The following is a 56,045-nucleotide window of genomic DNA, read 5'->3' as shown; positions in this document are numbered from 1 at the left end:
CCGTTCGGCTACCTCTACGCCGACGGCCAGGCCAACGGCGCGCAGCCGCCCTCGGGTGGTGGCTACGGCTACCCCAACTCGGTCAGCAGAGTGCGCGCGGTCGGCGAGCGCCAGTACGGACAGCAGCAGACCGCGCAGTACGGCCAGCCGCCGACGATGCCTCAGCAGCAGGGCGCGTACGGCCAGCCGAACGCGCACTACGCCGCGCCCGAGAACTTCGGCGGCGGCGGCCCCTCCACCGGCCGCCAGCCCGCGCAGAACGGCGGCGGCCGCGGCCGCGGCCCCAACACCAAGGGCCTGCTGATCGGCGCGGTCGCGGTGGTCGCCGCGGTCGTGATCGGCATCGCGGTGGCCATGGCGAACGGCGACGACGGATCCGACGACAACAAGGCGAGCGACCAGCCCTCCACCTCGGCCTCCGCCTCCGCGAGCCCCTCGCCCAGCGAGTCGGCCGGCGACGACGGGGACAAGGCCGAGATCCCGCCGGTGGACGCGAAGGCGCTGAACCTCGGCGGCAGCGCCGCCCTGGCCTCGGACGTCGAGGGCGCGCAGGCGGCCGGCGGGGTCTACGTCGGCAACCTCAACCAGGTGGGCAACTCGGTCACCTGGACGGTCAACGGCGTCCCGTCGGACGGCGCCTACACCCTCTTTGCGCACTACAGCGTGCCTGGTGAGGACCAGGAAATGACGCTCACGGTCAACGGCAAGACCTTCGGCAGCAAGTTCCCGCTGAAGAACTACGCGAAGGCGGCCGCCGGCGACTTCGTCAAGGGCTGGACGACGAGCTACACGTACCCCACGCTCACCAAGGGCACCAACACGCTGACCCTCTCCTGCCAGGACGGCGACAAGTGCAACGTCCTGCTGGACCAGTTGTGGGTGAAGGCGGGCCAGGTCAAGAGGTGAGCCCCCGGGTTCAGGCCGCGGTGGCCTCCGGGGTCACCATGACCCGGCCGAGCAGCTCCTCGTAGGCGGCGCGGTCGAACTCACCCGCCGCCGGGGCCAGTACGGCCGCCGCGGACAGGGCGAGCGCACGGGCCAGGCGGTCCGGCCAGGGCAGCCGTTCGACCAGCCCCGAGAGCAGCCCGGCGGACACGGAGTCGCCGGCGCCGGCCGGGTTGCCGTGCATCCGGGCGGGCGGGGCGGCACGCCAACGGCCTTCAGGGGTCGCCGCGATCAGGCCTCCGGGACCGAGGGAGGCGACCACGGACCGCGCCCCGCGCCGACGGGCGTCCTGGACGGCGGCGGGCGGCTCGTGCGAGCCGGTGAGTTCGGCCAGTTCGGTGGCGTTCGGCTTGACGATGTCCGGGCGGGCGGCGACCCCCCGGCGCAACGGCTCTCCGCTCGTGTCCAGCAGTACCGGGACGCCCGCGGCCCGTGCCCGTCGTACCAGGACCGCGTACGCGCCCACCGGCACGCCCGGCGGCAGACTGCCGCACAGGGCCACCGCGTCGGCGTCGGCGAGCAGCCCCTCGTACGCCTCCTGGAAGGCGGACCACTCGGCCGGCGCGATCACCGGGCCGGGTTCGTTCAGCTGGGTCGTGTCGCCGGTGCGGGCGTCGACGACCGCGACCGTGCGGCGGGTGGTCCCGGTGACCGGGACGAGGGCGTCCACGATCCCGGTCGCGGCGGTGAGTCGTTCCTGTACGGCCCGGCCGGTGGGGCCGCCCACGAAACCGGTCACCGTCACCTCGTGGCCGAGGGCGGCCAGCACCCGGGCGACGTTCAGCCCCTTGCCGCCGGGCCGTTCCCGCACGTCGGTCACCCGGTGCGAGGCGTGCGGCCGCAGCGCGGGCACGCGATAGGTGAGGTCGAGAGCGGTGTTCAGGGTGACGGTGAGGATCACCTGGCGGCCTCCCCCGGCTGGCGTGCGTACATGAACGGTTCCGGAACTCTCCGGCTTCCGGAGGCCTGATCATGCCAAAGAGACGGCGACCGGCCCAGTGCGCGGGCCGGTCACCGTTCCTGTGCGGGGGGACGTTTCAGGCCAGTTGGGGATCCACCACCCAGTCTCCCTTGCGCATCACGCCCTTGAGCTCGAAGTTCTCGTCCAGCAGGACCAGGTCGGCGTCCTTGCCGGGCTCCAGCGAGCCCACCCTGTCGTCGATGCCCAGCAGCCGGGCCGGGTTGGCGGACAGCGCGGCGACGACGTCCCCGACCGGCAGCCGGTCGATCGTCACCGCCCGCTGGAAGGCACGGTCCTGGGTGAGGGTGGAGCCCGCGATCGAGCCGCCCTCCACCAGCCGGGCCACGCCCTCGCTGACCTCGACCTCCAGCGGGCCGAGCAGATAGCGGCCGTCGCCGATGCCGGCCGCGTCCATCGCGTCCGTGATGAACGCCACCCGGCTCGGGCCCGCGTGACGGAACGCCAGCTCCAGGGCGGCCGGGTGCAGGTGCGTGCCGTCGTTGATGAGCTCGACCGTCACCCGCTCGTCCTCCAGGAGCGCGGCGATCGGGCCGGGGCTGCGGTGGCCGAGCGGCGGCATCGCGTTGAAGAGGTGCGTGGCGACGGTGGCTCCGGCCTCGATGGCCTGAACCGTCTGCTCGTACGTCGCGTCCGTGTGCCCGACGGCGGCGATCACGCCGTGCTCGGCGAGCAGGCGTACGGAGTCCAGACCGCCCGGGAGTTCCGTCGCGAGGGTGACCATGCTCGCCCGGCCGCGTGCCGCGTCGATCAGCTTGCGCACCTGAGCCGGGTCGGGGTCGCGCAGCAGCGCCTCGGAGTGCGCGCCCTTGCGGCACGGCGAGATGAAGGGGCCCTCGAAGTGGATGCCGGCCAGGTCGCCCTGCTCGGCCAGCTCGCTCAACAGGCCGGCCTGACGGACCAGGAAGTCCATGTCGTCGGTGACGGTGGAGGCGACGAGGGTGGTGGTGCCGTGCAGCCGGTGGGTGTGGAGGGCCTTCAGCACGTCCTCGGCGGCGCCGGAGAAGGAGGCGCCGCCGCCGCCGTGGTTGTGCAGGTCGACGAAGCCGGGGACCAGCCAGTGGCCCGACACGTCGAGGACGTCCCCGTGCGGGGCTTCGGCCGCGATCTTCGTGCCGTCGATCGTGACGCGGCCGTCGGGAACCGTGCCCGTCGGCAGTACCACCCTGGCGCCGGTGAGTACCTGCGGGCGCGTCGTGGGTCGTCGCGCCCCGTGGCGGAGCCGCATATCGGCGCTGTCCCGCGCCCCTAGGGGGGTGGCCATCAGGGTGTTACCTCCATGCCGTCGGTTGTGTTGAGGAGATCCCAGGCCAGGAGGCCCGCGCCCAGGCAGCCGGCGGTGTCGCCCAGGGCCGCCGGGACGATCTCCGGCAGCTTCTGGAAGGTCACCCGCCGGCGGACCGCGTCCCGTAGGGGTGTGAACAAGGTTTCCCCCGCCTCGGCGAGGCCGCCACCGATGACGAGCGTGCGGGGGTCCAGCAGGGTGAGGGCGGTGACCAGGCCGTCGGCGAGCGCGTCCACGGCGCTCTGCCAGACCCGGACGGCGTTCGGGTCGCCGGACGTGACGGCCTTCGCGCAGTCGGCGGCGTCCGCCTCCGGGTCCCCGCAGGCCGCCGCCCATGCCTCGCCGACCGCCGCCGCCGACGCGAAACGCTCCAGACAGCCGTGCTGTCCGCACGGACACGGGGTTCCGCCGGGTCGTACGACGATGTGGCCGATCTCGCCCGCGAAGCCGTGGGCGCCCGCCTCCACCCGGCCGTCGACGCCGATCGCGCCCGCGATGCCGGTGCCCAGCGCCACGAACAGGAACCGGTCCGCGCCCCGGCCCGCGCCGATCCGGCCCTCGGCGAGGCCGCCGGTGCGCACGTCGTGCCCGAGGGCGACGGGAGTGCCGAGGCGGTCGGCGAGCAGGGTGCGCAGGGGCACGTCCCGCCAGCCCAGGTTGGCCGCGTAGGCGGCGACGCCGTTCGCCTCGTCGACGATGCCGGGCACGGCCACGCCCGCGGCGGCCGCGGGCGCGCCGAACTGCCGGGCGCCGTGTTCGCGCAGCTCGGCGGCGAAGTCGAGGATGCCCGCGACGACCGCGTCGGGTCCGCGCTCACGGCCGGTGGGCCGGCGGGCCCGGTGCAGCAGTGCGCCGTCCGCGCCGACCAGGGCGGCCTTCATCCCGGTGCCGCCCACGTCCAGGGCGATGACATGTCTCACGGGGACAGTGTGGACCGAGGACCCGCGAGAGGTCTAGTCCACTCGCGGGTTGTGGGGGTACCGTGCCGCCCCGGAGGCCGAAAGAGGTCTAGTCCACACGGGTGGTGTAGACCTTAATCCGCATAGCGGTCCATTGGTATGATCAATCAGTTGGGAGCGTCACGGTGCAGCGGCGGGCACGGAAGTCAGGAACGATCACGGGAGCGGTCGCGGGAGTGTCGGCCCTCGGCATGGCCGCGGTCCTCACCGGCTGCGGACTCTCCTCGGACTCCGGCGACGTCACGCTGAGACTCGTCGCCGCCGACTACGGAGACAGCAGCGCCAACAGTTCGAAGAAGTACTGGGACAAGCTCGTCGACGGTTACGAGAAGGACCACCCCGGCGTCACCGTCGACGTGAGCGTCTACTCCTGGAACGACGTGGACGCCGAGGTCAAGGCGATGGTCGACGCGGGCAGGGCCCCCGACATGGCCCAGATCGGCGCGTACGCCGACTACGCGGCCGCCGACCGGCTCTACAAGGTGAGCGATGTGCTCTCCATCCCCGTCGAGGCCGACTTCGTGTCCCAGCTCGCCAACGCGGGCGAGGTGCACGGGGTGCGGTACGGCATGCCGTTCGCCTCCTCCACGCGGCTGCTGTTCTACAACAAGACCCTCTTCGCCAAGGCCGGCCTGACCCCGCCGACCACCTGGGCCGAGCTCGCCGAGGACGCGAAGGCGCTCAAGGACGAGGGCGTGAAGTACCCCTACGCGCTGCCCCTCGGACCCGAGGAGGCGCAGGCCGAGACCCTCCAGTGGCTGCTCAGCGGCGGGGGCGGCTACACCCAGACCGTCAGCGCCTACAGCATCGACTCCACCGAGAACGTCGAGACCTTCGACTGGCTGAAGGACGACCTGGTCGGCAAGGGCCTCACCGGGCCGGTCGCGCCGGACAAGCTGAACAGGGCCGCCGCGTTCGCCGCGTTCGCCGCCGGCGACGTGGGCATGCTCAACGGGCACCCCTCGCTGATGAAGGCGGCCGCGAGCAAGGGCGTGAGGTTCGGCATGGTGCCGATGCCCGGCGTCGCCGGCCCGACCAAGGTCTCCATGGGCGTCGCCGACTGGATGACCGCGTTCAAGCAGAACGGACACGCCGAACAGGTCGGCGACTTCCTCGACTACGTCTACAGCGAGAAGAACGTGCTGGACTTCTCCCGCGAGTACGACCTGCTGCCGGTCACCACCTCGGCCTCCCAGGTCATGGGCGCGGCCGAGGAGGACGCCGACCTCAAGCCGTTCCTCGACGAGCTCCCGCTCTCCGAGACCTACCCCGTCGGACGGACCTCCTGGGCGAAGGTCAGCGCGGAGATCAAACAGCGGATCGGCCAGGCCGTGACCGCGAACGGCGACCCGGCCGGCGTACTGGGCGAACTCCAGACCACGGCCACGACGCTGGACGCCGGCACCGGCTGACGGGCCGCCCGGCGCTGGGCCGCTGTCGGTGCCGGGCGTTACCGTGCGGACATGGAGCGGCGAGCGGAAGCGGACGAGCTGGGGGCGGGGGAACGGGGCATCCTCGCCCTGGAACGGCGCGGGTTCTCCGGCCCCGGCGCGAAGGAACGGGCGATACGCGAGGAACTGGACCTGTCCCCGGTCCGGTACTACCAACTCCTCAACGCCCTCCTGGACGACCCCCGCGCCCTCGCCCACGACCCGGTCACGGTGAACAGACTGCGCAGGGTGCGGGAGGCGAGGCGGGGGGAGCGCTGAGTGTATTGACCCGTGAGGTCGGGGACGCGGCGTCCGGTGCGCTGCGTCGCGAGGCGCAGGACCGCCCGCGTACCGGATGTACTCGGGTGATCCGCCACCGCGGCGAGGTGCCGTGCAGGGCGTCGCGCGCCCGGCGGGAACGGTCAGCCGCGTCCTGGCCACGGGCGTGCGTTGGTTATCGTCGGCGTATGGGCACCCACGAGACGCACTCCTCGGAACCCGATCCCCTCCGACGTCCCCTCCCTCTTCCCGTTCCGGTCACCCCGGCGGGCCGCGCCGCGCTCGACGCGATCGTCGCCCGGCCCGCCGGCGCGCTGGTCGCGCTCGACTTCGACGGCACCCTCGCCCCGATCGTCGAGAACCCGGAGGACGCCCGGGCCCACCCCGACGCCGTCCCCGCGCTCACCGCCCTCGCGCCGAAGGTCGCCGCCGTGGCCGTCATCACCGGGCGGCCCGCCGAGGTCGCCGTACGGCACGGCGGGTTCGCCGGGGCCGAAGGACTGGAGCACCTCTGCGTCCTCGGCCACTACGGCGCCGAACGCTGGGACGCCCGCACCGGCGCCCTCAGCGCCCCGGCCCCGCACCCCGGAGTGGCCGCCGTCCGCGCCGAACTCCCGCGGGTCCTGGCCGCCGCCGGGGACCTGCCGGGCGTCTCGGTCGAGGAGAAGGGCGGCCGGGCCGTCGCCGTCCACACCCGCCGCGCCGACGACCCCCGGGCCGCCTTCGAGGCGCTGCGGGCCCCGCTCACCGACCTCGCCGCCCGGCACGGCCTGATCGTCGAACCCGGCCGGATGGTCCTCGAACTGCGCCCGCCGGGCATGGACAAGGGCGTCGCCCTGCTGGAGCACGTCCGCGAGACCGGCGCGCGGTCCGTCCTCTACGCCGGCGACGACCTCGGCGACCTGCCCGCCTTCGCCGCCGTGGAGAAGCTCCGCGCGGACGGTGTCCCCGGGCTGCTGGTGTGCAGCGGCAGCGCCGAGGTCGGCGAACTCGCGGAGCGCGCGGACCTCGTCGTCGACGGGCCCGCCGGCGTCGTACGGCTGCTGGCCTTGCTGGCGGCCAGGATGGCTGACTGAAGGTCGAATCCGCAGTGTTGGTCGGCCGGTTTCGGCTTCGTGAACAGAGAAATCGTCACGCAGAGTCGTCGCGCCGCGCCGTAGCATCACCCGCATGGTCGACGGAACTGCGTACGCACGACCTGCGGGCCTTGGCACAGGAACTCAGGCTGTCACCAGAGGCTCAGGACGCACTGAAGGGGTGCGCCCGGCCCCGGGTCAACGGCCGCGCCCTCCAGAAGGTCGAGTCCCACGCGTTGCACGAGGCGTGGCGGTACGGTGCGGATCTGGAAGCGGCTGATCAGAAACTCGCCTTGGACGCGCTGCGTACCTTGATCTCGGAGTCTCGGAAGTGATGGACGGCGTGAACAGCGGAGTGAGAGCGCAACCGGACCTTGGCGATCATGGCGATACCGTGCCTGGTCGTCTCTTCACCTGGGTGGATGTCGACGAACACCTTGCGTTTCTGGCGGCTGTCGGGCGCTGGCCCGACTGGTTGTTTGAGGCGGACGCCTGGTGGGACCAACTGGTGCTGACGATCACACCGGAAACGACCGAAGACAACGTCCGTGGTTGGCTGGACCGTGCCTTGGGCCGAGGGTCGGTGCGAGGAGCAGAGGGCGAACTGGTGCTTGCCCTGGACCGGCCGAGCGGCCTCGGTACCGAAGGCATCCCCGTGACACTCCATCGTGCAGAAGGCAGGGTGGAGAAGCGACGAGTCCCCCGTCTGACGGAGCGCCGGACAACTGCCGAACTGGCAATGAGCCTTGCCCGACCGCTCGCGGACGGTTTCCCCGGCGATGTCCAGATGATCGCATTCCACTCCTTCAAGGGTGGTGTGGGCCGCACGGTGCATGCGGTCGCCCTTGCCGATCACTTGGCTCGACTCGGACAACGCGTCCTGCTGATCGATGCGGACCTCGAGGCACCGGGCATCACCTGGATGCACCAGGCCCAGGGCGGAACCTGCGACATCGCCTACGAGGATGTTCTTGCGCTTCTGCACGGCACGACCGGTGGAGACCTGTCGTCCGTGGTCGACATCGTGCGCGGCTACCTCGCGGGACAGTACGTTGTCGGAGGTACCGGCCAGGGGAAGCTTGCGATTCTGCCGGCCACGCGTCGCTCCCGGCTCGGCCCCCCGCGTATCGAGCCGGTCGACCTGCTCACTCCTGATCGGTCGAAGTACTTTCTCACCGAGTCCCTGGCGGAGGTTGCGGCAGCGGCTGATTTCGATGTGGTGATCGTGGATCTGCGAGCCGGCGCATCCGAGCTGTCCGCGCCCGTGCTCCTCGACCCTCGGGTGCAAAGGGTGTTCGTCACTACCCTCAGCAGCCAGTCCCTGGACGGAACGGTCCGCATGATTCGGCAGTTGGGAGCCAAGGCCCCCGCGCTCCTGGGCCGAGACCCCGCGCCGGCCGCCGTAGTGACGCAATACCGCATGGACGTCCACGACGCTGATGCCGAGGCTGCCCGGGAAGTCCTGGTACAGGCCCTCGACGACGTGCTCGGAGTGACGGAGGGCGACGAGCACGAGCTGGAGTTCTCGCTGGACTCGCAGGCGGTGACGGTTGCTCTGGTCAGCCCATTTCGCGATGAGTTGATCGCGCTGCCGCGCAGTTGGGACGACGTGGTCGATGTCGTACGCCGCTGCGGGCTCGGGGACAGGGTGGCCGAACTGGCCCCACAGCCCCTGCTGGAGGCGGTGGGGAACGAGGCTGACGTTCCCACGAGCGTTGAGGAGCGCCGAAGCGCCCTGCGTGAACGCGCGGCGTCGCTCGTCTTCGCCGAACGCACCGGTCTGGACGGCGCGCTGGGCTTCCTGTCCACCGAGCCGTTGCAGCGTCTGATCGGCGATCACCGCAGTTCGTTGCCCGTGACCGTGGTCGTGGGGGCCAAGGGTGCCGGAAAGACGTTCACGTTCGCACGGATGTGTGCTGCCGGAAGCTGGTCGGACTTTGCCCGCAGAGCCAGGATGCAGGTCTTGGACGATGCGCTCGTCGTGCCTGTCCTTGATCCCGCCAACCTTGACCAGCAGCCCACCGGGGACGGGCGTACCGGACCACAGGATCTGCGTGACCGGGCCGCGGGAGGCCGGGGAGCCACTCGTAGTCAGATCCTCAAGGTGCTCAACGATGCCCTGCGCTCTGGCGACGACAGCACCGACTCCTACGTCTGGCTCAACGTCTGGCTGCGCTGCATGGCGATCGCCGGCGGCAGCGAGGTCGCCCCGGACGCCGGCTTCGACGCGGAACGGGAACTCCTGGCACTCGGCGCACAGCGGAAACTGCTCTTCGTCTTCGACGGGCTGGAGGACTTCCTTCAGGAACTCGAAGGCGAGGCCAAGCGCGTGGCACTGCGCACTTTGCTGGTCGAAGTGCCCGACTGGTTGCGCTCGCTACGCGGACGTCCGCTCGGCGTGGTGGTGTTCGTCCGACGTGACCTGGCGACGTGGGCGATCCGGCAGAATCTCGGCCAGTTCCTTGACCGATATGAGGCCTATGCTCTGAGGTGGGACGCCCAGGAGGCACTCCGGCTTGCCCTGTGGGTTGCCGTGACCGCCCGGGCCGTGGCGAAGCCCGACCGGGAACTCATGGAACTGTCGTACGAAGACATCGCTCAGGCGCTCCGCCCTGTGTGGGGCGCCAAACTCGGCTCGGACAGTTCGCATGAAGCCTGGTCGGAACGCTGGGTGCCGGCGGCGCTGGCCGATTTCAATGATCAGGTGCAGGCCCGGGACGTCGTGCGCTTCCTCCGGCAAGCTGCGGACCTGTCCGCAGGAGACGAACAGACGGACCGCCTGCTCGTTGCGATTGCCATGCGCGACGCGCTCGCGATGTGCAGTTCGGAGAAGGTCAAGGAGATCGGCCAGGAGAACAAACAGCTCGGCGAACTACTGCGAGGACTGGAACGGTATGCGCCGGAGGTATTGATGCCCTTCAGCGCGGAGGACGTCGGGCTGGATGCTCCCGGTATCGCCGCACTTGTCGAAGCAGGTGCGTTGGCCAGGGATTCTGACGGACGCTACCGGTTGCCGGAGATTTATCGGCACGCACTCGGATTCAGGACTCAGGGGCGGGCTCGCGTCGTGCGCAGGTGAATGGCAGGGCCCGCCGGCGTCGTACGGCTGCTGCGGGAGCTGGCCGCTCAGCTCGGCTGAAGCTCCCGCAGCGCGTTCAGCTGGTCCAGGAACCACCGGGCCGGGGGAAGCGCGGTCGCCGCCGCGGACAGCCGCTTCGTGCGCTCGGCCCGCTCCTCCGGCTTCATGGTCAGCCCCTCGTGCAGGGCACGGGCGGTCTCCAGGATGTCGTACGGGTTCACCGTGATCGCGTCCTCGCGCAGCTCCCAGTAGGCACCCGCCTCGCGGGACAGCACCAGCGCGCAGCCCTCGTCGGAGACGACCGGGACCTCCTTGGCGACCAGGTTCATGCCGTCCCGGATCGGGTTGACCAGGGCCACGTCGGCCAGCCGGTAGGCGGCGAGGGAGCGGGCGAAGTCGTCCTTGAGGTTCAGCAGGACCGGGGTCCAGCCGGGCGTGCCGTAGGCCTCGTTGATCTCCTCGGACAGGCGCCGCACCTCGGCCATGTAGTCGCGGTAGACGGCGAGGTCCTGGCGGGAGGGGTAGGCGAAGGCCACGTGGACGACCTGTTCGCGCCACTCCGGGTGGTCGTCGAGCAGCTGCCGGTAGGCCAGGAGCCCGCGCACGATGTTCTTGGACAGCTCGGTGCGGTCGACGCGGACGATCGCCTTGCGGCCCTCGCCGATCTCCGCGCGCAGCGCCACCATGCGCTCGTCGACGTCCGGCCGGTGTGAGCGCTCGCGCAGGAAGTCGGCGTCCGCGCCGAGACCGTGCACGCCGATCTGCGTCTTGCCGGGTCCGCCGGCGAACTCCGTACAGCACAAGGTGAACGCGTCCGCCCAGCGCCGGGTGAGGAAGCCCAGGCGGTCCGCGCCGAGCATGCCGTGCAGCAGCTGTTCGCGGATGTCCCCCGGCAGCAGCGCGAAGTAGTCCACCGGCGCCCACGGCGTGTGCGAGAAGTGGCCGATGCGCAGGTCAGGGCGCAGCTCACGCAGCATCCCCGGCACCAGACACAGGTGGTAGTCCTGGACGAGGACCGCCGCGCCGTCCGCCGCCTCCTCGGCCAGCGCCTGCGCGAACGCCCGGTTGTAGGCCTCGTACGACGCCCACTGGCGGCGGAACTCCGCGTCGAAGGCGGGCTCCAGCGGCGTCTGGTAGAGCAGGTGGTGGACGAACCACAGCACGGAGTTGGCGATGCCGTTGTACGCGTCGGCGTGCACGTCGGCCGGAACGGCCAGCATCCGAACGCCCTCCTCGCCGACACCGCGCCGGACCGCCTCCCGGTCGCCGTCGGAGAGCGCCGAGCACACCCAGAGGGCGCCCGCCTCGGGGCCGATGGCCGACAGGCCGGAGACCAGCCCGCCGCCGCCGCGTTTCGCGTGCAGCGAGCCGTCCTCGCGTACTTCGTAGGAGACCGGGCCGCGGTTGGACGCGACCAGCACCTCGGCGGCCGGGGCGGCAGTGTCGTGCGTGGAAGCCATACGCCTCAACCTAGCCCGGTCGGGAAACGCTCAAACGTACGGTCGCGCTGTGTGGACGGGCCGTATCTGGCCGGATATCGCCGTTATCGGCGCTATCGCCGTATACGGCCCGTCCGACGCGTTACGCGACCTTGCGGGTCGCGTACTCCGCGATCTCCGCCATCGGCGGCCGTTCCTCGGTGTCCACGGAGTACGTGCGCGGCTCGAAGCCGTCCGCGCTCCGTTCGAACTGGGTGAGGGACGGGCGGATCAGGTGCCCGCGGGCCAGCCGGAGCTGGGCGGTGCGGTAGATGGCCGCCGCCATCCGGCCCAGCGCCTGCCCGTCCTGGTGACGGTGCTTGCGCACGCCGATGTCGACCTGGGCGAGGGCGTCCAGGCCCACCAGGTGCAGGGCGTCCACCAGCATGCCCAGCTCCACGCCGTAGCCGACGGGGAAGGGCAGCTGCTCCAGCAGGCTCCGGCGGGCCGCGTACTCGCCGCCGAGCGGCTGCACGAACCCGGCCAGCTGCGGCCAGTGCATGTTGAGCAGCGGGCGGGCCATCAGCTCGGTGACCCTGCCGCCCTGGCCGGCCGCGCCGCCCAGCGGACGGTCGTACATGCCCTTGACCAGATCCACCCCGGGGTCGGTGAGCAGCGGGCCGACGATCCCCGAGACGAAGTCCGAGGAGAACTCCCTCAGGTCGGCGTCGATGAAACAGACGATGTCCCCGGTGGTGACCAGCAGGGAGCGCCACAGGACCTCGCCCTTGCCGGGCACGGCCGGTATCCGCGGCAGGATGTCGTCCCGGTGGACGACCCGCGCGCCGGCCGCCGCGGCCACCTCGGACGTACGGTCGGTCGATCCCGAGTCGACGACGACGATCTCGTCGACGAGCGGGACCTGGTGCATGAGGTCGTGACGGATGACCGCGACGATGTCGCCGACCGTCTCCTCCTCGTTCAGCGCGGGCAGGACGACGGACACCGACTGGTTCGTGGCGCGCTTCGCGGCCAGGATCCTGTGGAGCGGACGATCGGTCACGGACCAGGAGCGGGTGGCCAGCCAGCGCTCAGTTTCTCGAAGCACAGTCTGCGGCTCCTCACTGTCGTGATCACACCGGGTGCACGGGAGGTGACCGTGTGATCCATCTCGCGGTTCGGACGACTCTCTCAACTGTCCTGGCCTTCGGTTACAGTCTTGAACAACGCGGATGACCATCGCATGTCCGAGGTCGCCCGCGTTCACAACTTCATACCGCTCATCCAGAGGGGCAGAGGGATACGGCCCGATGAAGCCCCGGCAACCCTCCAGCCGGTCTCGTAACGATCACTGATCCACGTGGTGATCGCTTCGCGAGGCTCCCGGCTCGGGAAGGTGCCAAATCCGTCTCACGGCGAGATGCGTCGTGAGGAAGATGAGGAGAAAGGGCCTCGCCTCACATGGCTGCGCAGACTGTTGCAAGCACCACCGACTCTACGACGTCCTCTGCTGTCGACCTCGGTCCGGCCGCGGCGTTGACCTGCCGCGAGTGCGGCCACCGTGTGCCCCTCGGCCCGGTCTTCGCCTGCGAGGAGTGTTTCGGCCCGCTCGAGATCGCCTACGACTTCTCCTCCTACGACACGGAGGAGCTCCGCAAGCGCATCGAGGCGGGGCCCGCGAACATCTGGCGCTACGCGCCGCTGCTGCCCGTCCCCGCGGACGTGGCCGACAAGCCCAACATCAACCCCGGCTGGACCAAGCTCGTCCAGGCCGACAACCTCGCCCGTGAACTGGGCGTCGACGCCGGCAAGCTCTTCGTCAAGGACGACTCCGGCAACCCGACGCACTCCTTCAAGGACCGTGTCGTCGCCCAGGCCATCGAGGCCGCCCGCGCGTTCGGCTTCACCACTCTCTCCTGCTCCTCCACGGGCAACCTGGCCGGCGCCGTCGGCGCCGCCGCCGCCCGGGCGGGCTTCCGGTCCTGCGTGTTCATCCCGCACGACCTGGAGCAGGGCAAGGTCGTCATGGCCGCGGTCTACGGCGGCGAGCTCGTCGGCATCGAGGGCAACTACGACGACGTCAACCGCTTCTGCTCCGAACTCATCGGCGACTCGGCGGGCGAGGGCTGGGGCTTCGTCAACGTCAACCTGCGGCCGTACTACGCCGAGGGTTCCAAGACGCTGGCGTACGAGATCTGCGAGCAGCTCGGCTGGCGGCTGCCGGACCAGCTGGTCGTGCCGATCGCCTCCGGCTCCCAGCTCACGAAGATCGACAAGGGTCTCCAGGAGCTGATCAAGCTCGGGCTGGTCGAGGACAGGCCGTACAGGATCTTCGGAGCGCAGGCCGAGGGCTGCTCCCCGGTCTCCGTGGCCTACAAGGCCGGGCACGACGTGGTCCGCCCCCAGAAGCCGAACACCATCGCCAAGTCGCTGGCCATCGGCAACCCGGCGGACGGTCCGTACGTCCTCGACATCGCGCGGCGCACCGGCGGCGCGGTGGAGGACGTGAACGACGAGCAGATCGTCGACGCGATCAAGCTGCTGGCGCGGACCGAGGGCATCTTCGCGGAGACCGCCGGCGGTGTGACGGTGGGCGTGACGCGCAAGCTGATCGAGAGCGGTCTTCTCGACCCGACGCTCACCACCGTCGTGCTGAACACGGGCGACGGACTGAAGACCCTGGACGCGGTGGCCGGCACCGGGCTGACCGCGACCATCCGTCCGAACCTGGAGTCGTTCCGGGACGCGGGTCTCGGCTGAGAGTTCCGTCGTTCGTCTGCGGGCCGTGGGGCTGGTCGCGCCCACGCGGCGGCAGCCGCACGATCCAGACAGCCCCGCGCCCCTTCTGGGCGCTCCGCCTGACCGGAGGTCGAAAGAGAATGAGCGTCAACGTCCGCATCCCCACCATCCTGCGCACCTACACCGGCGGCCAGGCCGAGGTGAAGGCCGAGGGGGCGACCCTCGGTGAGGTCATCGCCGACCTGGAGAAGAACCACACCGGCATCGCCGCCCGGGTCCTGGACGACCAGGGCAAGCTGCGCCGGTTCGTCAACGTGTACGTGAACGACGACGACGTCCGCTTCGAGCAGGGTCTGGAGACGGCGACCCCGGACGGCGCGGGCGTCTCGATCATCCCGGCCGTCGCAGGTGGCTGACCGTAGTTCAGTACCCATCGGTAGTAACCGTCGGTAACAGCGATTACCGAGTGTTCATCGAATTGCCCTCTCCGCGATAGAAGCGGAGGGGGCAATTCAGTGTGGTTGAGCGCGGTACAGTTGGGGAACCCGGTCCGGATCGCCGGATCCGGAGCCTTTGATTTCTGCCCCGCGCCCGATGAGAAGCAGCCAATGTGTGCGCCTCTTTCGTGGCTTTTGTGGCTTATGCAGGGCCCGACTTGCCCTTAATTCAGGCGAATTCTCGCCACATTCCGGATCCCGCGCGTCCGGAATTCTCGTCCGACTGACCTGTTGCAGACGGCAGTTGGACAGATACATTCAGCCGCGGTCGACGCGTTCCGGCGCACGCCCCCAAGCCAACCGGGGGGTGAGGTCTGACCCGGATCCGCGAAGTGCGGATCCGTGCAAGGGCCAGTAATAGGGGAGTTAGGCATGGCTCAGGGCACCGTCAAATGGTTCAACGCGGAGAAGGGGTACGGCTTCATCGCGGTCGACGGTGGTGCGGATGTTTTCGTCCACTACAGCGCGATTCAGATGGACGGCTACCGCACCCTGGAAGAGGGTCAGCGGGTCGATTTCGAGATCTCGCAGGGTCAGAAGGGGCCGCAGGCGGACATGGTCCGGCTCGCGACCGGCTGAAGCACGCGCCGACTGAAAGCGTCGTTCTTCTGTACAACTGACGAAGGGCTCGCACCCCCACGGGGGGCGAGCCCTTCGGCCTGTCCGGGGACGTCCGCTCGGTCTGTCCGGGGACGTCCGCGAGGCGTCGGCGAGCCGTCCGTGCGGGGTGTCCGGAAGGGCACGGGTCCGGCGGAGGCGCTTGCACTCTCATGGGTCGAGTGCTAATCATTGGCGTTAGCACTCTGAAGGTGAGAGTGACAACGAGGACCGGGTCGGTGAGGCCCGCAGGCCAGGTGGGGCAAGGAACCACGAGGCCGGCGAGCCGTCCGTCGCGGGCGCCAGCGCGGTCCGGAGCAATCCACCCCAGTCCGGGAGGACCACTTCACATGGCCAAGATCATCGCGTTCGACGAGGAGGCACGGCGCGGCCTCGAGCGCGGCATGAACCAGCTCGCGGACGCCGTGAAGGTGACGCTCGGCCCCAAGGGCCGCAACGTCGTCCTCGAGAAGAAGTGGGGCGCACCCACGATCACCAACGATGGTGTTTCCATCGCCAAGGAGATCGAGCTCGAGGACCCGTACGAGAAGATCGGCGCAGAGCTGGTCAAGGAAGTCGCCAAGAAGACGGACGACGTCGCCGGTGACGGTACGACCACCGCGACCGTCCTCGCCCAGGCCCTGGTCAAGGAAGGCCTGCGCAACGTAGCCGCCGGCGCCAACCCGATGGCCCTCAAGCGCGGTATCGAGAAGGCCGTCGAGGCCGTCTCCGGTGCCCTGCTCGAGCAGGCCAAGGATGTCGAGACCAAGGAGCAGATCGCTTCCACGGCCTCCATCTCCGCCGCCGACACCCAGATCGGCGAGCTCATCGCCGAGGCGATGGACAAGGTCGGCAAGGAAGGCGTCATCACCGTCGAGGAGTCCCAGACCTTCGGTCTGGAGCTGGAGCTCACCGAGGGTATGCGCTTCGACAAGGGCTACATCTCGGCGTACTTCGCCACCGACATGGAGCGTATGGAGGCCGTCCTCGACGACCCGTACATCCTGATCGCGAACTCCAAGATCGCGAACGTCAAGGACCTGCTCCCGCTCCTCGAGAAGGTCATGCAGGGCGGCAAGCCGCTGCTGATCATCGCCGAGGACGTCGAGGGCGAGGCCCTGTCGACGCTGGTCGTCAACAAGATCCGCGGCACCTTCAAGTCCGTCGCGGTCAAGGCCCCGGGCTTCGGCGACCGCCGCAAGGCGATGCTGAACGACATCGCCATCCTCACCGGTGGCGAGGTCATCTCCGAGGAGGTCGGTCTCAAGCTCGAGAACACGACCATCGACCTGCTCGGCAAGGCCCGCAAGGTCGTCATCACCAAGGACGAGACCACCATCGTCGACGGTGCCGGCTCCTCGGACCAGGTCGCCGGCCGGGTCAACCAGATCCGCGCCGAGATCGAGAACAGCGACTCGGACTACGACCGCGAGAAGCTGCAGGAGCGCCTGGCGAAGCTCGCCGGCGGTGTCGCGGTCATCAAGGCCGGCGCCGCCACCGAGGTGGAGCTCAAGGAGCGCAAGCACCGCATCGAGGACGCCGTCCGCAACGCGAAGGCCGCCGTCGAGGAGGGCATCGTCGCCGGTGGTGGCGTGGCCCTCATCCAGGCGTCCTCCGTCTTCGAGAAGCTGGACCTCGAGGGTGACGAGGCGACCGGCGCGAACGCCGTGCGCATCGCGCTCGAGGCCCCGCTGAAGCAGATCGCCGTCAACGGTGGTCTCGAGGGTGGCGTCGTCGTCGAGAAGGTCCGCAACCTGCCCATCGGTCACGGCCTGAACGCCGCGACCGGTGACTACGTCGACATGATCGCCGAAGGCATCATCGACCCGGCGAAGGTCACGCGCTCTGCCCTGCAGAACGCCGCCTCCATCGCCGCGCTGTTCCTCACCACCGAGGCCGTCATCGCCGACAAGCCGGAGAAGGCCGCCGCGCCCGCCGGCGGCGGCATGCCGGGCGGTGACATGGACTTCTGATCGACCTCACGGTTGATCGCCTGTCCTACAGGCCGAGGGCGGTACTTCCCGGAAACGGGGGGTGCCGCCTTCGGGCGTTCTCGGGGTGCGCTCAAGAATGTGAGCGACGTCAGTTGCTGCGGCCGACCTTCAGCACGTAAACGGTGACAGTGTCGCCGTCCGGCCGGTAGAGCACGCGCCAGTTGCCTATATGCAGCCTGTAGTAGCCCGAGGTGCCCAAGGCGCTGGCCGCCTCCGGGCGTGGCTCGTCGGCGAGCGCGCGTACAGCCGCGGCAGTCGCCTTGGCGCCCACGGGGTCGATGGCACGGAGCCGCCGGAACTCGGCCATGGCGTGCTGCTCCCAAACGACCGCGTGCGTCATGAAGCGGCCGCCTGCCGGTCCTCCGCCTCCAACTGGTCCATGAACGCGTCGTGAGACATCGACTGGCCGGACGGAGCCGCCTCACGAGCCCGCGCTTCTGCGATGTCCGCCTCATCGCGCAGCCGCTGAAGCTCTTCCAGTTCGCTTATCGGGATGAGCGCGGCGGCGGGCCTGCCGTACTCGGTGATCAGGATGTGTTCCTGGCCGTGCCGGACACGACCGACGAGCTGACCGAGCTGATTGCGGGCTTCCACAAGCGGATATGTCTCCATGGACAAACTGTACACACCTGCCGGTGTGTGCGGTGAAATCATCGGGACGTCGCTGTCCTTTCCGGGCGTGGCCGGGACATCGCGGCTCGGATGCCGGCCGTGTGGGCGTGGATGGCCGCCGCGGACAGGGGCGCATTGGAGTGGGCGTGGGCGCGCTCCTCCCGGCAGCCGCTGCATACACCCCCCGGCAGCGCTTCGGGTCGGCCCGGGACACGACACTCCGCGCACTCCAGCATCCGGCGGGGCGGGCGCGGCGCCGGTGGTTCCGGTGGGAGTTTGTCCGTCAGGCGGCGGTGGAGCAGGGCCGCCGGGCTGTGGACGGGAGTGGGCAGGCCGGCGGTCATCGAAGCCAGGAGCGTCTCTTCGGTGGCTCCCCGCGCGAACCACTCCTCCACCAGCGGAGCGAGCTGCGCGCAGTCGGCGGCGGAGAGGGAGAGGGCGGGGGCCGTGCGGCCGAGGGCCGCCAGGAGGATGTGGGCTCGGGAGCGGGTGGCGGGCCGGGTTCGTTCGGGGTCCGGCGCGTCTTCCGGTACGTCACCTCGCGTGAACGTCACCCACCAGCCGTCGTCGCGTGCGGTACGGGTGAACCACGTTCGGGTGATCCAGCGGGATTCGCCCGAGGCGGTTGCCATGCGTTCCCGGCCCCGCCTCAAGTGCCCGGCCTGCTGGATGCGGTTGAGGGCTGTCCGGAGGGCGCACTGGCCGTACGGCAGCTGCTTGGCCAGCGTCTTCACGGAGATGTCGGTGCCGTCGGGGAGCCGGTCGAGGTACGCGGCGATGGCCGCCTCGCGGGGCGGGAGGTGCGCGAAGTCGTGACGGGTGCGGCGGAGTTGGCCCGGTGCGGAACGTTTTCCGTAACCCGGATTGGCCATCGGGTGCGGGGATACGTGCGCGGGCGGGGAGGCGGCACTAAGCTTGGCATCAGCCACGGATCGACTGCTTTCGATCTTGTAGGTCAAGCCCCCGCAGGTGTTGGCGCACCTGGCGGGGGCTGTTTCGTTATGCGCACGCTAGAGCGTGGTGACCTTCCGTGGCAAGTCGGTCGCTCCGCGTCAACTTGCCGGGTGGGAGGGTGGGTTGAGACCCCTAACCCGTTCCTTGCAAAGAGGGCTCGGCACTGGAGGCTTGAGCTTCGGGGCGGGTGTGGATCAGTCCACCTTGAGGTTCTCCACGAACACGGACCACGCCTCGGCCCGAAACGCGAGCTTCGGGCCGTGGGGGGTCTTGGAGTCGCGGACGGGGACGAGGGTGGGGTGGCCGTCGGCGACTTCGAGGCAGTTGCCGCCGTCGCCCCCGCTGTACGTCGACTTGCGCCAGCGGGCGACCTCCAGGCAGTTGCCGCCCTCGCCGCCGCTGTAGCTGGACTTGTGCCAGGTGGCGGCGGTCAGGTCGTACTCATCGGTGCTCTTCTCCATGCTCGTAATCCTGCGCCACCGACTCCAGCAGGGCCAGAGAATGCTGCGGCGAAAGTGCCGTTGCCTGGAGCAGGTTGAACATCAAGGTGTGGCGGGCGACTGTGGCCGGGTCGTCCAGGAGCTTTCCCATATCCGGTGCCTCCACGAAGGAGAGCGGGGGTGCGTCCTCGAACTCCATGAGCTTCAGGGAGCCGTGCATCGACGCGTGCGCTCCGGCACCGAACGGCAGCACTTGCACGATGATCCGGCGTCGACGGGCCAGGTCCGCCACGTGACGCAGGGCCTCCGCCATCACTGTCCCGCTGCCGACCTCTCGGCGGAGCACCGCCTCATCGAGGATCACCCACAACAACGGGGTTGTTGGATCGTCGAGGAGGCTCGCGCGTTCGAGGCGGGTGGCGACCAGATCGTCGATCTCGCCGTCCAGAGCTGTCGGCTTGTACGCGCGGAACACACCGGTGGCGTACGCCTTCGTCTGCAACAGGCCCGGGATCAGCATCTGCGCGTACTCGCTGATCGCCGTGGCGATCGCCTCCGCCTCCGCCGCCTCCACGAAGTGGTCGGGGTACCTCGACGTGGCCAGGGCCTTGCAGTTGCGCTCGAAGAACCCGCTCGTGCCCAGGATCTCGTCCACCTGGACGGCGTATTCGAGGTGCAGTCTTCGCGTCCCGGCCTCCAGTTGGCCGATGAACGACCCGCTGACGAAGAGCGGCTCGCCCAGTTCGGCCTGGCTGAGCCCCTTCCGCTCGCGGGCGTGCCGCAGCTCCGCCCCCAGCAGGGCGCGTGGCGACGATGACGGATCGAGGTCCTTCGGGCCTGGCATGGCGACTCCCTGTCACACAGGTGGGGTTGTTGGGACGCCGTATCTGGCCAGGTTAGGAGCATGACGGACACGCTGTGTGGTGAACGGGAACACTCAGCGTGGAGGGATGGGCGAGATGGGGACGACAACGGGTGACCGGCCCGCACGGACGGTCCAGGAGGCCGTGGATCAACTGCGAGCGGCCTTGCACGACGCGGGGATCATCCTGCCGTCGCTGCGGATCGACCCGGTCTCGGGCGCGCACGGTGACCCGTACGCCTTGGTGGACCTGGGCCGTTGCAACCTGGGCGTGGCCTCGCGGCTGGCCGCGGCGCTGCGAGGGGCGGGGGCCGACGCGTGAGCGGGGCGTACGTCCGGGACGCGCGGAGCGGGCGGATCGGGGAGGTCATGGAACGGCTGGAGGGCCGGGTGGTGCTGCGGCCGGTGGGCGGCGGGCGGGAGTGGGACTGTCTGCCGGAGGACGTGGCAGAGGCGGCGCCCGCCGAGGTGCTGCGGGAGAGAGTGCGCAGACTGAACCGTGACACTCGCTCCCGTGAGGAGACCGCCGGTCAGGAGGCGGTGTAGTAGGAGCCGACCGCGGGCTGGCCCGTGTAGTTGGGGCCGGTGGTGGGGTCGGCACCGAGGTAGTGGAAGGGGAGTCGGACGGTCGGCAGGGAGGGCGGCGGCGGGGACTTCGGCAGGGCGTCATTCTCGTGGCCGGGACGGGGGCCGGGACGTGTGAGCGGGATGTGCGGCCCGACCGCGTGGCCGGGATCACAGGGGTTGTCTCCCGGGGCTCGGAATGGCGCGGGGGGCCCGGGGGTTCCAGTGGGAGAGGCACTTGATGCATGTGCACATACCCACCGGTCCATCGTCCCGAGGAGCCCCCCACGTGAGCATCACCCCGCCCGCCGCCACGCGCGCCGCCGAGATTCTCGCCCGCCCGGTGTCCATCAACGGACTCACCGTCCCGAACCGCATCGCCATGGCGCCGATGACCCGCATGTTCTCCCCGGACGGCGTTCCCGGCGAGGACGTCGTGTCGTACTACGGCCGTCGGGCCGCCGCCGGTGTGGGCCTCATCGTCACCGAGGGGACGTACGTCGGGCACGAGTCGGCGGGACAGAGCGACCGGGTGCCGCGGTTCCACGGTGCGGAGCAGCTCGCGGGCTGGGCGAAGGTCGCGGAGGCCGTGCACGCGGGCGGCGGGACGATCGTGCCGCAGCTGTGGCACATCGGGATGGTGCGCAACCAGGGTGAGCCGCCGTACGCGGACGCGCCCGCCGTCGGTCCCTCCGGTATCCGGGTCGACGGCACCGAGGGCACCGGCAAGGCGATGACCCAGCGCGACCTGGACGACGTCATCGGCGCGTTCGCCGAGGCCGCGGCCGCCGCCGAGCGCATCGGCTTCGACGGCGTGGAGATCCACGGCGCCCACGGATACCTCGTGGACCAGTTCCTGTGGGCCGGCACCAACCGCCGCACCGACGCCTACGGCGGCGACGCCGTGGCCCGCGCCAAGTTCGCCGCCGAGGTCGTGGCCGCCGTGCGCGAGACCGTCTCGGCCGAGTTCCCGATCATCTTCCGCTACTCGCAGTGGAAGCAGGAGGCGTACGACGCGCGGCTCGCCGAGACGCCGGAGGAGCTGGAGGCCATCCTCGCCCCGCTCGCCGCCGCCGGTGTCGACTCCTTCCACGCCTCCACCCGCCGCTACTGGCTCCCGGAGTTCGACGGCTCGGACCTCAACCTCGCGGGCTGGACGAAGAAGCTCACCGGCAAGCCCACCATCACGGTCGGCTCGGTCGGTCTCGACGGCGACTTCATCAAGGCCTTCGCGGGCGAGGGCTCCCCGGTCAAGGGCATCGACGACATCCTCGACCGGCTGGAGCGCGACGAGTTCGACATGGTGGCCGTCGGGCGTGCGCTGCTCCAGGACCCGGAGTGGGCGGCCAAGGTGCTCGACGGCCGTCTCGACGAGCTGAAGCCGTACGACGCCGCCGCGCTGCGCACCCTCAGCTGAGTGACACCTCGCTGAGCGACACCTCGCTGATCGGCGCCTCGTTGAGTGCCAACTCGCGGGTATGGTCGGGGAGATGAGAATCCTTCAGCTCTCGGACACCCATATCGGCCGCGTCGACGGGCCCGACGGCCGTCAGGTCGACGCGGCCGACTCCCTGCGGCTCCTGCTCGGCGAACTCCGCCACCTGCGGGACGTGGACGCGGTCGTCGTCACCGGCGACCTCGCCGACGACGGCTCGGTGGAGGCGTACACGACCGTACGGGAGCTGGTCGGCGACTTCGCGCGCTCCCTGGACGCGCCCGTCTTCTACACCACCGGCAACCACGACGAGCGGTCCGCCTTCACGAAGGTGCTGGGCAGCGGGCACCCGGACGCCGTCCTCGACTTCCCCGGAGCCGAGCGGGCCGCCGTCAGTACGGTGGGCGGCTGGCGGCTCGTCACCCTGGACTCCCTGGTGCCGGGGCAGGTGTACGGCCGGCTCGACGCAGGCCAACTGGACTGGCTGCGGAACGTGTTGAGCACGCCGGCCGAGCAGGGCACCGTCGTCGCCTTCCACCACCCCCCGATCAGCCTCGACCTCTCGGCGACCCAGCGGGTCTTCGGGCTGCGCGACCCCGAGGGGCTGGCGGAGGTGATCCGGGGGAGTGACGTCCGTGCGCTGCTCACCGGGCACTTCCATCTCCAGCTCTTCGGGCTGCTGGCCGGCGTGCCGGTGTGGGTGACGCCCGGGGTCGTCAACCGCATCGACCTGACCACCGCGCCCGGCACCGAACGGGCGGTGCGTGGGGCGTCCGCATCCCTGGTGGAGCTGGGCGGGCCGACGGGGCCGATGTTCCACACGCTGCACGCACGGGATCCGCGGGCCCACGAGACGGTCTACGAGCTGGACGAGGAGCGGACCCGGGAGATCATCGCGCGCCACGGCTGAGGCCCGGGGGAGTTCCCTCTGTGTGACCTCGTCCGACCGCTGTCCCCTGGCCCGACCGTTGTCCCGCCTCCGGCCGCTGTCCGACCGTTGTCCCGCCTCCGGCCGCTGTCCGACTGCTGTCCCGCCTTGCCCAGCCACTGTCCCGCCTCCGTCCGACCTCGTCCGACCGCTGTCCCCTCGCCCGACCGCTGTCCCGTCTCCGTCCGGCCGCTGTCCCGCCTCGTCCGGCCACTGGTCCGCCTCCGTCCGGCCGCTGCCTTGCCTCGTTCGACCCGCCGGTCGACCTCCGTCCCGCCTCACCCGACCGCTGTCCGGCCTCCGTCCGTGACCTCCGCCTGGCCTCGTCTGGCCTCGTCTGGCCTCGTCTGGCCTCCGCCTTCTCTCTGGGGGCGCGAGCGCGGGAGATTTAGCTTGCTTAACTCAATCAATCTGCATAAGCTTGCTTGAGTCAAGCAGTTCACATCCCTCGTGCATCCGACGGAGGCCCTGTCATGTCCGACGCCCTTGCCCGACCCGCTGCGGCGGGAACATCCGCCCCACCGAGGTCGAACGCCGTGGTGGCGGTGCTGGCCCTGGCCGGGATCGTCGTCTCGCTGATGCAGACGCTGGTCATCCCGATCGTCCCCGAGCTGCCCAAGCTGCTGGACGCGCCCGCCTCCGACACCGCCTGGGCGGTCACCGCCACGCTGCTCGCCGCCGCCGTCGCCACCCCGGTCGTGGGGCGGCTCGGGGACATGGTCGGCAAGCGGCGGATGCTGCTCACCAGCATCGTGCTGCTGGTGTCCGGCTCGGTGGTCTGCGCCCTCGCCGACTCGCTCCTCCCGATGATCGTCGGTCGTGCGCTCCAGGGTCTGTCGGCCGCCGTGGTGCCGCTGGGCATCAGCATCCTGCGGGACACGGTGTCCGCCGAGAAGCTCGCCGGTTCGACGGCCGTGATGAGCGCCTCCCTCGGCGTCGGCGGCGCGCTCGGTCTGCCCACCGCCGCGTTCATCGCGGACAACTGGGACTGGCACATCCTCTTCTGGACCTCCGCCGCTCTCGGCGTCGTCTCCTTCCTGCTCGTGCTGGTGTTCGTCCCGGAATCGAAGATCCGCGTCGGCGGCCGCTTCGACCTCGTCGGCTCGCTCGGCCTGTCGGCCGGTCTGGTCTCGCTGCTGCTGGCCGTGTCCAAGGGCGCCGACTGGGGCTGGACCTCCGGTACGACGCTGGGCCTGGGTGCCGCCGCCGTCCTGATCCTGGCCGCCTGGGGCTGGTGGGAGCTGAAGGCCAAGCAGCCGCTGGTCGACCTGCGCACCACCGCCAAGCCCCAGGTGCTCTTCACCAACCTCGCCTCGATCGCCCTCGGCGTCTCGATGTTCGCGATGTCCCTGGTCCTGCCCCAGCTGCTCCAGCTGCCCGAGCAGACCGGCTACGGCCTGGGCAGGTCGATGCTGACCGTCGGTCTGGTGCTGGCCCCGCAGGGCCTGGTCATGATGGTCATGTCCGCCGCGTCCGCCAGGATCACCAAGGCCAAGGGCCCCAAGGTCACCCTGATGATCGGCGCGCTGATCGTCGCCTCCGGCTACGGCCTGAACATCGCGCTCATGTCCGAGGTCTGGCACCTGATCCTGGTGTCCTGCATCATCGGCGCCGGTATCGGCTTCACCTACGGCGCGCTCCCGGCCCTGATCATGGGCGCCGTGGACCCCTCCCAGACCGGCGCGGCCAACAGCCTCAACACCCTGATGCGGTCCCTGGGCACCAGCTTCGCCAGCGCCATCGCCGGTGTGATCCTCGCCCAGATGACCACCGACTTCGGCGGCTACGCGCTGCCCTCGGAGAACGGCTTCAAGGTCGTCATGGCCATCGGAGCAGGCGCGGCCCTGGCCGCCTTCCTCCTCGCCACCTTCATCCCGAAGCGCAAGGCCCCGGCCGGGCTCTCGGCGGTGGAGGACGCGACGGGCCCGGAGGGCGCCGAGGAGGCCGCCCCGGTCAAGGCGTGAGCGCCGACTGACGCGCCGGAGGCCCGACCTGCCTGACGGAGGCCAACCGTGCTGCCGGAGGCCAACTGTGCTGCCGGAGGCGGCTGTCACCCACACGAGGGGTGACAGCCGCCTCCGGCACTTTCGCCGATCACCGTCCGTTCCACGAGCAGCCGCCATTTCAGGAGTGATCCATGACGACACCCGACGCCATCGACGCCACCGACCGGTTCGTCGCCCGCACCACCGCCGGTGCCGTACGAGGTCTCCGCGAGGAGGACCTGACGGTCTTCCGCGGTATCCCCTTTGCCGCGCCGCCGGTCGGCGAGGCCCGCTTCCAGGCCCCGCGCCCGCCCCGGCCGTGGGACGGGATACGGGACGCGTACGCCTTCGGCCCGCCGCCCCCGCAGGAGGCGGGCATCCAGGGCCGGGCGGGGATCCCGGACGCCCCGACCGGCGACGACTGGCTGACGGTCAACGTCTGGACCCCGGACACGGAGCCGGGCCGGGCGGCCGCCCGGCCGGTGATGGTGTGGATCTACGGCGGCGCCTACAAGCTGGGTCACTCCGGCAGCCCCGGTTACGACGCGCAGCACCTCGCCCGCGCCGGCGACCTGGTCGTCGTCACCTTCAACTACCGGGTCGGCATAGAGGGGTTCGCGCGGATCGAGGGCGCGCCCGCCAACCGGGGGCTGCTGGACCAGGTCGCCGCGCTGGAGTGGGTGCGGGACAACATCACGGCGTTCGGCGGCGACCCCGGCCGGGTGACCGTCTTCGGCGAGTCGGCGGGCGCCGGTTCGGTGGCCTCGCTGCTGGCCATGCCGAGCGCCCGGGGCCTGTTCGGGCGGGCCATCGCGCAGAGCGTGCCCGGCACCTACTTCTCCGACGAACTCGCCCGCGACCTCGCGAGCGCGATCGCCGCGGAGGCCGGCCTGGCTCCGACGGCCGCCGACCTGGGCACGGTGGACCCGCGCACGCTGACCGAGGCCGGTGCGGCGCTGGGCGCGAAGATGGCCCAGCGGGTGGACCGGTGGGGGCAGGTCGCGCCCACCGTCACCCCGTTCTCTCCCGTGGTCGACGGCGAGATCCTGCCGACGACTCCCTGGCAGGCGCTGGCGGCGGGCGCCGCTCGGGACGTCGAGCTCATCGTCGGACACAACGCGCAGGAGTTCCGGCTGTTCCTCGTCCTGGGCGGCCTGCTGGGCAAGGTGACCGAGGAACAGGCGACGGCCGCGCTGCGCCTGTTCGCCCCGGGCGGGGGAGGGGAGGGCGAACAGGCCTACCGTTCGGCCTTCCCGGACGCGGACGCGGGCGAGCTGTACGAGCGGGTGCAGTCGGACTGGCTGTTCCGCATACCCTCCCTGCGGCTGGCCGAGGCGCAGGTGGCGGGCGGTGGCCGGGCCCATGTCTACGAGCTGACCTGGCCGGCCCCGGGAGCCGGCGGCGCCCTGGGCGCCTGCCACGGCCTGGACATCCCGCTGCTGTTCGGCACCTACGCGGCGGACCTCGGGAACCTGCTGTTCGCGGGGGCGGAGGTGACGGACGAGGCCCGGTCCCTGACGGCGGAATTCCAGCGGTCGTGGACGTCCTTCGCGCGGACGGGAGACCCGGGCTGGCCGGCCTACGACCCGGAGCGGCGGCTGGTACAGGTGCTGGACGCGGAGCCGGAGGTGCGCCCGTACCCGGAGGAGACCTCCCGCCGGCTGTGGGAGGGCCACGGCTTCCCGCCGCTGCCGCTGCCGACCGCGGGTGTACGCGACAGGGACTGAGCGCCGTACGGCGGTGGCGGTCCTAGAGGTTGCCGAGGGGCTCGATGTCGACCTTCACCGGGGTGCCCCAGATGCGCAGCACCTCGTAGTCGGTGAACTCGTGCACCAGGCGGTAGGCCATCGCGGGCCGGGATCCGCGGCGCAGGGCGGCGATGTAGAGCTCGGCCTCGCGGCGGTCCCTGCGCGGCGTCCCGCAGAGCTGCCACTCCTGGCCGGTCCACAGCTCCGCCAGCCAGCGCTGCTGGGGCTGCGGGCGGTCGGCGCGGGTGCCGTAACGGGAGGTGGACGGGGTGGGGGCGCTGTAAGGGGCCTGCGGGGCGGGGCCGTTGAACTCGGCGCGGCGGGCCGCCCGGCGGCGGGTCTCGCAGAGCAGGCACAGGTCGGGGGCCGCTTCGTCGACCGGGCCGTGCGGGTGCTCGGCGCAGCGGGTGGTGGGCGTGGCGCCGACGACGCTGTCGTCCAGCAGGTCCAGGGCACGCCGCAGATCGGCCTTGACCTCGTGCAGCCGGGTGTCCGGGGTGTCGCCGGTGAGCGCTTCGCCGTGCTCGCCGAGGAGTCGGAGGGCACGGCCGAGCGCGGTGAGCTGGGCGTGGTTCATGGCTCCAGGGTAGGGCGGGCGCGCGGGTGACGGCTCTCGGCCAATCTGCGCCGTGCGGCTGTGATTGTTGACAATTTCGGTGACGATCAGTGGGTGCGGGTGGTAGCAAAGGGGGCGACGGCAAGAGCTGCCTACTGAAGAGATGGATGTGGAGCGAGTGAAGCGCAGGACTGTGGTCATGGGGCTCACCGCGGCAGGGGCCGTGCCTGCCCTCGGGTACGCCCCGGCGGCCGCCGCGGCCGGGCAGGCCAGGGCATCCGGGGGCTCCGGGGCGGCGGCCGACGCCTCCCTGGTCTTCGACCCCACCGCCTACACCGAGCAGACCATCAGCATCAAGGACACCACCGGCACCGCGCACAGCGTGACCTACCGCTTCTTCAAGGTCGCCAGTTACGTCGCCAGGCCGGTGAACACGGTCTACCAGTCCCTGAACGTCAGCGTCCCCGTGTCCATCGACGGCGCCGCCGTGGACGCCTCCGACGCGCCCATCCTCTTCGCCAACGCCGTCGGCGGTTACATGCCGTCCTCCGTCGCGAACGCCACCGGGATCAGCGCGTCCGGCATGGGCGGCGGCACCAGCCGTCAGGCGCTGGCGCTGGCCGCCGGGTACGTCGTCGTGGAGCCCGGCGCCCGCGGCCGCAGCCTCGTCGACGCGAACGGCACGTACTACGGCACCGCGCCCGCCGCGATCGTCGACCTCAAGGCGGCGGTGCGGTACCTGAAGTTCAACAAGGGCCGCGTCCCCGGAGACGTCGAGCGGATCGTCTCCAGCGGCGTCAGCGCCGGCGGAGCCCTCTCCGCGCTGCTCGGCGCCTCCGGAGACAGCCCGCTGTACGACTCCTACCTCGCGGAGATCGGAGCGGCGGACACCTCCGACGCCGTCTTCGCCAGCGGCGACTGGTGCCCCATCACCGACCTGGAGCACGCCGACGCCGCCTACGAGTGGTGCTGGGGAGCCAACCCGCTCGCCTCCGGCGCGACGGTCGACGCGACGGTCTCCGCCGACCTGAAGGCCCAGTTCACGGAATACCTCGCGGCCCTGAAGCTGCGCGCCAAGGGCTACGGCGCCCTCACCGCCCGCAACCTGGACACCTATCTGCTGGAGACGTTCATCCAGCCCTCGGCCACCAAGTACCTGGGGGCCCTGACGGACACCGCCCGCGACACCTACCTCGCCGCGAACCCCTTCATCACCTGGTCCGCGGGCAAGGCCACCTTCACCTGGGCGGACTTCCTCACCCACGTGGGAGCCCGCAAGAAGAACGCCCCCTCCTTCGACGGCTTCGACCTGTCCACGCCCGAGTGCAACCTCTTCGGCACCGGCACCACGAAGGCCCGTCACTTCACGCTCTACAGCCTCCGCCACGAGGCCGGCGACAGCGCCCGCCTGGACGCCGACCTCCCCGCCAAGCTGCACCTGATGAACCCGATGTACCACCTCGTCGACAAGGTCAACCCGCACCGCGCGAAGCACTGGTGGATACGCCTCGGCACGAAGGACAGCGACACCTCGCTGTCGGTGGCCGCCAACCTCGCGACCCGCCTGACCGCGCTCGGCGACGACGTCGACACGGCCTACTACTGGGACGCGGGCCACGGCGCCGACCTCGACCCCGGCGACTTCGTCAGCTGGATCGGCCAGGTGTCGGGCCACCAGGGCTTCCGCTCCCGCTCCCGCTCCGGCGGGAAGTAGCGGCGGCCGGCCCGCGGTCGGTGACGCCGAAGGCGTAGGTCGCCGCGAAGCCGACCGCGTACCCCGTCAGCAGCCCGCCGGCGTAGACCGCGGCCGTCAGGCCCAGTCCCCGGTTGCCCGCCAGCAGCGGGAACAGGGCCCAGCCGGACGGGCCGATCGCCGTCGCCCCCACCTTGTCGCCGAGCATCGCGAAGAAGCCGACGAAGGCGCCGCCGGCCGCCCCGCCCGCGCAGGCGGTGAGGAAGGGGCGGCCCAGCGGCAGCGACACCCCGTAGATCAGGGGCTCCCCGACGCCCAGCAGCCCGGCCGGGAGCGCCGACCTGATCGTCGTCCGGATGGAGGTGTCGTGGCGCAGCCGCACGTACACCGCCACCGCCGCGCCGACCTGGCCCGCGCCCGCCATCGCCAGGACGGGCAGCAGCACCGTGTAGCCCTGCTGGTCGATGAGGGTGGTGTGGATGGGGATGAGGGCCTGGTGCAGGCCGAGCATCACCAGCGGCAGGAAGAGGCCGCCGAGCACCAGCCCCGCGAAGGCGCCCGTCGTCGCCAGCAGCCGGTCGGCGCCCGTGCCGATGGCCGAGGACACCACGCCGGCCGCGTACATCAGGCCGTACAGCGTGCCGAGCCCGGCGACGAGGACCGTCAGGGTCGGGGTGAGGAGCACGTCCAGCGCCTCCGGGACCCGGCCACGGCACCACTTCTCGACGCGGGTCGCCAGCAGCGCGGCCGCCAGCGCGCCGAGGACCCCGCCCTGGCCGGGGGCGAGGGTCACCCCGAACGCCGTCACCTTCGCGACCCCCGGGTAGACGACGATCGCCGCGACCGCACCGCCCAGGACCGGGGTGCCGCCGAACTCCTTCGCCGTGTTGTGGCCGACGAAGACGGCGATCAGCGCCATGAAGCCGGAGGCGACGGCGGCCAGGGCGGGGCTGAGGCCCGGCAGCCACCCGGCGTTGAGCAGCAGACCGTTGATCCCGGCGAGGATCCCGCAGCCGATGAGGGCGGGGATCAGCGGGACGAACACGGCGGCCAGCCGGCGCAGACCGGCCTTGAACGGAGTCGCGTTGCACCTGCGCCGCTCCTCCCGCAACTCGGCCCCGCGCGCGCCCAGTTCGTCGGCGGTGGACGGCCGGGCGAGCAGCTGCTCGAAGTCGGCCGTCACCCGTGTCACCACGCCCGGCCCGAGGACCACCTGGTACGAGCCGTCGTCGACGACGACCCCGAGCACCCCGGGCAGTGCCCGCAGCGCGTCCTCGTCCGCGCGGGACGGATCGGCGAGGCCCAGCCGCAGCCGGGTCATGCAGTGGGCGACGGACGTGACGTTCGCCGGGCCGCCCACCAGGGGCAGGATCGCGGCGGCTGTGGAGGAGGAGTCGATACGCACCCCCCGAGCGTGCGGCTCAGCCGCGCGCCGCACCGAGCGCGGCGCGCAGATGTCCCCCGGACTCCTCCAGAAGGCGGGCGGCCGCCGGCCCGTCCACCCCGGCCAGCAGGGCGAGGATGGCGTTCTTCACCTCGCCGCCGGTGGCCGCGAGGGCGGACTCGATCTCCGGCTCGTCCGCCCCGGTCGCCAGCGCCACGATCCGCCGGGAACGGGCACGCAGCTTCTCGTTCGAGGCACGGACGTCGACCATCAGGTTCCCGTACGTCTTGCCCAGCCGGATCATCGTGATCGTCGAGATCATGTTCAGGACCAGCTTCTGGGCCGTGCCCGCCTTCAGCCGGGTGGAGCCGGTGAGCAGCTCCGGCCCCACGACCACCTCGATCCCGTGCTCGGCGGCGGCGGCCAGCGCGCTGCCCGGGTTGCAGGCCAGCCCGACGGTCAGGGCGCCCCGGGCCCGCGCGTACCGCACGGCGCCGACGGCGTACGGGGTGCGACCGGAGGCGGAGACGCCGACCACCGTGTCGTCGGGGGTGAGCGCGAGGGCGGCCAGATCCGCCTCGGCGAGCTCCGCCGAGTCCTCGGCGCCCTCGACGGAGGTGACCACGGCCGACGGGCCGCCCGCGATCAGTCCGACGACCTGGCCGGGCGCGGTGTTGAAGGTCGGCGGGCACTCGGAGGCGTCGAGGACTCCGAGCCGTCCGGCGGTACCGGCACCGGCGTATACCAGCCGTCCGCCGCGTGCCATGCGTGCGGCCACCGCGTCGATGACGGCGGCGATCTGCGGAAGCCGCACGCCTACGGCGGCGGGGACGTCGGCGTCCTCCTCGTTCATGAGATGGGCGATGTCGAGGGTGGGGAGCCGGTCGATCTCGGCGAGGTCGGGGCGGAACGCCTCGGTGGTGAGGGATTCGAGCGCGGCGCGCAGCTCACTGGGGTCGGGCTGGGAGGTCATCGGCAGGGCTCTTTCCGGTGCGGGTCGGGACAACTGTCTGCACCTCCACGGTCTACCGGTGCCGGTGGGCCAACGCCTCGTACGACGCGGCCGACGCCGGCGCGGCCGTCGCGCAGGTGCGCCGGGCCACCCCCAGGAACAGGCAGTCCACCACCGGCAGCCGGCTCGTGCGGGACTACATCGCCGCCGGGCGCAGCTCGCTCTCCCGCGCGGTCGACGTGGCCGGCACATGATCGGCGTACCGCGTCACCGCGCTCTTCGGCCGTCCGGTGAGGGCGACGGTGGTCGCCCCGTGGTCGGACGTCACCAGCAGCGGTCAAGAGTGCGCACAATGGGTGCATGGAACCCATCAGCCCCCTGGAACAGGCGTTGCACACGGCACGCGCCCTCGTGCTGGCCGATCTGGCCTCCGGCGAGGTCGCGGCCGCGGACGTGGTGTCGCTGGTCGAGGACTCCGTCGTCCAGCGGCGCTGGTGGGTCGAGCAGTGGCCGGACGGCGTGGCCTACGTGGCGGGACTGGTGGCGCAGGACGTGCAGGACGCGCTGCTGGAGCGGCACGGGCGCTGGCCGGTCTGCCCGGTCTGCGGCTCCGGCGACCCGCACGCCCTCGAGGTCGAGCCCGAACTCGGTCCCGACCCGCACTGGGTGTGCCACAAGGCGGGCGTGAAGGTCGCCTCGGTGGGCTCGCTGGGGCCGGCCCTGGGAGGGGACCCGTCCTCGTGAGGCTCTCGTGACCGTCTACATCGACCCGCCGGACTGGCCGGGCCACGGCCGTATGTGGTCCCACCTCGTGAGCGATGTCTCGTACGGCGAACTGCACCTCTTCGCCGACGGGTTGGGCGTCCCGCGGCGCGCCTTCGAGCGCGATCACTACGACATCCCGTCGCACCGCTACGCCGAGGTGGTGGCGGCCGGCGCGGTCGAGGTGAGCAGCCGCGAGGTGGTGCGCCTGCTGACGGCGGCCGGCCTGCGCAGACGCAAGGGCGCCGGGCGGTAGGCGCCGGGGCCACGGGGCGGGGCCACGGGGCGGGGCCACGGGGCGGGGGTGCGGGCAGGCCGGCCGGCGCGGGGCGTCCTACGGCAGGTGCTCCGGCCCGCGCAGCTCGTACGCGTCCTCCTCGTCGCCGGCGGCCACCTTGACGAACCCGGCCCGCTCCAGCACACCCCGGGACGGGCCGTTGGCGTGCTCGACGACCGCGAACAGGCGCCGTACGTCGTCCCGTGCCAGCGCCCAGCCGGACAGCGCGCGCAGCGCCTCGGTCGCGTAGCCGTGGCCGCGGGCGGCCTCGACCAGGTCGTAGCCGATCTCCGTGCGGCCGTCCTCGTCCGGAGCCGTGTGGAAGCACATGCTGCCGACGGCCCGGCCGTCCGCTCGCCGTACGAGGACGTACAGGCCGAACTCCGGCCGGTGCGTGCCGGACACATACGCCCGCACCATCATTCCCGCGGCGTCCCGCGTCCCCTCGAACGGTCCGTCGTCGAGCCACACGAAGCCTCCGCCGCCGCCCGCACGCAGTCCGGCGGCGGCGCTGGGCGTGACGCCTTCGAGGGTGAGGCGTTCGGCGGGGATGCGCGGGGTGGTCACGAGGTGAGCAGTTCCAGTTCGCCCCGCAGGTTGTAGCGGGCCGTGGCCTCCCACCGCCCGCTCGCGTACGGCGTCCTGAACAGCCGCGGCAGATCGAGGAGTTGGCGCAGGATGTCCGCCCGGCCGGCCCGGAAGGCGTCGTTGGGGACGAAGTGGTACTCCTCGCGGACGGCGGCGGTGTAGGCGGCGTACGCGGTCGGCGGCGCGGCGAGGATCGCGAGGTCGGCGTCGCACAGGACCTGGCCGTCGAGGTCGTCGTCGGCCGGATCGTGGGTGACGGTGAGCCGGACGAGCCTCGCGACCTCGGCGGTCCGCTCCGGCGACACGCCCGCCTCGGGCAGCGCGCGCTCGGCGAGGCGGGCTGAGCGCTCCTCGTTCTCGGACCGGTCGGGCAGATAGACGGCGTCGTGGAACCAGGCGGCCAGCCGGACGACGTCCGGGTCGGCGGCGTGCTCCGCGAGGACGTCTACGCGGTCGAGGACCTCGGTGAGGTGAGTGAGCGTGTGGTACCGGCGCTGCGGCTCCTGCCAGCGGGCGAGGAGGTCGTCGGCGTAAGGCTCCGGGTCCGGGCCACCGGCCGGGCCCCGGGTCCTGTCCAGGGTGTGGCTGAAACGGGTGCGCAGGGCGTCGAGATCGGCCATGGCCCCATTGTCGCGCGTACGGAAGGGGTTCTCCGGCGTATTCTTGAATTGGACTAGACCTGTAATCGCCCGATGAAGCCGATGAAGCCGATGAAGCCGATGAAGTCGATGAAGTCGATGAAGTCGATGAAGTCGAAACGGCCGACGAAGTCGACGCAGCCGATACAGCAGACGAATGGGGTGCCATGAGCAAGCGTGCAGTTCTGGAGGTGATCGCCCTCGACGTCGAGGACGCCGTCGCCGCCCGGACCGGAGGCGCGGACCGCCTCGAGCTGGTCACCGACATGGCCGCCGACGGGCTCACCCCGCCCGTCGCGGTCTTCGCCGGGATCCGGGCCGCCGTCGACCTCTCCCTGCGCGTGATGCTCAGACGCTCCGAAGGCTTCGCGGCGGGAGCCGCCGAGGAGGTCGACTCCCTGGTACGCGTCGCCGGCGAGCTGCGGGCGGCCGGCGCGGACGAGTTCGTGCTCGGGTTCCTCGACGCGGAGGGCGGGGTGGACCTGGCCGCGGTGGAGCGGGTCGTCGCCGAGCTGGACGGCTGCCGCTGGACCTTCCACCGCGCCCTCGACCACGCCGGCGACCGCGACGCCCTGCGCAAGCAGCTGGACGGCCTGCCCGGACTGGACACCTACCTCACGGCCGGTTCCGCCACCGGCGTCGACGTCGGCCTGCCCACCCTGCTCGCGGAGGCGGCGCGGCAGGGCGAGCAGGGCTATGAGCAGCGGCTCCTCGTCGGCGGCGGGCTGCGCCTCGACCATGTTCCGGTGCTGAGGGCCGCCGGCATCGACGCCTTTCACATCGGCGGCGCGGCCCGACCGGACGGCTGGACCGGGCCCGTCTCGGCGGCGGCCGTGGCCGAGTGGCGACGAGCGGTGGACGGCGAGCCGAACGCGTAGGACGAAGCAGGGCCGGCCCGGTCGGCCCGGCCCGGTCCCGTCGGGCAGGGCGGCGGCGGTGAGGCCGTGTCCGTGCGGGATCTGGTCCTGGGCCGGTCGGGCCGGTCGGGCCGGTCGGGCGGGGCCGTGCCGGTGGCGGGCCCGGGTGCGGGGGTCGGTCTCGGGTCGGTCAGGTGAGCTGGGGCGGCCGTGGGGCCGTGGTCAGGTGAGCTGGGTCGCAGTGGGGCCGCGGTCAGGTGAGCTGGGGTGGCAGTGGGGCTGGGTGGGCCGCGGTCAGGTGAGCTGGGGTGGCAGTGGGGCCGTGTGGGTCACGATCAGGCCCGACACCGCTCGGGTCAGCGCCACGTACAGCCGCCGCAGGCCGGTCCGCTCGTCCGGTTCGCCGTCGACCACCGCCTGGGGTTCGTCCAGGACGACGTAGTCGTACTCCAGGCCCTTGGCCAGGGAGGCCGGGACCAGGGTGAGGCGGGTCTCGGCCGTGGTCTCCTCGCCGGGGGCCAGGTGGCCGATGCCCGACGCGGTCAGCGCTTCGGCCAGGGCCGGGATCCGGGCGTCGGCCGCGATCAGGCCCGTCGAGCCCTCGTTGCGCAGCAACTCCTCGCAGGCCGCGACGGTTTCGGCGGTGCCGACGACCGGCCGCAGGTCGAAGAAGCCGGGGTTCTCGCGGACCGAGGCGACGGGGGTCAGGCCCGGCGCGATGTGCGGGAGCAGGCGGGACGCGTAGGTGATGACGTCCGTCGGCACGCGGAAACCGGCCGTCAGCTCCTCGACCACCGCGTCCGCCTTGCCCAGATGCCCGAGGGCCTCCTGCCAGCTCCGGGTCGCCCACGGGGTGGTGCCCTGCGCCAGGTCGCCCAGCACGGTCGCCGAACCCGTCGTGCAGCGGCGGCCGACCGCCCGGTACTGCATGGGGGACAGGTCCTGCGCCTCGTCCAGGACCACATGGCCTAGGGAGGGGGTGCGCTCGACGATGTCGGTCGCCTCGTCGATCAGCACCGCGTCCGCCGCCGACCATCTGGCCGCCTTCACGGACCGGGCCGGCCTTCTGCCGGATCCCGGGAGCGCCCACAGGATCGTCTTCTGCTCGTCCTCGCTCAGCACGCCCTCCGCGTGCTCGGCGAGGAAGTCCGCGTCGGTGAGCAGCCGCAGCACCAGCTTCGCCGGATCGACGGCCGGCCAGACCTCCTTCACGGCCGCCTTCACCGCGCTGTTGCGGGCGACGGCGTCCTGCACCCGGTCGTCCGGGGCCTCCCCCGAGCGTTCCATCTGCACCAGGACGGCGTGCGCGATGCGCTGCGGCAGGGCCTCGCGGGCGGCGCCGTAGCGGATGTCCCGGTCCAGCAACTCCCGGACCATCTCCTCGAGTTCGTACGCCGGAAGCCGCCACCGCCGCGAGCCGCGCACGACGACGAGCGGTTCGCCCGGCATGCTGACGTGCGAGTACACGGCCCGCCGCAGCACCTCCGCCATCCTCGCGTCACCCTTGACGACCGCCGCGGCCGCGTCGTCCGTGCCGCGCACCTCCACATGGGCCACCAGGTCGTCGACCGTGCCCTGACGCACCGCCAACTCGCCCAGTGCGGGCAGCACTTGCTCGATGTAGTGGAGGAAGGACCGGTTCGGTCCGATGACCAGCGTGCCGGTGCGGGCGAGCCGCTCGCGGTGGGCGTACAGCAGATACGCCACCCGGTGCAGACCGACGGCCGTCTTACCGGTCCCCGGCCCTCCCTGGACACAGACCGTGCCGCCCAGCCCGCTGCGCACGATCTCGTCCTGCTCGGGCTGGATGGTGGCGACGATGTCCCGCATCGGTCCGACACGGGGCCGCTCGATCTCCCGCTGGAGCAGCTTGCTGGTCCGGGCCGCCTCCGCCGGGTCCGACAGGTGCTCGTCCTCGTAGGCGGTGAGGTCGCCGCCGGTGTAACCGAAGCGGCGGCGCAGCCCGACGTCCATCGGATCCTTCTTGGAGGCCCGGTAGAACGGCTGCGAGACCGGCGCACGCCAGTCGATGACCATCGGGTCGCCTTCGCCGTCGTGCACATGCCGACGTCCGATGTAGAACTGTTCCCCCTCCGCGCCCTCCGCCTGCTCGGCGCCGGGAGCGTGCAGGTAGTCGAGCCGGCCGAAGAACAGCGGGGTGTCGCTGAGGTCGGCGAGCGCCTTGATCCGCTCTCCGATCTGGCGCTCCAGGATCTGGGCGTTGACCCAGTTCGCGGTGACGTCGCTGATGTCGAGCGACTCGGCGTCCTCGCGCATGGCACGCAGGGCGCCCCGGGAGGAGGCGAGGTGCGCGCGTTCGCGGGCGAGCGGATCGTCGTCGACAGGCGTGGACGGCGTGGCTGGCATGGACGGCGTGGACAAGGTGGTGCCTCCGGACCGGCTGAGGTGGGCGCTGCGGTGAGTCCGTCCGGTTTCCGTCCGGACGGCGGCACTCCGGGAAGGGAGGCGGGCAAGAGCGGAGATTGTAGGTGAACGGCGGAGGACGGTGCCAACGCATTTATCGGGCCGCCACCCTCGGTGGGATCCGGCCGCCACCCTCGGTGGGATCCGGGCGCGCCCCCGATGGGACCGGCCGCACCCCCGTGGGACCCCTGCCCGGCGGCCCTCCGTCCCGTAGGGGAGACCCCCGCCCGCAGGTGTACCCGAGGAGTAGGCCGAATGGGGACCTGGGACCGATGCCCGCTTTATGCCCCGGAGCCCATCATGGAGACATGAGTGCAGCGACCCTGACCCCGGCCCCCGGTCGCCCGTCCGGCGCGACCTCCCTGTCCGACGTCCACCGCCACCGCCTCGGCGACGCCCTGCGCGCCGTGAAGGTCTTCGCGGGCGCCGCCTTCGACGTGATCATCCTGGGCGAGTACGGCGAGGAAGCGGGCGTCCGCCGCCGCAGGTGACTCAGGCCTCACCCGCGAGCAGCTCGTCCGCGTCCATGATCCGGTACGCGTAGCCCTGTTCCGCCAGGAAGCGCTGGCGGTGCGCGGCGAAGTCCTGGTCGAGGGTGTCCCGTGCCACCACCGAGTAGAAGTGGGCCTGGTGACCGTCCGCCTTGGGACGCAGGACACGGCCCAGCCGCTGGGCCTCCTCCTGGCGGGAGCCGAAGGTGCCCGAGACCTGGATGGCGACCGTCGCCTCCGGCAGGTCGATCGAGAAGTTCGCGACCTTGGACACCACCAGCACGCTGATCTCGCCCTCCCGGAAGGCGTCGAAGAGCTTCTCGCGCTGGGCGTTGGAGGTCTCGCCCTTGATCACGGGGGCGTTCAGGTGCTCGCCCAGCTCGTCCAACTGGTCGATGTACTGGCCGATGACCAGGATCTGCTGTCCCGCGAAGCGACGGACGAGCGCCTCCGTCACCTTCCGCTTCGTCGCCGTCGTCGCGCAGAAGCGGTACTTCTCCTCCGCCTCGGCGGTCGCGTACGCCAGCCGCTCGGAGTCCGTCAGGTTGACCCGGACCTCGACGCAGTCGGCGGGCGCGATGTAGCCCTGCGCCTCGATCTCCTTCCACGGCGCGTCGAACCGCTTCGGCCCGATCAGGGAGAACACGTCCGACTCACGGCCGTCCTCGCGGACGAGGGTCGCGGTCAGTCCGAGGCGGCGGCGCGCCTGGAGATCCGCCGTGAACTTGAAGACCGGCGCCGGCAGCAGATGCACCTCGTCGTAGAGGATGAGCCCCCAGTCCCGGGAGTCGAACAGCTCCAGGTGCGGGTAGACGCCCTTCCGCCGGGTCGTCAGCACCTGGTACGTGGCGATCGTGACCGGCCGGATCTCCTTGCGCGTCCCGCTGTACTCGCCGATCTCCTCCTCGGTCAGCGAAGTCCGCTTCACCAGCTCGTGCTTCCACTGCCGTGCGGAGACGGTGTTCGTGACGAGGATCAGCGTGGTCGACTTCGCCTGGGCCATCGCCCCGGCGCCGACGAGGGTCTTGCCCGCACCGCACGGCAGCACCACGACCCCGCTGCCGCCGTGCCAGAAGTTCTCCACCGCCTGCTTCTGGTAGGGCCGCAGCGCCCAGCCGTCCTCGTCCAGCTCGATCGGGTGCGCCTCGCCGTCGACGTACCCGGCGAGGTCCTCGGCCGGCCAGCCCAGCTTCAGCAGCGTCTGCTTGATCTGCCCGCGCTCGGAGGGGTGCACGGCGACGCTGTCCGGGTCGATCCGGACGCCGACCAGCGGAGCGACCCGCTTGGAGCGCAGGATCTCCTCCAGCACCGGCCGGTCGGTGCTGGTGAGCACCAGCCCGTGCGCCGGGTGCTTGCTCAGGGTCAGACGGCCGTAGCGGTCCATCGTCTCGGCGATGTCGACGAGCAGCGCGTGCGGCACCGGGTAGCGGCTGTACTGCACGAGCGCGTCCACGACCTGCTCGGCGTCGTGGCCCGCGGCCCGCGCGTTCCACAGGCCCAGCGGGGTCAGCCGGTAGGTGTGGATGTGCTCCGGCGCCCGCTCCAGCTCCGCGAACGGCGCGATGGCACGACGGCAGTCGTCCGCCTGCTCGTGGTCGACCTCCAGGAGCAGAGTCTTGTCCGACTGGACGATCAGCGGTCCGTTCACGTACGCCATCCCTTCCGCACGGGCCAAACCTCCAGTGTGCCGTACGGCGCGCCGCAGTGGTGGCGGGCTGCTTTCCGGCGGCCCCGCGCAACCCTGACCTGCGTTCGTGGGTCTGACCGGGGGAGCAGCGCGATGGGCGCGACGCGGTGGGGAGTCACGGTATGTCGGTCCTGTCGTTCCGCAGGGGTGCGGTCGGCGTGGGAGCCGCGGCGGTGCTGGCGGCCACGGGCACCTGGGTGATGTGGCCCGCGGCCATCGACGGGCGGCTGTGGAGCGAGGTACGGCCGGTGATCGAGGCCAGGATCGCGGCGGAGTCGCGGGGGAGCGGTCACGGCGAGACCGTGCCCGCGCTCGAGGCGCGCTGGTTCTGCGAGGCGAAGGCGCTCGAACTGGAGGAGCACGCGGGAGTGGTGCGGGCCGGCGTCAACACGCTGTGCGTCGAGTACGGGGTGCAGGACGACAGCCTCGTCGAGTGCGGGGCCGGGCAGTATCCGCAGGTGGTGCGGCTGGAGCGGGACGAGGCGGCCGGCGGGGGCTACCGGGTCGTCGCCCGGGAGGAGCCGCCGGACGGCGAAGGGTACGGCCGCTGGACGGAGTCCCACTTCGGGGTCTTCACCCGGTCCTCCCTCCAGGACCCGATGTCGCCCCACGCCCTGGAGGCCACGGCCCGCGCCCACTTCGGCCTGCCCGCGGACGCCTCGATCGGCCCATGCTGACCGGCCGGGCCTCGGCCCGTCGACAATCGGCCGGCGCTTCTGGCCTGACGGCTTGTGCCTGACGGCTTGTGCCCGATGGTTTGTGCCTGACGGTCTCGTGCCTGACGGCTTCTGGCCTGACGGCTTGTGCCCGATGGCTTGTGCCTGACGGTCTCGTGCCTGGCGGCCGTGTGCATGGCGGTTTCCGGCCAGGGGGGCGGGCCCGCCGGGGTCAGTCGTCCGCCAGTTCCGCGACGCCCGTGATGCGGTGCAGTGGGTAGGTGCGGACCTCGTCCGCCGTGTGGTCGTACGCCGTCACGAAGCCGCCCTCCACCCGGACCGGGGCGATGACGCGCTGGCTGGCGGTGCCCTCGGCGTTGACGTAGCCGATCCACAGGGCCTCGCCGGTGAGGACGGCGGCCTGCATGGTGGCGAGGGTCTCGGCGGAGCTGGTCCGGGGGAGTTCGCCTGGGGCGAGCGGGGCGGCGTCCTCCGTCGGTTTGCGGGGGGTCGTGGCGGCCAGGTCGCCGGCCCTGACCGCGCGGATCGCCGCGGTGAGCAGCGTGGTGTCGGGTACCGGCGGACCGTCCGGGACCGGCTCGGGAGCCGTGCGGGGCGGGGTGCGGTGGGCATGGGCGCGGGTGATCAGGACGTCCCCCTCGGCCGACTCCGCTGCGGGCGCGAAGCCCATCGCGCGCAGGCCCTCGAGGAGGGCCGCCGGGTCGGCCAGGGTCGCGAGCACCGTCGGCGCCAGACGGCGCAGGCGCAGGGCGGCGGCGCGCTTGTCGGCGAGGATCTCGTTCAGCAGGGCGTCGTCGTCGCAGCGGACGTAGGCCGAGGCCGCGCCCACCCGCAGATGGCCGTGCCGACGGGCCACGTCGTCGATCAGGTAGGCCAGCGGCTGCGGCACCGGCGTACGGGAGTGCTCGGCGAGGAAGGCGTGCAGGTCGGAGGCGCTGCGGCCGGCGTCCAGGGCGCGGCGCACCGAGCCGGGGGTGAAGCGGTAGACGGTCGCGCCGCCCTTGGACTCGACGTCCGCGAGGACGCTCAGCACATCGGCCAGCGGGCGCCGCAGCGGTCCGGGGGCGACCGCGGTCAGGTCGGCCTGGAGCAGGACGTGGTCCAGGGGCTCGGGGAGCAGCGGGGCGAGCAGCCGGGCGGCGGCCGCGGTGGCCACGGCCTGCTCGGGAGGCGAGAGGGGCGTGGCCGGGGATCCGGCGGCGGCCGCGCGGTGCGGGGCGGGCAGCTTGTCGCCGGCGCCGGTCGGATCCGTCCGACCGGCCCGACCGGCCCGACCGGTCCCACCGGACGGGCCGTCCTGCGCGGTGGGAGTGGGGGCGACGGTCGGGATGACGGTGGGCGGTCTGGGCGCGGACCTTGCCCCCAGCAGGGCCCGTCCGTGCGCCGACAGCGCGCCCCGGCCGGTCACGCCCAGGAGCTCGGCCTCCGTCAGGGTCCAGCGGGCCAGCCGGGAGCGCAGGTCGTCGTCGTCCTGAGGGCTCTGCGCACCTTGCTGGCCTTGCTGGCCTTGCTGTCCCTGCGCGCCTTGGGGACTCTGCCGGCCCTGCGGTCCGCGCAGCGGGCGTTCCCAGCGCAGCCGGGCCAGCACCGCCTCCGGGTCCGGGACGGCCCCCTCGGGCAGCCCGGCCAGCAGCGACAGCACCCGATGACGCACCTCGGGCGCGGCGGACCGGTCCAGGCCCGGACCCAGCGCCGACAGGGCCCGCTCCTTGAGGTCCCGGCCGCCGACCACCCCGGACGTCCGGGTCGCCGCCAGCCACGCCTGCGCGAGCTGCGCCCACCGGTCGGCGGGCGGCCGCTCCAGCCACTCGTCGTACTCCGGGGTGGCCGCGTACCGCTCGTCGGCCTCCCCGTCGGAGGCGAGCAGCCCGGCCGCGTACGCCAGCTCGACCCAGAAAGCGGCCATCGGCTCGGACACGTCGAGGGCGACGGCCGTCCGCTTCAGGTCGCGCACGCTCAGCCCGCCGGCCCGCAGGACCGCGGGGCCGCCCTCGTGCCAGTCCTTCAGCAACTCCTCCACGGTCGCCAGCGTCGTGTACGCCTGCCCGGCCGCCGTCGCGTCCACCACCTGGGGGCGATGCGTGGCGACCGCCTCGACGGTGGGCGGCACGGGTTCGGCCGTGCGGTGGGCCCGGCCCGCGCGCAGATGCAAAGCGACCTCGCGCGGCAGTACGACGGTCCCGGGCGCCGTGGGCAGCAGCAGCCCGCGATCGAGCAGCCAGCGCAGCCGCGCCGCCGGATCGGCCGTGACCTGCCCGTACGGCGGCCCCCACATCAGCCGCTTCAGGACCTCGACGGAGTCGGCGGGAGCCTTCGCGAGCAGGTCGGACATCTTCCTGCGGTGCGTGAACAGGGCGGTGAGCGCGCCGACGGCGGACACCGAGTCGTGCGTGGAGGGCAGCCCGGCCGTCGCCACCAGTTCCTGGATCCGGCCCGGTGACATGCCCGCGGTCGCCTCCCGCACGCTCGGCCCGAGCCCGGTCGGGGACGGGTGCTGCGCGGACGGCGCGAGCAGTTCACGGGCGGTGCGGACGAGGCGGAGGCTGCCTTCGTCGCCCCACACCAGGGCCTGTTCCCGCAGCGTCGTCAGGGCGCCTGGCAGAGCGTCGGCGACCGCCTGGTCGCGGTCGTCGCCGGCCATCAGCCCGAGCAGTTCGGCGTATGCCGCCGGGTCACCGGCCACGGCCAGCGCCTCCGCGGTCTGGAGGGCGAACCGGTCGAGCCGCTCCAGTGCCCGGACGACGGAGGCGCGGGTGCCGGCACGGGTGGCGAGCTGGGTGAGGTCGGTGGGGACCGGCGTGATGAGGTCGGGGCGGGCGCGCAGGAGTGCGGCAAGGGAAGCGTCGTCCCGGGCGCGGAGCGCTGCCGCTAGGGAGCGGGGGGCCCGCTGGTCCTCGGTGCTCATCTTGCCCACGGTAGCGGTTGGCGTCCCCCGGGGGCCGCGCCCCCAGGCCTCCGCCTCGGCCCTGAAGGGGCGTTGTCCTCAATCGCCGGACGGGCCGGATGGTCTGGACCGGCGCTCGACCGCCGACGTCCGGCCTTGTCCTCGAACGCCGGACGGGCTGGATGATCCGACCGGCGCTCGACCGCCGGCTCCCCACGGGCCGGTGACGCGCGGTGGTGTCGGGCGGGAGCAAGCGGTGGGGGTGGGGAGAAGCGGTAGCTTCTTCCCGTGGGGATCGAGAGCGACCAAGTCGTCTACGAGTATCTGAGCCGGGTCGGGGATGTCGCGCAGCAGCGGCAGTTGTCGTCGGCCACGCGGATGCGGCTCGTCTCCGAGCTGCGCAACGAGATCGACCGGCGCCGCGCGAAGGCGGTCGTCGACTCGCCCGCCGCCGTCCGCCGCATCATCGACCGCCTCGGCAGCCCGGACGACATCGTCGCGGCCGCGGCCGACCGGGGCGCCGGCGCCGGCGCGCCGCAGACGCCGTCGCCCTCCGTGCCCGCGCAGCGCGACCGCGAGGAGGAGCCGGAGCGGCCGAAGGGGATCCGGCGGGTCGTGCCGCGGCCCCGGACCGGCGCGCCGCCCCCCGTGGCCCCCTCCGACGTGGCGTCCCCGCCGCACCGCGCCCCCGCGCACGAGCTGGGCGACGGTCGCGAGACGCCCGACTGGTGGCTGAACGAGCCGACTCCGCTGGGCATCGGCGAGGACGTGCCGGGGTTCGTCGGCGGAGTGGAGATCCCGGATCTGCTCAAGCCTCCGCGGCCCGGGAACCTCGACGAGGAGCGGGAAAGGCGGGAAGAGGGCGCGGGCGAGGGGGAGCCGGGGGCGGGCGAGGACGGTGGCCGGCCGCGGCGGCGTCGGTTCCGTGTCCTTCGGCGGGCGCCTTCCGGTGAGCGGGCCCGCTGGAGCAACCCTCTGCTGCTGATCGCCGCCGGCTGTCTCGTCGTCGGAGCGGTGCTCGGGAACTGGCTCGGGCTGATCCTGGGGTGGCTCATCGCATACGCCTCGCGCCGGCTGACCGAACGGGAGACGAAGTTCGCCGTCATGTGGCTGCCGGGGCTCGCGCTCACGGCCGGGCTCGTCTGGCTGTGGGGGCGGTCCGAGGGGCGTTGGGGCGACCCCATCGCGGACGGGCACATGAACGACGCCGTCGCCCAGACCTGGCCGTGGGTGATCCGGGGCGCGGCCGTGGCGTCGGCGCTGTTCCTGGTCTGGCGGTCTCAGAAGCCGAGGTAGGACCGTTGTACCGGCCAGGCAGAATGGGCCGTATGACGTCACCCGTGATCACCGTCGGCTTCGACCTCGACATGACCCTCATCGACTCCCGGTCCGGTATCCGCGCCACCTACGTGGCGCTCGCCGAGCGGACGGGCACGTACATCGACGCCGATCTGGTGGTCACCCGGCTCGGGCCGCCGCCCGAGACCGAGCTGGCCCACTGGTACCCGGCGGAGCGGGTCGCGGCCGTCGCCGACCTGTACCGCTCGCTGTACCCGGAGCACGGCGTCACCGGCGCGACCGCGCTGCCCGGCGCCCGCGAGTCGATCGCGGCGGTGCGGGCGGCCGGCGGGCGGGCGATCGTCGTCACGGCCAAGCACGAGCCCAACGCCAAGCTCCAGGTGGAGCATCTGCGCCTCGATCCCGACGCGGTCATCGGCAACCTGTGGGCCGAACAGAAGGCGGAGGCGCTGCGCGAGCACGGCGCGAGCGTCTACGTCGGCGACCACGTGGGCGACATACGCGGCGCGCGTGCCGCCGGGGCGCTGTCGGTGACCGTGCCGACCGGGCCGATCGATGCGGAGGAACTGCGGACGGCCGGTGCGGATGTCGTGCTCGCCGACCTCACCGAATTCCCCGCCTGGCTCGCCGGTCACCTCGAGGCCTACCGCGCGGCGCCCCGCGCCTGACGCCGGCCCGCGGCGACCGATCGCAGGACGCCGGCGCCCGCGACGAGGAATCCGACGCCCATGAGCATGCTCAGGCCGAACATGTAGGTCGGAAAAGGCGTCGTATCGAGGAGGAGTGGGGCCACTGTGACCAGTGTGGCCACGGCGCCGACGAAGAAGACGATGGCGCCGGCACGGATCAGTCGGTCACCGGGAACGGCGGAATTCGTTTGGGTTTTGTCACGCACCGGACCAGGGTAGTTCCCTGCGCGAAGGAACAACCGGGGGACGTCTTGTCACCGGCCCGCAGACCATTAGCCTTGGTCCCGGCGGGTCGTGGTCGACCCGCCCGAGTGCTATCCAGAGCCGCTCAGAGCTGTTTCGGAGTCGAGAAGCAGCTTTCCGACGAGTACGAGGACGAGGACAGACGTGCCTACCGGCAAGGTCTAGTGGTTGCGCCAGGCACACACTGTTTCCGCCAGTTTCCCAACGAGCCGTCCGGCTCCGACATACCGAGGACGAGGTCACATCCCATGCCGACGGGCAAGGTCAAGTGGTTCAACAGCGAGAAGGGCTTCGGCTTTCTCTCCCGTGACGACGGCGGTGACGTCTTCGTCCATTCCTCCGTCCTGCCTGCCGGAGTCGAGGCACTGAAGCCGGGCCAGCGAGTGGAGTTCGGCGTCGTCGCCGGACAGCGCGGCGACCAGGCCCTCTCCGTCGTCATTCTCGACCCGACCCCGTCGGTCGCCGCGGCACAGCGCAAGAAGCCCGACGAACTGGCCTCCATCGTCCAGGATTTGACCACCCTCCTCGAGAACATCACGCCGATGCTCGAGAAGGGCCGTTACCCGGAGAAGACCTCCGGCAAGCAGATTGCCGGACTGCTGCGCGCGGTCGCCGACCAGTTGGACGTCTGACCGGTACCGGCCGACGGAAAACCGGTATCCGCCGAGGGCGTTACGGGAAAGCGAGTGCATCGGGGCCGAGGGGCGGCAACAGCCCCTCGGCCGCCGCACGCGTCAGCAATCCCCTGACCGCCGCATAGCCGTTCTCGCCCAGGTCCGCCGTGAACTCGTTGACGTACAGACCGATGTGCTGGTCGGCGACGGACGGGTCCATTTCCTGGGCGTGTTCCATGACGTACGGGCGGGAGACCTCGGGCGCGTCCCAGGCGGCGCGCACGGAGGCGCGGATCGAGTCGGCGAGCCGGGTGAGGGCCCGCGTGCCCAGCGCGCGCTTGGCGATGATGGCGCCGAGCGGGATCGGCAGACCGGTCGTGGACTCCCAGTGCTCGCCCATGTCCGCGAGCTTGCGCAGCCCGTAGTCGCGGTAGGTGAAACGGGCCTCGTGGATCACCAGCCCCGCGTCGACCTTTCCGTCCCGCACGGCCGGCATGATCTCGTGGAACGGCATGACGACGATCTCGCCGACGCCCCCCGGCACCTGCTCCGCCGCCCAGAGCCGGAACAGCAGGTACGCCGTCGACCTCTCGCTGGGCACGGCGACCGTGCGGCCGGTCAGTCCCGCACCGCCGACCGCGTCGGAGTCCCCGGCGCTCCCGACACTCCCGCCCTCCCGCGTCAGCACCAGCGGGCCGCAGCCCCGGCCCAGCGCACCCCCGCACGGCAGCAGCGCGTACTCGTCGAGGACGTACGGCAGCACGGCGTACGACACCTTCAGCACGTCGAACTCGCCGCGCTCGGCCATGCCGTTGGTGATGTCGATGTCCGCGAACGTCACGTCGAGGCCGGGCGCGCCCGGCACCCGGCCGTGGGCGAGGGCGTCGAAGACGAACGTGTCGTTCGGGCAGGGCGAGTACGCGATCTTCAGATCGTCACCGGTCATGCGGGTTCCAACTCTCCAGGACGGGTGTGAGCTTCCCGAAGGCCGTGGTCAGGGCGGCGAGCGCGGCGCCGATGCGCCAGGCGTCGCGGTCGCGCGGGCCGACGGGGTTGGAGACCGCGCGGATCTCCAGCACGGGTACGCCGTGCGCGGCGGCGGCCTCGGCGACCCCGAAGCCCTCCATCGCCTCGGCGAGGGCGCGCGGGTGCAGCGCGCGCAGGGCGGCGGCCCGGCCGGCGGTCCCGGTGACCGTCGAGACGGTCAGGACGACGCCGGTCAGGGCCCCGGTGGCGGCCGCGGTCTCTCGTACGAGGGACTCGGGCGGACGGTGGGTGACGGCGCCGAAGCCCAGCTCGGTGACGGGCAGGAAGCCGTCGGCGGTCTCGGCGCCCAGGTCGGCGGCGGTGATCTCGTCGGCGAGGACCAGGGAGCCGACGGGGGCGGCGGGCGCGAAGCCGCCGGCGATGCCCGCCGAGACGACGAGACCGTAGGGGTCGCCGCCCAGCGCGGCGGCCGTGAGGGCGGCCGAGACGGAGGCGGCGGCCGGCGCAGGGCCGACCCCGGCGGCGAGGAGGTCGTAGGCCTCGTCCGTGCGGTGCAGGGTCACACCCGGCAGCCGTACCTCACGGCCGGGTCCGGGCAGCGCCCGGGCCACCGCGTCCCGTTCGGCGGGGACCGCGGTGGCCACGAGGACGCGGATGCGGGACGTGGTCAGTCGTCCTTCTTGAGCTTGAACGACCACAGGCCGGTCACCGCCTGGCTGTCCTTCTTCCCGTCGCCGGCCTTGATGGAGACGAGGGTGGAGTCGCCCTGGGCGCCGTACTGGGCGTTGAAGAACACGCTGCCCGGGATCGTGCGGTAGGTCTTGTCGCTGTCCTCGGTGAGCGGCTGACCGTTCATCAGGATCGTCCAGCGCTTGTCGGCCACATCGGGGTCGACGCCGAAGCGGACGGTCTCGTCCGGGTCGACGGTGATCGACTTGATGTCCTTGTCCGCGAGGCACTTGGTCAGGTCGGCGGCCTTGAGGGTGTCACCCTCCCCGCCACAGGTGGCCTCGGCGCTGACCGAGGTGCGGCCGACGGTGATCGTGGACAGCGGCGTCGGCTTGTCGCAGGCCGACAGGACGAGCAGTCCGGCACAAACGGCGCCGGCCGCGGCGACGACGCGGCGGCGTCGCGCAACGCCAGGTACATCAGCGGCTCCGCCGCGGGGCATCGTGGTCATGGCGGAAGGCTATCGGGCACGCCCGGCCGTCTCTTTACGTGGGGGGCGACGTGGCTGTGTGTTACGCCACGCGGTTACGCCACGCGGGGCTTCGCACCGCTCCCGTGCCGCGCCGAGGACAGCAGACCGCGGACCGTCGTCAGCCAGCCCAGAGCGATCACCGCGGCGGCCACCGACAGGCCCAGCGCGCCGTTCAGCGGCATCACGATGCCGACCGCGCCGCCGAACACCCAGCACACCTGGAGCAGCGTCTCCGAGCGGGCGAACGCCGAGGTGCGCACCAGCTCCGGCACGTCCCGCTGGATCAGCGCGTCCAGCGACAGCTTGGCCAGGGCCTGCGAGAACCCGGCGACCGCCGCCATGCACGCCACCAGGAACGCCCCGAAGAACACCGCGGCGGTGATCGCCGCGCCCAGCACGACGGCGACGACCGTCACGATGATCAGCTCCGGGGCCTTGGAACGCAGCCATGCCCCCACCGCCGTACCGAGCGCGTTGCCCACGCCCGCCGACACCGCCACCATGCCCAGCGACACGGCCGCGCTCTGCCCCGTCAGCGGGTGCTCGCGCAGCAGGAACGCCAGGAAGAAGGTCAGGAACCCGGACAGCCAGCGCAGGGCCGCGTTGGCGGCGAGGGCGTGCGTGACGGCGATGCCGACGGTCCTCAGACCCGGCCGCTTCACCGGCTGCCGGTGCGGGCCGTGCAGATGCTGCTCGTCGGCGGCGAGCAGCGCCACGGCCTCGCCCTTGGCGGAGTCGACCTTGCGGGGCAGCGAGAAGGACAGGAACGTACCGGCCACGAAGATCACGAAGGCGCCGTAGAGCGGATAGCGGGGCCCGAGGGCCTGTAGTCCCGCCCCGACGGGCGCGGCGATCCCGGTGGCGAGGAGACCGCCGAGGGTGACCCGTGAGTTGGCCTTGACCAGGGAGAACCTGGGCGGCAGCAGCCGGGGCACCACGGCGCTTCTGACCACCCCGTACGCCTTGGAGGAGACGAGCACGCCGAGCGCGGCCGGGTACATCTCGATGCTGCCGGTGGCGACGGCCCCGGACAGCACGAGCGCGAGGAGCGCGCGGGCCAGCATGGACCCGGCCATGGCGGCGCGCCGTCCGTGCGGGAGCCGGTCCAGCAGGGGGCCGATCACGGGGGCGAGGACGGTGAAGGGGGCCATCGTGATGGCGAGGTACAGCGCGACGCGCCCGCGGGCCTCGTCGGTGGGCACCGAGAAGAACACGGTGGAGGCGAGCGCGATGGTGATCATGACATCGCCGGCGCCGTTCACCCCGTGCAGCTCGATGAGCTTGCCGAGGCCGGACTCGCCGGCGCCGTGCGCGTGGGTGGCCTTCCGGATCCCGCGGGCGGTGCCGGTGAACGGGAAGTGCAGGGCACGGCCGACCGCGCGGACGGACCCGCTCATCCGGCCCGAACCGCTCACCCGGCTCCTCCCCTTGTTCCCCTTCGTCGCACCGATCCCGGTGGCGCCCTGGGGTGTCCTCGCGGCTGCCACCCCGTCATAGTGCCCCGGAAAGGCGGTACGTAGTGCGGTTACCGCGCGTATGGGCGTGTGATCGTCGCCGCGCCGGGCCGGTCGGGGCAGGGTTCGGCGGAGGTTCGGCGGCTTCTGTGAGCGGGAAACGTCCCGCCGGTGTAGGCCGAGCGTCCGCGAGCAGGTAGCGTGCGTAGCGCGCCGTGGCGATTGTTCTCGGCCGCGCGCCTCCCGGACATCCCGCAGAATGGATGACAGCAGGTGCGCCCGAGCGCGATCGGGCGCGGACGTCGACGCGGCACTCCCCCAGTGCTTGAAGAGCCTGGGAGGTAACCCCAGCCGCTCCGTCCGCACCCGCCGCCTTCAGGCCGGCGCACCGAGAGACGGCGTAGGAGAGAAGCGATACCTGTGAGCGCAGCGACCACGCGAAGCCGCACCCCCGACCGCCTGTGCGCCGAGGCCGTCGACCTCGCACGCGCCGCAGCCGAGGAGGCAGCCGCCCCCGGCGTGGTCGGCGAGCATGCGGGGCTGGTCTCCGAGGGTGACCGGGTGGTCACCCACTACTTCGAGTGCAAGGAACTGGGCTACCGCGGCTGGCGCTGGGCGGCGACGGTGGCGCGCGCCTCGCGCGCCAAGGTCGTCACGCTCGACGAGGTGGTCCTGCTGCCCGGCCCGGACGCGGTCCTGGCACCCGAATGGGTTCCGTGGAGCGACCGGCTGCGCCCCGGCGACATGGGCCCCGGCGACCTCCTCCCCACGGACGCGGAGGATCTGCGTCTGGAGCCCGGCTACACGGGTGAGGACGATCCGCGACTCCAGCCGGGTTACTTCGACTCGGACGAGCCGACGCCGAACTCGCCCCTCTCCGAGGAGATGGCCGAGCTGGTGGAGGCGGAGGACGCGGAGGTGACGCCGGCCCCGCCCGCGGCCCTTCCGCCGGCTCCGCGCCGGGGCACCATCGCCGCGGTCGCCGAGGAACTGGGCCTGCGTCGCGCCCGGGTCCTGTCCCGCTACGGTCTGCACACCGCGGCCGACCGCTGGGAGGACGGCTTCGGCCCCAAGACGCCCATGGCCCAGGCGGCCCCCGCGTCCTGTGTGAGCTGCGGTTTCCTCACCCCCATCGGCGGCTCCCTCGGGCAGGCCTTCGGCGTCTGCGCCAACGAGTTCTCCCCGGCCGACGGCCGGGTGGTCTCCCTGGCGTACGGCTGCGGCGGCCACTCGGAGGCGGCGGTCATGCCGACGCCCCCGCGGCCCGCTCCGCCGGTGATCGACGAGACCCGGGTCGACCCGTTCCCCCTCCGTCCGGCGGCGGACTCGGGCTCGGTCCCGGAGAAGACGGACGAGGACACCGCGGAACTGGGCCACTCCTAGGGCGTTTCTTCGGATCGGGCCGGATCAGGCGCCGGGCGCCGTGGACCCGGGCTGATCCAAGAGAAGCGCCCCAGCGGCGCCGGCCGGTCGGCCCCGCGGCCCCTGAGTCATCCCAGGGGTCGCCCTCGGGGCTGTCCCGGAGGCTCCCCCGGGGCTGTCCCGGCGGTCGCTCGGGGGCCGTTCGCGGGGGCTTCCGGCCGTCGCGGCCGGGTGGTCCCGCAGTCGTTGTGTGATTGTGATGCGGGGCTGGCCGGTACCCGGCACCGGCCCGGCGTCCCGTTCTGACGTCACTCCGCCTCGCGGTACCTTCGAGCCCACGCCGATGAGGAGAGTCAACGTGAGCAAGTTCGTGCGGCCGGCACCCGAGGGCGCGGACCCCTTCGGCACGGCCCGCCTGCGTCGTGGTGTGCTGGATGCCTGGGCCACCAGCCCCGCCCGCTTCCGCGAGGACGCCAACGCCGAGGAGGACCTGGTCCTCGGCGGGTACCGGGACCGGCTCGTCGTCGAGCTCGCTCAGAACGCCGCCGACGCCGCGGCCAGGGCCGACGTGCCCGGGCGGCTGCGGCTCACCCTCCGGGACGGCGTCCTCGTCGCCGCCAACACCGGCGCGCCCCTGGACGCCGCCGGTGTGGAGTCCCTCGCCACCCTGCGCGCCTCCGCCAAGCGCGAGGCCCGGCAGTCGGCCGTGGCCGTCGGGCGGTTCGGTGTCGGCTTCGCCGCCGTCCTCGCCGTCACCGACGAGCCCGCCGTCGTCGGGCGGCACGGCGGAGTCCGCTGGGACCTGGCCGAGGCCCGCGCGCTCGCCTCCGAGACCGCCCGGCACAGCCCGGGACTCGGCGACGAGATCCGCCGGCGGGACGGTCATGTGCCCCTGCTCCGGCTCCCCTTCGCCGCCCAGGGCACCGCCCCCGACCCGTACGACACGGCCGTCATCCTGCCGCTGCGGGACGCCGCGGCCGCGGACCTCGCCGAACGCCTCCTCACCGCCGTCGACGACGCCCTCCTGCTCGCCCTCCCGGGCCTGGAGGAGGTCGTGATCGAGATCGGCGACGACGCGCCCCGCGTCCTGCGCCGGGACACCGACGCCGACGACGACGCCCTCACCGTCGTGGCGGACACGCGGGACGGGACCACCCGCTGGCGCGTCGCCGCCGCGCACGGCCCCCTCACGCCCGACCTCCTCGTCGGCCGCCCGGTGGAGGAGCGGCTGCGCCCCCACTGGTCGGTCACCTGGGCCGTACCGGTCGACGACGACGGTTCGCCCGCCCGGCCCCGCACCGCCCCCGTCGTGCACGCCCCCACCCCCAGCGACGAGCCCCTCGGCGTCCCCGCCCTGCTCATCGCCTCCTTCCCGCTCGACACCACCCGCCGGCACGCCGCCCCCGGCCCGCTCACCGACCACCTGGTGCGGCGCGCGGCCGACGCGTACGCCGAACTCCTCGCCGGCTGGCGGCCGGTGGGCGCCGGGATCATCGACCTCGTGCCCGGGCCGCTGGGCAAGGGGGAACTCGACGGGTCGCTGCGCCAGGCGATCCTGGAGCGGCTGCCGCGGACCGCGTTCCTGCCGCCCGCCGTCCGGCCCGTCCCCGAGGACGGCGAAGACCACGGGGTCGACGGGGCCGACGGGGTCGGGCTTCCGGAGGCGCTGCGCCCCCGGGACGCCGAGGTCGTCGAGGGCGCAGGCGCCGACACCGTACGGGTGCTGGCGGAGGTGCTGCCCACCCTGCTGCCCGCCGGGCTGGAGCGGCGCGTCGAGCTGCGCACGCTGGGCGTCGCCCGGATCCCGCTCGCCGACGCGGTGGACCGGCTGGCCGGCCTGGAGAAGGACCCGCAGTGGTGGTACCGGCTCTACGACAGCCTGGCCGGTGTGGACCCGGACCGGCTCTCGGGGCTTCCGGTGCCGCTGGCCGACCTGCGGACCACCATCGGTCCCCGCCAGGTGCTGCTGCCCACCGCGGACGCGGCCGGTCCCGACCCGGAGATCCTCGCCCGCCTCGGCCTCAAGGTGGCCCACCAGGACGCCGCGCACCCGCTCCTGGAGAAGCTCGGCGCGCTGCCCGCCACCCCCCGAGCCGTCCTGACCACCCCGCAGGTGCGGGCCGCCGTGGCCGCGTCCCTGGACGACGACGGCGGCGCCTGGGACGACCGGGACACGCCGGACGCCGAGGAACTCGCCGACACCGTGCTCGCGCTGGTCCGTGACGCCGGCCTGGAACCCGGCGACGAACCCTGGCTCGGCGCCCTCGCGCTGCCCGACGAGGAGGGCGAACTCGTCCCCGCCGGTGAACTGGTGCTGCCGGGCAGCCCGTTCGCCTCCGTCGTCCGGGAGGACGAACTCGCCTTCGCCGACGCCGAACTGGCGGACCGGTGGGGCGAACAGCCCCTCGCCGCCTGTGGAGTCCTCGCGAACTTCGCGCTCGTCCGCGCCACCGACGTCGTCCTCGACCCGGACGAACTGGAGCCCCGCGAAGGGGACTTCGCCGAACCCGACGACGCGGGCCTGCTGGACGCCGTCGACGTGTGGTGCGAGGACATCCTCGACCGGTTCCCCGACAGTCCGGTGCCTCCCGTCGCCACCGAGCTGGTCGCCGTCCGCGACCTCGACCTCGTCGACGAGGACCGCTGGCCCGAGGCCCTCGCGCTGCTCGCCCGGCCGCCGCTGCGGGACGCCCTCACCCAGCCCGTCCGGATCCTGCTGCCGGACGGCACCCACGAGGTCGTCCGGCCGTACACCGCCTGGTGGCTGCGCGGGAACCCGGTGCTCGACGGCCGCCGTCCGGCCGGTCTGCTGGCGGCCGGCGGGGATCCGCTCCTGCACGGGCTGTACGAGGAGGCCGACGCCACCGGCTTCGAGGACGAGCAGGTGCTGCGCGCCCTCGGCGTGCGGACCTCGGTGGCCGCGCTGCTCGAGGAGCCCGGCGGCGCCGCCGAACTCCTCGACCGCCTCGCCGACCCGGAACGCCCCGTGGGGGCCTCCCAACTGCACGGTCTCTACGGCGCGTTGGCAGAGCTGGATCCCGACCAGGTGACCCTTCCGGACGAGCTGCGGGCGGTCGTCGACGGGCGGGTCGAGGTCGTGGACGCGGCCGAGACCGTCGTCGTCGACTCGCCCGATCTGCTGCCCTTCACCGGGGGCGTGCCGCTGCTTCCGGTACGGCCGTCCCGGGCCGCCGAGCTGGCCGAGCTGTTCCAGGTGCGGCGGCTGAGCGAGTCCGTGACCGGGCAGGTCGACTCCGAGGGCGTCGAGCACGACGTGCCGGAGTCGGTGCGGGTGCTGCTCGGGCCGCGCACGCCCGGCACGTACGTCGAGCACGAGGAACTCGTCGTCGACGGCGTGGAGATCGACTGGCGGCTGACCGACGACGGCGTTCTGCACGCCGCGACCCTGGAGGGCGTCGCCGCCGGACTCGCCTGGGCGGCCCGGCAGTGGCCGCGCCGTTTCGAGGTCGCCGCCCTGCTGGAGGACCCGTCACGGACCGCGGAGCTGGCCCGCGACCGCTGGTTCGACTGACGGCGTAGCGGCCCGTGTTCGAGCGCCCTCGCGGTCATCCGCGGGGGCGCTCACATCTTCTCCGTACTTTCTCCATCGGACGTGCAACCTTCGGACTGGGGTACGAGTCTCTTCCCGTGAATCGTGATTCTCAACGGGGGGAAAACCTATGCGCATCCGCGCCACCGCCGCCGTCTCCTTCGGCGCTCTGGCCCTCGCGGGCCTGGCCGTTCCCGTCGCGCAGGCCGCGCCCAGCGACGGCGGCAGCGGTGACACCCGGATCACCAAGGTCGTCGTCGACGGCGACAACAAGGTGCCCGTCTCCACCAACGCGGCGAAGACCATCTCGATCAGCGTGACCGCCACGGACGACTCCGGCATCAAGAGCGCCGAGCACTTCACGCTGACGGGCCCCGACTACGGCTTCGAGATGACCGGCACGCCGACGTGCAAGAAGGTCAGCACCACCACCTCCACGTGCACCGCCTCCGTGAAGGTGGACCCGAGGACCGACTACTTCAGCAACAAGAACGCCGGCACCTGGTACGTCGACGCGTGGATCGACGCCAACGACGGCGACTTCGTGTGGAAGGAGAAGGCCGGTTCCTTCCACTTCCAGCGCGTCTCCAAGCTGACGGTCAACGCGACGCCGGAGCCGGTGAAGAAGGGCAAGACCATCACCGTGACCGGCTCCCTCACCCGCGCCAACTGGGAGACGCTCAAGTTCGGCGGCTACGGAGCCCAGTCGGTTCAGCTCCAGTACAAGAAGAAGGGCTCCACCAAGTGGAGCACCCTGAAGACCGTCAAGACGACCTCGACCGGCGGTCTGAAGACCACCGTCAAGGCGACGGCGGACGGCAACTACCGCTACACCTTCGTGGGCAACACGACCACGGCGGCGGTCACGGCCGCGAGCGACTTCGTCGACGTCAAGTAGGCACGGGCGCACCCGAGAACGGCGGCCCGTAAGGGCGGCGGTTTTCCGTACAACCATTTTCCGGTTTCAGGAATCTGATCATGCGAGCCGACAGGCTCGTCGACCACTTGGGCTCGCTGGTGACATCCGCCCGGAGAGCCCCTTGATCCCCTTGGGACATTCATGCGCATACGAGCCACCGTGGCCGCCGTCACCGGCGCCCTGGCCCTGTCCGCCTTCGCCGTGCCGGCCGCGCAGGCCACCGGCAGCGACTCGCACAACCCCGTCGACACCCTGAAGGCCCTCCACGCGGCCACCTCCGGCAAGAGCGCCTTCACCGGTTCGACCCCCGCCGACACCGGCACCCCGTACGCGCTGGACGCCAAGTTCGGCAACGTCAGGATCAACGGCGGCAAGCCGATCGTCGCCGGCACCAGCGGCAAGGTCACGGCCCCGGTCACCTTCACGGTCACGCACGGCGCGGGTGTCGACGTCATCGCCGACGACACCGAGCTGGACCTGGTCATCTACCGCGGCGCGTACGCCGACCCGGCCAACGTCCTCGTCGGCGACGACTGGCCGACCTGCACCAACACCTCGGCCACGGTCGCCTCCTGCAAGGGCACGATCGACATCCTCCCGGGTGAGGAGCTCTACAACGCCGACGCCACCACCTGGAAGGCGCTCGGCTACGTCATCGACTGGAACGACGTCGACCCGTACACCGACGACGACATCGACTGGACCAAGGTCGGTTACGCCGAGGGCGACGCCCTGGCCACCACCAAGCTCCAGCGGCTGTCCAAGCTGACGGTCAACGCGGCGCCGGAGCCGGTGAAGAAGGGCGCGACCATCACCGTCACGGGCAGCCTGACCCGTGCCAACTGGGACACCGCCAAGTACACCGGTTACTCCGGCGTCTACGCCCAGCTCCAGTTCCGCAAGAAGAACTCCACCACCTACTCCACGGTGAAGTCGGTCAAGACCACCTCGACCGGCGGTCTGAAGACCACCGTCAAGGCGAGCGTGGACGGCTACTACCGCTGGAGCTTCGCCGGCACCACGACCGCCCCGGCGGTCAGCGCGGCGGGCGA

At 72.0% G+C, this 56,045-nt stretch carries 50 protein-coding genes, 2 pseudogenes and 1 riboswitch (1 of these 53 running past the window's edge); of the genes and pseudogenes, 28 read left to right on the top strand and 24 right to left on the bottom strand.

Going from position 1 to position 56,045, the window contains the following annotated elements; genetic code table 11:
* Positions 1–906: the 3' portion of a carbohydrate-binding protein gene (locus tag QQM72_RS28680; protein ID WP_314223741.1), read on the top strand. 45 nt of this gene lie to the left of the window's left edge; 906 of the gene's 951 nt are visible here — the last part of the coding sequence; its start codon lies beyond the left edge, outside the window; the stop codon is at positions 904–906.
* A gap of 10 nt (positions 907–916) precedes the next feature.
* Here the strand turns inward: QQM72_RS28680 and QQM72_RS28675 are convergent, their stop codons facing one another.
* From QQM72_RS28675 to QQM72_RS28665, 3 genes are all read right to left on the bottom strand, one after another.
* Positions 917–1,846 (bottom strand): 1-phosphofructokinase family hexose kinase, encoded by a 930-nt coding sequence (locus tag QQM72_RS28675; protein WP_314223740.1) that lies wholly within the window; start codon positions 1,844–1,846, stop codon positions 917–919.
* A gap of 136 nt (positions 1,847–1,982) precedes the next feature.
* The gene (gene nagA / locus QQM72_RS28670) at positions 1,983–3,152 is read right to left on the bottom strand and encodes an N-acetylglucosamine-6-phosphate deacetylase (RefSeq protein WP_314223854.1); all 1,170 of its coding nucleotides are present in this window, start codon (positions 3,150–3,152) and stop codon (positions 1,983–1,985) included.
* 35 nt (positions 3,153–3,187) lie between these two features.
* Positions 3,188–4,129 (bottom strand): ROK family protein, encoded by a 942-nt coding sequence (locus tag QQM72_RS28665; RefSeq protein WP_314223739.1) that lies wholly within the window; start codon positions 4,127–4,129, stop codon positions 3,188–3,190.
* Positions 4,130–4,293: 164 nt separating this feature from the next.
* Here QQM72_RS28665 and QQM72_RS28660 point away from each other — a divergent pair, with 164 nt between their 5' ends.
* The 4 genes from QQM72_RS28660 to QQM72_RS28645 all read left to right on the top strand — a co-directional run bounded on the left by QQM72_RS28660 (position 4,294) and on the right by QQM72_RS28645 (position 10,032).
* A complete protein-coding gene (locus tag QQM72_RS28660; RefSeq protein ID WP_449657440.1) occupies positions 4,294–5,580 on the top strand; it encodes an ABC transporter substrate-binding protein in 1,287 nt (428 codons plus the stop codon).
* A 51-nt stretch (positions 5,581–5,631) separates the two neighbouring features.
* Positions 5,632–5,877 carry a DUF3263 domain-containing protein gene (locus QQM72_RS28655; RefSeq protein ID WP_314223738.1) on the top strand — a complete coding sequence of 82 codons (246 nt, stop codon included), beginning with the start codon at positions 5,632–5,634 and terminating at the stop codon, positions 5,875–5,877.
* 188 nt (positions 5,878–6,065) lie between these two features.
* Positions 6,066–6,953, top strand: coding sequence for a trehalose-phosphatase (otsB, locus tag QQM72_RS28650; protein ID WP_314223737.1), 888 nt, complete (start codon positions 6,066–6,068; stop codon positions 6,951–6,953).
* Positions 6,954–7,287: 334 nt separating this feature from the next.
* Positions 7,288–10,032, top strand: coding sequence for a KGGVGR-motif variant AAA ATPase (locus QQM72_RS28645; protein WP_314223736.1), 2,745 nt, complete (start codon positions 7,288–7,290; stop codon positions 10,030–10,032).
* Between the two features lie 47 nt (positions 10,033–10,079).
* Here the strand turns inward: QQM72_RS28645 and QQM72_RS28640 are convergent, their stop codons facing one another.
* Both QQM72_RS28640 and QQM72_RS28635 read right to left on the bottom strand, forming a co-directional pair.
* On the bottom strand, positions 10,080–11,492 hold the full coding sequence (locus QQM72_RS28640; protein ID WP_314223735.1) for an alpha,alpha-trehalose-phosphate synthase (UDP-forming): 1,413 nt from the start codon (positions 11,490–11,492) through the stop codon (positions 10,080–10,082).
* Positions 11,493–11,613: 121 nt separating this feature from the next.
* A complete protein-coding gene (locus QQM72_RS28635; protein ID WP_054243902.1) occupies positions 11,614–12,558 on the bottom strand; it encodes a glucosyl-3-phosphoglycerate synthase in 945 nt (314 codons plus the stop codon).
* Positions 12,559–12,727: 169 nt separating this feature from the next.
* Positions 12,728–12,893, top strand: a riboswitch (SAM riboswitch).
* Positions 12,894–12,911: 18 nt separating this feature from the next.
* On the opposite strand from QQM72_RS28635, the gene thrC reads away from it, so the two are divergent.
* The 4 genes from thrC to groL all read left to right on the top strand — a co-directional run bounded on the left by thrC (position 12,912) and on the right by groL (position 17,256).
* Positions 12,912–14,210, top strand: coding sequence for a threonine synthase (gene thrC / locus QQM72_RS28630; protein ID WP_314223734.1), 1,299 nt, complete (start codon positions 12,912–12,914; stop codon positions 14,208–14,210).
* A 119-nt stretch (positions 14,211–14,329) separates the two neighbouring features.
* Positions 14,330–14,605 carry a ubiquitin-like small modifier protein 1 gene (locus QQM72_RS28625; protein ID WP_171397997.1) on the top strand — a complete coding sequence of 92 codons (276 nt, stop codon included), beginning with the start codon at positions 14,330–14,332 and terminating at the stop codon, positions 14,603–14,605.
* A 453-nt stretch (positions 14,606–15,058) separates the two neighbouring features.
* Positions 15,059–15,265: a cold-shock protein gene (locus QQM72_RS28620; protein WP_007493268.1), complete on the top strand. Its 207-nt coding sequence runs from the start codon at positions 15,059–15,061 to the stop codon at positions 15,263–15,265.
* Between the two features lie 368 nt (positions 15,266–15,633).
* Complete coding sequence (gene groL, locus QQM72_RS28615; RefSeq protein ID WP_020130284.1) at positions 15,634–17,256, top strand: chaperonin GroEL; 1,623 nt, start codon at positions 15,634–15,636, stop codon at positions 17,254–17,256.
* Between the two features lie 109 nt (positions 17,257–17,365).
* Here the strand turns inward: groL and QQM72_RS28610 are convergent, their stop codons facing one another.
* The 5 genes from QQM72_RS28610 to QQM72_RS28590 form a co-directional block, all read right to left on the bottom strand.
* On the bottom strand, positions 17,366–17,617 hold the full coding sequence (locus QQM72_RS28610; RefSeq protein ID WP_054243903.1) for a type II toxin-antitoxin system RelE family toxin: 252 nt from the start codon (positions 17,615–17,617) through the stop codon (positions 17,366–17,368).
* Positions 17,614–17,889 (bottom strand): type II toxin-antitoxin system Phd/YefM family antitoxin, encoded by a 276-nt coding sequence (locus QQM72_RS28605; RefSeq protein WP_159051530.1) that lies wholly within the window; start codon positions 17,887–17,889, stop codon positions 17,614–17,616. The genes QQM72_RS28610 and QQM72_RS28605 overlap by 4 nt, the downstream gene beginning before the upstream one ends.
* A 38-nt stretch (positions 17,890–17,927) precedes the next feature.
* Complete coding sequence (locus QQM72_RS28600) at positions 17,928–18,761, bottom strand: hypothetical protein (RefSeq protein ID WP_314223732.1); 834 nt, start codon at positions 18,759–18,761, stop codon at positions 17,928–17,930.
* 276 nt (positions 18,762–19,037) lie between these two features.
* A complete protein-coding gene (locus QQM72_RS28595; protein ID WP_314223731.1) occupies positions 19,038–19,304 on the bottom strand; it encodes a DUF397 domain-containing protein in 267 nt (88 codons plus the stop codon).
* Positions 19,285–20,127 carry a helix-turn-helix domain-containing protein gene (locus tag QQM72_RS28590; protein ID WP_314223730.1) on the bottom strand — a complete coding sequence of 281 codons (843 nt, stop codon included), beginning with the start codon at positions 20,125–20,127 and terminating at the stop codon, positions 19,285–19,287. The genes QQM72_RS28595 and QQM72_RS28590 overlap by 20 nt, the downstream gene beginning before the upstream one ends.
* 115 nt (positions 20,128–20,242) lie before the next feature.
* Here QQM72_RS28590 and QQM72_RS28585 point away from each other — a divergent pair, with 115 nt between their 5' ends.
* From QQM72_RS28585 to QQM72_RS28560, 6 genes are all read left to right on the top strand, one after another.
* A complete protein-coding gene (locus tag QQM72_RS28585) occupies positions 20,243–20,467 on the top strand; it encodes a hypothetical protein (protein ID WP_314223729.1) in 225 nt (74 codons plus the stop codon).
* On the top strand, positions 20,464–20,691 hold the full coding sequence (locus QQM72_RS28580; RefSeq protein ID WP_314223728.1) for a hypothetical protein: 228 nt from the start codon (positions 20,464–20,466) through the stop codon (positions 20,689–20,691). The genes QQM72_RS28585 and QQM72_RS28580 overlap by 4 nt, the downstream gene beginning before the upstream one ends.
* Positions 20,692–20,998: 307 nt before the next feature.
* Positions 20,999–22,126, top strand: coding sequence for an NADH:flavin oxidoreductase (locus QQM72_RS28575; RefSeq protein ID WP_314223727.1), 1,128 nt, complete (start codon positions 20,999–21,001; stop codon positions 22,124–22,126).
* A 73-nt stretch (positions 22,127–22,199) separates the two neighbouring features.
* Positions 22,200–23,054 (top strand): metallophosphoesterase, encoded by an 855-nt coding sequence (locus tag QQM72_RS28570; RefSeq protein ID WP_314223726.1) that lies wholly within the window; start codon positions 22,200–22,202, stop codon positions 23,052–23,054.
* Between the two features lie 491 nt (positions 23,055–23,545).
* Entirely contained in the window at positions 23,546–25,036 is a 1,491-nt protein-coding gene (locus QQM72_RS28565) for an MFS transporter (RefSeq protein WP_314223725.1), read from the top strand.
* Positions 25,037–25,209: 173 nt separating this feature from the next.
* Positions 25,210–26,784 (top strand): carboxylesterase/lipase family protein, encoded by a 1,575-nt coding sequence (locus QQM72_RS28560; protein WP_314223724.1) that lies wholly within the window; start codon positions 25,210–25,212, stop codon positions 26,782–26,784.
* A gap of 22 nt (positions 26,785–26,806) precedes the next feature.
* Here QQM72_RS28560 and QQM72_RS28555 read toward each other — a convergent pair whose 3' ends face one another.
* Positions 26,807–27,382: a hypothetical protein gene (locus QQM72_RS28555; protein ID WP_314223723.1), complete on the bottom strand. Its 576-nt coding sequence runs from the start codon at positions 27,380–27,382 to the stop codon at positions 26,807–26,809.
* A 178-nt stretch (positions 27,383–27,560) separates the two neighbouring features.
* On the opposite strand from QQM72_RS28555, the gene QQM72_RS28550 reads away from it, so the two are divergent.
* Positions 27,561–29,075 (top strand): subtype B tannase, encoded by a 1,515-nt coding sequence (locus QQM72_RS28550; RefSeq protein WP_314223852.1) that lies wholly within the window; start codon positions 27,561–27,563, stop codon positions 29,073–29,075.
* Here QQM72_RS28550 and QQM72_RS28545 read toward each other — a convergent pair.
* From QQM72_RS28545 to QQM72_RS28535, 3 genes and pseudogenes are all read right to left on the bottom strand, one after another.
* A complete protein-coding gene (locus tag QQM72_RS28545; protein ID WP_399078947.1) occupies positions 29,008–30,459 on the bottom strand; it encodes a PTS transporter subunit EIIC in 1,452 nt (483 codons plus the stop codon). The genes QQM72_RS28550 and QQM72_RS28545 overlap by 68 nt on opposite strands.
* Positions 30,460–30,475: 16 nt before the next feature.
* Positions 30,476–31,411, bottom strand: a complete 936-nt coding sequence (murQ, locus tag QQM72_RS28540) for an N-acetylmuramic acid 6-phosphate etherase (protein ID WP_314223722.1) — start codon at positions 31,409–31,411, stop codon at positions 30,476–30,478.
* Between the two features lie 52 nt (positions 31,412–31,463).
* Positions 31,464–31,727, bottom strand: a pseudogene (locus QQM72_RS28535) (RpiR family transcriptional regulator); the annotation flags it as partial.
* A gap of 23 nt (positions 31,728–31,750) precedes the next feature.
* Between QQM72_RS28535 and QQM72_RS28530 the strand changes: the two are divergent.
* Complete coding sequence (locus tag QQM72_RS28530) at positions 31,751–32,134, top strand: hypothetical protein (protein ID WP_314223721.1); 384 nt, start codon at positions 31,751–31,753, stop codon at positions 32,132–32,134.
* Positions 32,135–32,141: 7 nt separating this feature from the next.
* Positions 32,142–32,408, top strand: a complete 267-nt coding sequence (locus tag QQM72_RS28525) for a DUF4031 domain-containing protein (RefSeq protein ID WP_314223720.1) — start codon at positions 32,142–32,144, stop codon at positions 32,406–32,408.
* 78 nt (positions 32,409–32,486) lie between these two features.
* Here QQM72_RS28525 and QQM72_RS28520 read toward each other — a convergent pair.
* Both QQM72_RS28520 and QQM72_RS28515 read right to left on the bottom strand, forming a co-directional pair.
* A pseudogene (locus QQM72_RS28520) lies at positions 32,487–32,981 on the bottom strand (GNAT family N-acetyltransferase); the annotation flags it as partial.
* Positions 32,982–32,992: 11 nt separating this feature from the next.
* On the bottom strand, positions 32,993–33,637 hold the full coding sequence (locus QQM72_RS28515; protein WP_314223719.1) for an HD domain-containing protein: 645 nt from the start codon (positions 33,635–33,637) through the stop codon (positions 32,993–32,995).
* Positions 33,638–33,822: 185 nt separating this feature from the next.
* On the opposite strand from QQM72_RS28515, the gene QQM72_RS28510 reads away from it, so the two are divergent.
* A complete protein-coding gene (locus QQM72_RS28510; protein WP_314223718.1) occupies positions 33,823–34,533 on the top strand; it encodes a copper homeostasis protein CutC in 711 nt (236 codons plus the stop codon).
* Between the two features lie 273 nt (positions 34,534–34,806).
* Here the strand turns inward: QQM72_RS28510 and QQM72_RS28505 are convergent, their stop codons facing one another.
* On the bottom strand, positions 34,807–36,879 hold the full coding sequence (locus QQM72_RS28505) for a HelD family protein (protein ID WP_314223717.1): 2,073 nt from the start codon (positions 36,877–36,879) through the stop codon (positions 34,807–34,809).
* A gap of 365 nt (positions 36,880–37,244) precedes the next feature.
* On the opposite strand from QQM72_RS28505, the gene QQM72_RS28500 reads away from it, so the two are divergent.
* Complete coding sequence (locus QQM72_RS28500) at positions 37,245–37,427, top strand: hypothetical protein (protein ID WP_314223716.1); 183 nt, start codon at positions 37,245–37,247, stop codon at positions 37,425–37,427.
* 1 nt (position 37,428) lies between these two features.
* Here the strand turns inward: QQM72_RS28500 and QQM72_RS28495 are convergent, their stop codons facing one another.
* On the bottom strand, positions 37,429–39,075 hold the full coding sequence (locus QQM72_RS28495) for a DNA repair helicase XPB (RefSeq protein WP_399079043.1): 1,647 nt from the start codon (positions 39,073–39,075) through the stop codon (positions 37,429–37,431).
* 161 nt (positions 39,076–39,236) lie between these two features.
* Between QQM72_RS28495 and QQM72_RS28490 the strand changes: the two genes are divergently transcribed.
* Entirely contained in the window at positions 39,237–39,791 is a 555-nt protein-coding gene (locus QQM72_RS28490) for a hypothetical protein (protein ID WP_314223715.1), read from the top strand.
* A 211-nt stretch (positions 39,792–40,002) separates the two neighbouring features.
* On the opposite strand, the gene QQM72_RS28485 is transcribed toward QQM72_RS28490, so the two are convergent.
* Positions 40,003–42,696 carry a helicase C-terminal domain-containing protein gene (locus QQM72_RS28485; RefSeq protein WP_314223714.1) on the bottom strand — a complete coding sequence of 898 codons (2,694 nt, stop codon included), beginning with the start codon at positions 42,694–42,696 and terminating at the stop codon, positions 40,003–40,005.
* A 267-nt stretch (positions 42,697–42,963) separates the two neighbouring features.
* Here QQM72_RS28485 and QQM72_RS28480 point away from each other — a divergent pair, with 267 nt between their 5' ends.
* Entirely contained in the window at positions 42,964–43,971 is a 1,008-nt protein-coding gene (locus tag QQM72_RS28480) for a hypothetical protein (protein ID WP_314223713.1), read from the top strand.
* Positions 43,972–43,994: 23 nt separating this feature from the next.
* Complete coding sequence (locus QQM72_RS28475; RefSeq protein ID WP_314223712.1) at positions 43,995–44,642, top strand: HAD family hydrolase; 648 nt, start codon at positions 43,995–43,997, stop codon at positions 44,640–44,642.
* Here the strand turns inward: QQM72_RS28475 and QQM72_RS28470 are convergent.
* Complete coding sequence (locus QQM72_RS28470) at positions 44,618–44,869, bottom strand: hypothetical protein (RefSeq protein WP_314223711.1); 252 nt, start codon at positions 44,867–44,869, stop codon at positions 44,618–44,620. The genes QQM72_RS28475 and QQM72_RS28470 overlap by 25 nt on opposite strands.
* A 285-nt stretch (positions 44,870–45,154) precedes the next feature.
* On the opposite strand from QQM72_RS28470, the gene QQM72_RS28465 reads away from it, so the two are divergent.
* Entirely contained in the window at positions 45,155–45,538 is a 384-nt protein-coding gene (locus tag QQM72_RS28465) for a cold-shock protein (RefSeq protein WP_020130260.1), read from the top strand.
* Positions 45,539–45,578: 40 nt separating this feature from the next.
* On the opposite strand, the gene QQM72_RS28460 is transcribed toward QQM72_RS28465, so the two are convergent.
* The 4 genes from QQM72_RS28460 to QQM72_RS28445 all read right to left on the bottom strand — a co-directional run bounded on the left by QQM72_RS28460 (position 45,579) and on the right by QQM72_RS28445 (position 49,195).
* Positions 45,579–46,466, bottom strand: a complete 888-nt coding sequence (locus QQM72_RS28460) for a 1,4-dihydroxy-6-naphthoate synthase (RefSeq protein ID WP_314223710.1) — start codon at positions 46,464–46,466, stop codon at positions 45,579–45,581.
* Complete coding sequence (locus tag QQM72_RS28455; RefSeq protein WP_314223849.1) at positions 46,456–47,163, bottom strand: futalosine hydrolase; 708 nt, start codon at positions 47,161–47,163, stop codon at positions 46,456–46,458. Before QQM72_RS28455 ends, QQM72_RS28460 begins: the two co-directional genes overlap by 11 nt.
* A gap of 11 nt (positions 47,164–47,174) precedes the next feature.
* Positions 47,175–47,687 carry a DUF2771 domain-containing protein gene (locus QQM72_RS28450; RefSeq protein ID WP_314223709.1) on the bottom strand — a complete coding sequence of 171 codons (513 nt, stop codon included), beginning with the start codon at positions 47,685–47,687 and terminating at the stop codon, positions 47,175–47,177.
* A gap of 74 nt (positions 47,688–47,761) precedes the next feature.
* Positions 47,762–49,195 (bottom strand): MFS transporter, encoded by a 1,434-nt coding sequence (locus tag QQM72_RS28445; protein ID WP_314223708.1) that lies wholly within the window; start codon positions 49,193–49,195, stop codon positions 47,762–47,764.
* 387 nt (positions 49,196–49,582) lie between these two features.
* Here QQM72_RS28445 and QQM72_RS28440 point away from each other — a divergent pair, with 387 nt between their 5' ends.
* From QQM72_RS28440 to QQM72_RS28425, 4 genes are all read left to right on the top strand, one after another.
* Positions 49,583–50,545: a DUF3027 domain-containing protein gene (locus tag QQM72_RS28440; RefSeq protein WP_314223707.1), complete on the top strand. Its 963-nt coding sequence runs from the start codon at positions 49,583–49,585 to the stop codon at positions 50,543–50,545.
* 337 nt (positions 50,546–50,882) lie between these two features.
* A complete protein-coding gene (locus QQM72_RS28435) occupies positions 50,883–54,056 on the top strand; it encodes a sacsin N-terminal ATP-binding-like domain-containing protein (RefSeq protein WP_314223706.1) in 3,174 nt (1,057 codons plus the stop codon).
* A 148-nt stretch (positions 54,057–54,204) separates the two neighbouring features.
* Positions 54,205–54,972, top strand: a complete 768-nt coding sequence (locus tag QQM72_RS28430) for a calcium-binding protein (protein ID WP_314223705.1) — start codon at positions 54,205–54,207, stop codon at positions 54,970–54,972.
* Between the two features lie 162 nt (positions 54,973–55,134).
* On the top strand, positions 55,135–56,045 hold a 911-nt coding region (locus QQM72_RS28425; RefSeq protein WP_314223704.1), incomplete at its 3' end, for a hypothetical protein.

It is taken from the genome of Streptomyces zaehneri, assembly GCF_032248645.1.
In the GTDB taxonomy this organism is placed as follows: domain Bacteria; phylum Actinomycetota; class Actinomycetes; order Streptomycetales; family Streptomycetaceae; genus Streptomyces; species Streptomyces coriariae.
The sequence above is the reverse complement of the archived record's forward strand: the minus strand, read 5'-3'. Positions and strand labels throughout refer to the sequence as shown.

Excerpts from the sequence above, each read along its gene's own strand:
- nagA (WP_314223854.1), bottom strand. The coding sequence starts at position 3,152 with ATGCGGCTCCGCCACGGGGCGCGACGACCCACGACGCGCCCGCAGGTA.
- QQM72_RS28655 (WP_314223738.1), top strand. The coding sequence starts at position 5,632 with ATGGAGCGGCGAGCGGAAGCGGACGAGCTGGGGGCGGGGGAACGGGGC.
- otsB (WP_314223737.1), top strand. The coding sequence starts at position 6,066 with ATGGGCACCCACGAGACGCACTCCTCGGAACCCGATCCCCTCCGACGT.
- QQM72_RS28645 (WP_314223736.1), top strand. The coding sequence starts at position 7,288 with ATGGACGGCGTGAACAGCGGAGTGAGAGCGCAACCGGACCTTGGCGAT.
- QQM72_RS28640 (WP_314223735.1), bottom strand. The coding sequence starts at position 11,492 with ATGGCTTCCACGCACGACACTGCCGCCCCGGCCGCCGAGGTGCTGGTC.
- thrC (WP_314223734.1), top strand. The coding sequence starts at position 12,912 with ATGGCTGCGCAGACTGTTGCAAGCACCACCGACTCTACGACGTCCTCT.
- QQM72_RS28625 (WP_171397997.1), top strand. The coding sequence starts at position 14,330 with ATGAGCGTCAACGTCCGCATCCCCACCATCCTGCGCACCTACACCGGC.
- QQM72_RS28620 (WP_007493268.1), top strand. The coding sequence starts at position 15,059 with ATGGCTCAGGGCACCGTCAAATGGTTCAACGCGGAGAAGGGGTACGGC.
- groL (WP_020130284.1), top strand. The coding sequence starts at position 15,634 with ATGGCCAAGATCATCGCGTTCGACGAGGAGGCACGGCGCGGCCTCGAG.
- QQM72_RS28610 (WP_054243903.1), bottom strand. The coding sequence starts at position 17,617 with ATGACGCACGCGGTCGTTTGGGAGCAGCACGCCATGGCCGAGTTCCGG.
- QQM72_RS28605 (WP_159051530.1), bottom strand. The coding sequence starts at position 17,889 with ATGGAGACATATCCGCTTGTGGAAGCCCGCAATCAGCTCGGTCAGCTC.
- QQM72_RS28600 (WP_314223732.1), bottom strand. The coding sequence starts at position 18,761 with ATGGCCAATCCGGGTTACGGAAAACGTTCCGCACCGGGCCAACTCCGC.
- QQM72_RS28595 (WP_314223731.1), bottom strand. The coding sequence starts at position 19,304 with ATGGAGAAGAGCACCGATGAGTACGACCTGACCGCCGCCACCTGGCAC.
- QQM72_RS28590 (WP_314223730.1), bottom strand. The coding sequence starts at position 20,127 with ATGCCAGGCCCGAAGGACCTCGATCCGTCATCGTCGCCACGCGCCCTG.
- QQM72_RS28585 (WP_314223729.1), top strand. The coding sequence starts at position 20,243 with ATGGGGACGACAACGGGTGACCGGCCCGCACGGACGGTCCAGGAGGCC.
- QQM72_RS28570 (WP_314223726.1), top strand. The coding sequence starts at position 22,200 with ATGAGAATCCTTCAGCTCTCGGACACCCATATCGGCCGCGTCGACGGG.
- QQM72_RS28565 (WP_314223725.1), top strand. The coding sequence starts at position 23,546 with ATGTCCGACGCCCTTGCCCGACCCGCTGCGGCGGGAACATCCGCCCCA.
- QQM72_RS28560 (WP_314223724.1), top strand. The coding sequence starts at position 25,210 with ATGACGACACCCGACGCCATCGACGCCACCGACCGGTTCGTCGCCCGC.
- QQM72_RS28555 (WP_314223723.1), bottom strand. The coding sequence starts at position 27,382 with ATGAACCACGCCCAGCTCACCGCGCTCGGCCGTGCCCTCCGACTCCTC.
- QQM72_RS28550 (WP_314223852.1), top strand. The coding sequence starts at position 27,561 with ATGGGGCTCACCGCGGCAGGGGCCGTGCCTGCCCTCGGGTACGCCCCG.
- murQ (WP_314223722.1), bottom strand. The coding sequence starts at position 31,411 with ATGACCTCCCAGCCCGACCCCAGTGAGCTGCGCGCCGCGCTCGAATCC.
- QQM72_RS28530 (WP_314223721.1), top strand. The coding sequence starts at position 31,751 with ATGGAACCCATCAGCCCCCTGGAACAGGCGTTGCACACGGCACGCGCC.
- QQM72_RS28515 (WP_314223719.1), bottom strand. The coding sequence starts at position 33,637 with ATGGCCGATCTCGACGCCCTGCGCACCCGTTTCAGCCACACCCTGGAC.
- QQM72_RS28510 (WP_314223718.1), top strand. The coding sequence starts at position 33,823 with ATGAGCAAGCGTGCAGTTCTGGAGGTGATCGCCCTCGACGTCGAGGAC.
- QQM72_RS28505 (WP_314223717.1), bottom strand. The coding sequence starts at position 36,879 with ATGCCAGCCACGCCGTCCACGCCTGTCGACGACGATCCGCTCGCCCGC.
- QQM72_RS28500 (WP_314223716.1), top strand. The coding sequence starts at position 37,245 with ATGAGTGCAGCGACCCTGACCCCGGCCCCCGGTCGCCCGTCCGGCGCG.
- QQM72_RS28490 (WP_314223715.1), top strand. The coding sequence starts at position 39,237 with ATGTCGGTCCTGTCGTTCCGCAGGGGTGCGGTCGGCGTGGGAGCCGCG.
- QQM72_RS28485 (WP_314223714.1), bottom strand. The coding sequence starts at position 42,696 with ATGAGCACCGAGGACCAGCGGGCCCCCCGCTCCCTAGCGGCAGCGCTC.
- QQM72_RS28475 (WP_314223712.1), top strand. The coding sequence starts at position 43,995 with ATGGGCCGTATGACGTCACCCGTGATCACCGTCGGCTTCGACCTCGAC.
- QQM72_RS28465 (WP_020130260.1), top strand. The coding sequence starts at position 45,155 with ATGCCGACGGGCAAGGTCAAGTGGTTCAACAGCGAGAAGGGCTTCGGC.
- QQM72_RS28460 (WP_314223710.1), bottom strand. The coding sequence starts at position 46,466 with ATGACCGGTGACGATCTGAAGATCGCGTACTCGCCCTGCCCGAACGAC.
- QQM72_RS28450 (WP_314223709.1), bottom strand. The coding sequence starts at position 47,687 with ATGACCACGATGCCCCGCGGCGGAGCCGCTGATGTACCTGGCGTTGCG.
- QQM72_RS28430 (WP_314223705.1), top strand. The coding sequence starts at position 54,205 with ATGCGCATCCGCGCCACCGCCGCCGTCTCCTTCGGCGCTCTGGCCCTC.